At 58.9% G+C, this 56189-nt stretch carries 59 protein-coding genes, 1 tRNA gene and 1 pseudogene (2 of these 61 cut by a window edge); 48 read left to right on the top strand and 13 right to left on the bottom strand.

Annotated elements, in window-relative coordinates:
- On the top strand, nucleotides 1-217 hold the 3' portion of the coding sequence (locus BLU85_RS08495) for a TonB-dependent receptor (protein ID WP_092205433.1). It extends 2135 nt beyond the left edge of the window; the window shows 217 of its 2352 coding nt (coding positions 2136-2352); the start codon falls outside the window, past its left edge; the stop codon is at nucleotides 215-217.
- Here BLU85_RS08495 and BLU85_RS08490 read toward each other — a convergent pair.
- On the bottom strand, nucleotides 201-1286 hold the full coding sequence (locus BLU85_RS08490; RefSeq protein ID WP_092205432.1) for a sensor domain-containing diguanylate cyclase: 1086 nt from the start codon (nucleotides 1284-1286) through the stop codon (nucleotides 201-203). The genes BLU85_RS08495 and BLU85_RS08490 overlap by 17 nt on opposite strands.
- Before the next feature lie 496 nt (nucleotides 1287-1782).
- On the opposite strand from BLU85_RS08490, the gene BLU85_RS08485 reads away from it, so the two are divergent.
- The 4 genes from BLU85_RS08485 (at nucleotide 1783) to BLU85_RS08470 (ending at nucleotide 4136) form a co-directional block, all read left to right on the top strand.
- On the top strand, nucleotides 1783-2136 hold the full coding sequence (locus BLU85_RS08485) for a DUF6124 family protein (RefSeq protein ID WP_092205431.1): 354 nt from the start codon (nucleotides 1783-1785) through the stop codon (nucleotides 2134-2136).
- A 159-nt stretch (nucleotides 2137-2295) separates the two neighbouring features.
- Nucleotides 2296-2730: a GNAT family N-acetyltransferase gene (locus tag BLU85_RS08480; protein ID WP_092205430.1), complete on the top strand. Its 435-nt coding sequence runs from the start codon at nucleotides 2296-2298 to the stop codon at nucleotides 2728-2730.
- Nucleotides 2731-2894: 164 nt separating this feature from the next.
- Nucleotides 2895-3380: a DUF3592 domain-containing protein gene (locus BLU85_RS08475; RefSeq protein WP_170847679.1), complete on the top strand. Its 486-nt coding sequence runs from the start codon at nucleotides 2895-2897 to the stop codon at nucleotides 3378-3380.
- A 60-nt stretch (nucleotides 3381-3440) separates the two neighbouring features.
- Nucleotides 3441-4136: a hypothetical protein gene (locus BLU85_RS08470; protein ID WP_092205429.1), complete on the top strand. Its 696-nt coding sequence runs from the start codon at nucleotides 3441-3443 to the stop codon at nucleotides 4134-4136.
- A gap of 195 nt (nucleotides 4137-4331) precedes the next feature.
- On the opposite strand, the gene BLU85_RS08465 is transcribed toward BLU85_RS08470, so the two are convergent.
- The gene (locus tag BLU85_RS08465; RefSeq protein ID WP_092171701.1) at nucleotides 4332-4664 is read right to left on the bottom strand and encodes a type II toxin-antitoxin system HicB family antitoxin; all 333 of its coding nucleotides are present in this window, start codon (nucleotides 4662-4664) and stop codon (nucleotides 4332-4334) included.
- Complete coding sequence (locus BLU85_RS08460) at nucleotides 4661-4915, bottom strand: type II toxin-antitoxin system HicA family toxin (protein WP_092205428.1); 255 nt, start codon at nucleotides 4913-4915, stop codon at nucleotides 4661-4663. Before BLU85_RS08460 ends, BLU85_RS08465 begins: the two co-directional genes overlap by 4 nt.
- Before the next feature lie 183 nt (nucleotides 4916-5098).
- On the opposite strand from BLU85_RS08460, the gene BLU85_RS08455 reads away from it, so the two are divergent.
- Nucleotides 5099-5782: a hypothetical protein gene (locus BLU85_RS08455; RefSeq protein ID WP_092205427.1), complete on the top strand. Its 684-nt coding sequence runs from the start codon at nucleotides 5099-5101 to the stop codon at nucleotides 5780-5782.
- 240 nt (nucleotides 5783-6022) lie between these two features.
- Here the strand turns inward: BLU85_RS08455 and BLU85_RS08450 are convergent, their stop codons facing one another.
- Nucleotides 6023-6910: a dihydrodipicolinate synthase family protein gene (locus BLU85_RS08450; protein ID WP_092205426.1), complete on the bottom strand. Its 888-nt coding sequence runs from the start codon at nucleotides 6908-6910 to the stop codon at nucleotides 6023-6025.
- Nucleotides 6911-6929: 19 nt separating this feature from the next.
- Nucleotides 6930-7712, bottom strand: coding sequence for an aldolase (locus BLU85_RS08445; protein ID WP_092205425.1), 783 nt, complete (start codon nucleotides 7710-7712; stop codon nucleotides 6930-6932).
- Between the two features lie 150 nt (nucleotides 7713-7862).
- On the opposite strand from BLU85_RS08445, the gene BLU85_RS08440 reads away from it, so the two are divergent.
- From BLU85_RS08440 to BLU85_RS08390, 11 genes are all read left to right on the top strand, one after another.
- Nucleotides 7863-8429, top strand: coding sequence for a helix-turn-helix domain-containing protein (locus BLU85_RS08440; RefSeq protein WP_092205424.1), 567 nt, complete (start codon nucleotides 7863-7865; stop codon nucleotides 8427-8429).
- A 514-nt stretch (nucleotides 8430-8943) separates the two neighbouring features.
- Entirely contained in the window at nucleotides 8944-9309 is a 366-nt protein-coding gene (locus BLU85_RS08435) for a DUF6124 family protein (RefSeq protein ID WP_092205423.1), read from the top strand.
- Between the two features lie 215 nt (nucleotides 9310-9524).
- Nucleotides 9525-10256, top strand: a complete 732-nt coding sequence (locus BLU85_RS08430) for a DUF1353 domain-containing protein (RefSeq protein ID WP_170847678.1) — start codon at nucleotides 9525-9527, stop codon at nucleotides 10254-10256.
- A 161-nt stretch (nucleotides 10257-10417) separates the two neighbouring features.
- A complete protein-coding gene (locus tag BLU85_RS08425; protein WP_092205421.1) occupies nucleotides 10418-10957 on the top strand; it encodes an AAA family ATPase in 540 nt (179 codons plus the stop codon).
- Nucleotides 10958-10960: 3 nt separating this feature from the next.
- Nucleotides 10961-12643 (top strand): adenylosuccinate synthetase, encoded by a 1683-nt coding sequence (locus BLU85_RS08420; protein WP_092205420.1) that lies wholly within the window; start codon nucleotides 10961-10963, stop codon nucleotides 12641-12643.
- On the top strand, nucleotides 12643-13293 hold the full coding sequence (locus BLU85_RS08415) for a DUF7002 family protein (protein WP_092205419.1): 651 nt from the start codon (nucleotides 12643-12645) through the stop codon (nucleotides 13291-13293). Before BLU85_RS08420 ends, BLU85_RS08415 begins: the two co-directional genes overlap by 1 nt.
- A gap of 25 nt (nucleotides 13294-13318) precedes the next feature.
- A complete protein-coding gene (locus BLU85_RS08410; protein WP_092205418.1) occupies nucleotides 13319-13789 on the top strand; it encodes an NUDIX hydrolase in 471 nt (156 codons plus the stop codon).
- 397 nt (nucleotides 13790-14186) lie between these two features.
- The gene (locus BLU85_RS08405; RefSeq protein WP_092205417.1) at nucleotides 14187-15239 is read left to right on the top strand and encodes a nucleoid-associated protein; all 1053 of its coding nucleotides are present in this window, start codon (nucleotides 14187-14189) and stop codon (nucleotides 15237-15239) included.
- Between the two features lie 127 nt (nucleotides 15240-15366).
- Nucleotides 15367-16659, top strand: a complete 1293-nt coding sequence (locus BLU85_RS08400) for a hypothetical protein (RefSeq protein WP_256572912.1) — start codon at nucleotides 15367-15369, stop codon at nucleotides 16657-16659.
- 189 nt (nucleotides 16660-16848) lie between these two features.
- Nucleotides 16849-18507, top strand: coding sequence for an ATP-dependent nuclease (locus BLU85_RS08395; protein WP_092205415.1), 1659 nt, complete (start codon nucleotides 16849-16851; stop codon nucleotides 18505-18507).
- A complete protein-coding gene (locus tag BLU85_RS08390) occupies nucleotides 18500-19702 on the top strand; it encodes a UvrD-helicase domain-containing protein (protein ID WP_092205414.1) in 1203 nt (400 codons plus the stop codon). Before BLU85_RS08395 ends, BLU85_RS08390 begins: the two co-directional genes overlap by 8 nt.
- 98 nt (nucleotides 19703-19800) lie before the next feature.
- Here BLU85_RS08390 and BLU85_RS08385 read toward each other — a convergent pair whose 3' ends face one another.
- The 4 genes and pseudogenes from BLU85_RS08385 to BLU85_RS08370 all read right to left on the bottom strand — a co-directional run bounded on the left by BLU85_RS08385 (nucleotide 19801) and on the right by BLU85_RS08370 (nucleotide 21343).
- Nucleotides 19801-20295 (bottom strand): PIN domain-containing protein, encoded by a 495-nt coding sequence (locus tag BLU85_RS08385; protein WP_092205413.1) that lies wholly within the window; start codon nucleotides 20293-20295, stop codon nucleotides 19801-19803.
- A 1-nt stretch (nucleotide 20296) separates the two neighbouring features.
- A complete protein-coding gene (locus BLU85_RS08380; RefSeq protein ID WP_092205412.1) occupies nucleotides 20297-20590 on the bottom strand; it encodes a hypothetical protein in 294 nt (97 codons plus the stop codon).
- A gap of 50 nt (nucleotides 20591-20640) precedes the next feature.
- Nucleotides 20641-20969: pseudogene (locus tag BLU85_RS08375) on the bottom strand (hypothetical protein).
- A gap of 289 nt (nucleotides 20970-21258) precedes the next feature.
- A tRNA-Leu gene (locus BLU85_RS08370) sits at nucleotides 21259-21343 on the bottom strand.
- 108 nt (nucleotides 21344-21451) lie between these two features.
- Between BLU85_RS08370 and queA the strand changes: the two genes are divergently transcribed.
- The 6 genes from queA to BLU85_RS08340 all read left to right on the top strand — a co-directional run bounded on the left by queA (nucleotide 21452) and on the right by BLU85_RS08340 (nucleotide 27537).
- Complete coding sequence (queA, locus tag BLU85_RS08365) at nucleotides 21452-22501, top strand: tRNA preQ1(34) S-adenosylmethionine ribosyltransferase-isomerase QueA (RefSeq protein WP_092205411.1); 1050 nt, start codon at nucleotides 21452-21454, stop codon at nucleotides 22499-22501.
- A 14-nt stretch (nucleotides 22502-22515) separates the two neighbouring features.
- Entirely contained in the window at nucleotides 22516-23631 is a 1116-nt protein-coding gene (tgt, locus tag BLU85_RS08360; protein WP_161951757.1) for a tRNA guanosine(34) transglycosylase Tgt, read from the top strand.
- A gap of 43 nt (nucleotides 23632-23674) precedes the next feature.
- Nucleotides 23675-24013 carry a preprotein translocase subunit YajC gene (gene yajC / locus BLU85_RS08355; RefSeq protein ID WP_007916913.1) on the top strand — a complete coding sequence of 113 codons (339 nt, stop codon included), beginning with the start codon at nucleotides 23675-23677 and terminating at the stop codon, nucleotides 24011-24013.
- Nucleotides 24014-24078: 65 nt separating this feature from the next.
- Nucleotides 24079-25947: a protein translocase subunit SecD gene (gene secD / locus BLU85_RS08350; protein ID WP_092205410.1), complete on the top strand. Its 1869-nt coding sequence runs from the start codon at nucleotides 24079-24081 to the stop codon at nucleotides 25945-25947.
- A gap of 9 nt (nucleotides 25948-25956) precedes the next feature.
- Nucleotides 25957-26871, top strand: a complete 915-nt coding sequence (secF, locus tag BLU85_RS08345) for a protein translocase subunit SecF (RefSeq protein WP_092205409.1) — start codon at nucleotides 25957-25959, stop codon at nucleotides 26869-26871.
- A 117-nt stretch (nucleotides 26872-26988) separates the two neighbouring features.
- Nucleotides 26989-27537: a glycine zipper 2TM domain-containing protein gene (locus tag BLU85_RS08340; RefSeq protein WP_092205408.1), complete on the top strand. Its 549-nt coding sequence runs from the start codon at nucleotides 26989-26991 to the stop codon at nucleotides 27535-27537.
- Nucleotides 27538-28121: 584 nt separating this feature from the next.
- Here BLU85_RS08340 and suhB read toward each other — a convergent pair.
- A complete protein-coding gene (gene suhB / locus BLU85_RS08335; protein WP_003185165.1) occupies nucleotides 28122-28940 on the bottom strand; it encodes a type III secretion system regulator SuhB in 819 nt (272 codons plus the stop codon).
- Nucleotides 28941-29084: 144 nt separating this feature from the next.
- Here suhB and trmJ point away from each other — a divergent pair, with 144 nt between their 5' ends.
- The 22 genes from trmJ to BLU85_RS08225 all read left to right on the top strand — a co-directional run bounded on the left by trmJ (nucleotide 29085) and on the right by BLU85_RS08225 (nucleotide 48411).
- Nucleotides 29085-29855, top strand: coding sequence for a tRNA (cytosine(32)/uridine(32)-2'-O)-methyltransferase TrmJ (gene trmJ, locus BLU85_RS08330; protein ID WP_038856918.1), 771 nt, complete (start codon nucleotides 29085-29087; stop codon nucleotides 29853-29855).
- Nucleotide 29856: 1 nt separating this feature from the next.
- Nucleotides 29857-30633, top strand: coding sequence for a serine O-acetyltransferase (cysE, locus tag BLU85_RS08325; RefSeq protein ID WP_092165673.1), 777 nt, complete (start codon nucleotides 29857-29859; stop codon nucleotides 30631-30633).
- 250 nt (nucleotides 30634-30883) lie between these two features.
- Entirely contained in the window at nucleotides 30884-31375 is a 492-nt protein-coding gene (gene iscR / locus BLU85_RS08320) for a Fe-S cluster assembly transcriptional regulator IscR (protein WP_003185160.1), read from the top strand.
- Between the two features lie 50 nt (nucleotides 31376-31425).
- The gene (locus BLU85_RS08315; RefSeq protein ID WP_072408082.1) at nucleotides 31426-32640 is read left to right on the top strand and encodes an IscS subfamily cysteine desulfurase; all 1215 of its coding nucleotides are present in this window, start codon (nucleotides 31426-31428) and stop codon (nucleotides 32638-32640) included.
- A 43-nt stretch (nucleotides 32641-32683) separates the two neighbouring features.
- A complete protein-coding gene (gene iscU / locus BLU85_RS08310; RefSeq protein WP_003185157.1) occupies nucleotides 32684-33070 on the top strand; it encodes a Fe-S cluster assembly scaffold IscU in 387 nt (128 codons plus the stop codon).
- A gap of 25 nt (nucleotides 33071-33095) precedes the next feature.
- Nucleotides 33096-33419, top strand: a complete 324-nt coding sequence (iscA, locus tag BLU85_RS08305; RefSeq protein WP_030139597.1) for an iron-sulfur cluster assembly protein IscA — start codon at nucleotides 33096-33098, stop codon at nucleotides 33417-33419.
- An 8-nt stretch (nucleotides 33420-33427) separates the two neighbouring features.
- Nucleotides 33428-33949: a co-chaperone HscB gene (gene hscB, locus BLU85_RS08300; protein ID WP_092202366.1), complete on the top strand. Its 522-nt coding sequence runs from the start codon at nucleotides 33428-33430 to the stop codon at nucleotides 33947-33949.
- A gap of 50 nt (nucleotides 33950-33999) precedes the next feature.
- Nucleotides 34000-35862, top strand: a complete 1863-nt coding sequence (gene hscA / locus BLU85_RS08295) for a Fe-S protein assembly chaperone HscA (protein WP_092202364.1) — start codon at nucleotides 34000-34002, stop codon at nucleotides 35860-35862.
- A gap of 3 nt (nucleotides 35863-35865) precedes the next feature.
- Entirely contained in the window at nucleotides 35866-36207 is a 342-nt protein-coding gene (fdx, locus tag BLU85_RS08290; protein ID WP_042727996.1) for an ISC system 2Fe-2S type ferredoxin, read from the top strand.
- A gap of 13 nt (nucleotides 36208-36220) precedes the next feature.
- Entirely contained in the window at nucleotides 36221-36421 is a 201-nt protein-coding gene (iscX, locus tag BLU85_RS08285) for a Fe-S cluster assembly protein IscX (RefSeq protein WP_060739091.1), read from the top strand.
- Nucleotides 36422-36509: 88 nt separating this feature from the next.
- Entirely contained in the window at nucleotides 36510-36935 is a 426-nt protein-coding gene (ndk, locus tag BLU85_RS08280; protein WP_042727994.1) for a nucleoside-diphosphate kinase, read from the top strand.
- A 28-nt stretch (nucleotides 36936-36963) separates the two neighbouring features.
- A complete protein-coding gene (rlmN, locus tag BLU85_RS08275; RefSeq protein ID WP_092202362.1) occupies nucleotides 36964-38112 on the top strand; it encodes a dual-specificity RNA methyltransferase RlmN in 1149 nt (382 codons plus the stop codon).
- Nucleotides 38113-38124: 12 nt separating this feature from the next.
- On the top strand, nucleotides 38125-38883 hold the full coding sequence (gene pilW, locus BLU85_RS08270; RefSeq protein ID WP_072408090.1) for a type IV pilus biogenesis/stability protein PilW: 759 nt from the start codon (nucleotides 38125-38127) through the stop codon (nucleotides 38881-38883).
- Nucleotides 38883-39908: a RodZ domain-containing protein gene (locus BLU85_RS08265; RefSeq protein WP_092202360.1), complete on the top strand. Its 1026-nt coding sequence runs from the start codon at nucleotides 38883-38885 to the stop codon at nucleotides 39906-39908. The genes pilW and BLU85_RS08265 overlap by 1 nt, the downstream gene beginning before the upstream one ends.
- Before the next feature lie 3 nt (nucleotides 39909-39911).
- A complete protein-coding gene (gene ispG, locus BLU85_RS08260) occupies nucleotides 39912-41021 on the top strand; it encodes a flavodoxin-dependent (E)-4-hydroxy-3-methylbut-2-enyl-diphosphate synthase (RefSeq protein ID WP_003185136.1) in 1110 nt (369 codons plus the stop codon).
- 24 nt (nucleotides 41022-41045) lie between these two features.
- Nucleotides 41046-42335 (top strand): histidine--tRNA ligase, encoded by a 1290-nt coding sequence (hisS, locus tag BLU85_RS08255; protein ID WP_092202358.1) that lies wholly within the window; start codon nucleotides 41046-41048, stop codon nucleotides 42333-42335.
- 40 nt (nucleotides 42336-42375) lie between these two features.
- A complete protein-coding gene (locus BLU85_RS08250; RefSeq protein WP_014336699.1) occupies nucleotides 42376-43017 on the top strand; it encodes a YfgM family protein in 642 nt (213 codons plus the stop codon).
- Nucleotides 43010-44161, top strand: a complete 1152-nt coding sequence (bamB, locus tag BLU85_RS08245) for an outer membrane protein assembly factor BamB (protein ID WP_092202356.1) — start codon at nucleotides 43010-43012, stop codon at nucleotides 44159-44161. Before BLU85_RS08250 ends, bamB begins: the two co-directional genes overlap by 8 nt.
- 134 nt (nucleotides 44162-44295) lie before the next feature.
- Complete coding sequence (gene der / locus BLU85_RS08240) at nucleotides 44296-45768, top strand: ribosome biogenesis GTPase Der (protein ID WP_039592110.1); 1473 nt, start codon at nucleotides 44296-44298, stop codon at nucleotides 45766-45768.
- Nucleotides 45769-46003: 235 nt separating this feature from the next.
- Nucleotides 46004-47152, top strand: a complete 1149-nt coding sequence (locus BLU85_RS08235) for a pyridoxal phosphate-dependent aminotransferase (protein ID WP_092202354.1) — start codon at nucleotides 46004-46006, stop codon at nucleotides 47150-47152.
- A complete protein-coding gene (locus BLU85_RS08230; RefSeq protein ID WP_092202352.1) occupies nucleotides 47140-47934 on the top strand; it encodes an amidohydrolase in 795 nt (264 codons plus the stop codon). The genes BLU85_RS08235 and BLU85_RS08230 overlap by 13 nt, the downstream gene beginning before the upstream one ends.
- 63 nt (nucleotides 47935-47997) lie before the next feature.
- Nucleotides 47998-48411: a hypothetical protein gene (locus BLU85_RS08225; RefSeq protein WP_092202350.1), complete on the top strand. Its 414-nt coding sequence runs from the start codon at nucleotides 47998-48000 to the stop codon at nucleotides 48409-48411.
- 187 nt (nucleotides 48412-48598) lie between these two features.
- Here the strand turns inward: BLU85_RS08225 and leuA are convergent, their stop codons facing one another.
- From leuA to xseA, 3 genes are all read right to left on the bottom strand, one after another.
- Nucleotides 48599-50278 carry a 2-isopropylmalate synthase gene (leuA, locus tag BLU85_RS08220; protein ID WP_060739084.1) on the bottom strand — a complete coding sequence of 560 codons (1680 nt, stop codon included), beginning with the start codon at nucleotides 50276-50278 and terminating at the stop codon, nucleotides 48599-48601.
- A gap of 462 nt (nucleotides 50279-50740) precedes the next feature.
- Nucleotides 50741-51562, bottom strand: coding sequence for a peptidoglycan DD-metalloendopeptidase family protein (locus BLU85_RS08210; RefSeq protein WP_092202348.1), 822 nt, complete (start codon nucleotides 51560-51562; stop codon nucleotides 50741-50743).
- Between the two features lie 3 nt (nucleotides 51563-51565).
- Nucleotides 51566-52945, bottom strand: a complete 1380-nt coding sequence (gene xseA, locus BLU85_RS08205) for an exodeoxyribonuclease VII large subunit (protein ID WP_092202346.1) — start codon at nucleotides 52943-52945, stop codon at nucleotides 51566-51568.
- Nucleotides 52946-53191: 246 nt separating this feature from the next.
- On the opposite strand from xseA, the gene BLU85_RS08200 reads away from it, so the two are divergent.
- The 3 genes from BLU85_RS08200 to guaB form a co-directional block, all read left to right on the top strand.
- Nucleotides 53192-53959, top strand: coding sequence for a sulfite exporter TauE/SafE family protein (locus tag BLU85_RS08200; protein ID WP_092202344.1), 768 nt, complete (start codon nucleotides 53192-53194; stop codon nucleotides 53957-53959).
- Nucleotides 53960-54025: 66 nt separating this feature from the next.
- A complete protein-coding gene (locus BLU85_RS08195) occupies nucleotides 54026-54574 on the top strand; it encodes a sugar ABC transporter ATPase (RefSeq protein ID WP_092202343.1) in 549 nt (182 codons plus the stop codon).
- Nucleotides 54575-54818: 244 nt separating this feature from the next.
- Nucleotides 54819-56189, top strand: partial view of an IMP dehydrogenase gene (guaB, locus tag BLU85_RS08190; RefSeq protein ID WP_060739079.1) — the 5' portion only. Its footprint extends 99 nt past the window's final position; the window shows 1371 of its 1470 coding nt (coding positions 1-1371); it begins with the start codon at nucleotides 54819-54821; its stop codon lies off the right edge, out of view.

Here is a 56189-nt window from a genome sequence, read left to right as displayed (position 1 = left end):
AGGCGGCGAAGGCAGCTATCAACCCAGCTACGGCCTGACCAATTTGCGCCTGGGCCTGCGCAGCCAGGACCGCGCCTGGGAAGTGGAAGGCTGGGTGCGCAACGTCTTCGACCGCAACTACATCACCGCCGTGTATTCATTGCTCGGCGCTGGCGACTATGGCGTCATGACCGGCAGCGAACGAACCCTCGGCACCACCGTCAGGCTTCGCTATTGAGCGAAATAAACCGCGTCGGACAAAACGCCAGACGATTGCCGCCGGCCTTTTTCGACAGGTACATCGCCTGGTCCGCCTTGCTGATCAGCCCATCGACCTCCTGCCCATGCTCCGGAAAAAACGCCACGCCGATACTGGCGGCAATCTCCACCGTTTGCGCGCCAATCAAGATCGGCGCATTGGCCGCCGCCAGCATCCGCTTGAGCAACGGCTCGCTGTCCTCCACCGCCTGCAAATCCACCAGCCCCGCCACGAACTCATCGCCACCGAGCCGCGCCAAGGTATCGCCTTCACGCAACGTCGCATTGATTCGTGTCGCGACAATCTGCAACACCCGATCACCCCAGTCATGTCCATAGCTGTCGTTGAGCGCCTTGAACCCATCGAGGTCGATAAACGCGATGGCCACTTTCTGCTGATAGAGAGCGGCCTTGCCCAGGGCCTGGCGCATCCGTTCGGTCAACAGCAACCGATTGGGCAGTTGCGTGAGCGCGTCATGCCGGGCGTCACGCTCCAGTAACTGCAGGCGCTGCTTCATCTGCGTCATGTCGCTGAACAACGCCACATAGTGCTGAACATTGCCATGCCGGTCATGCACCGCACTGATGCTGATGCGCGACGTCATCTCCCGGCCATCCTTGTGATTGCTTTGAATTTCACCGGACCAGTGCCCGTGGAAATCCAGCGCATTCTTCATCGGCGCATAAAACGCCGCGAGCCGACGCACCATGCGATGGGAATTCAACTCGCGGCCCTGCACCTCGTCTTGACCGTAACCGGTGAGCCGCGTGAAGGCCTCGTTCACGGCGATGACCCGACCGTACGGGTCAACCAGGATGACCCCTTCCCGAGCGTGGCTGAACACCGTGGCGGCCAGCTCCGGGCGCACGGTGTCGAGACGACGGTCCAGGGCGCCTTCGTCGCGGGTGGCCGGCCAGGTCTTGTCGTCGAAACCTTGTTGCGCCAGGTAGCGGGCCAGAGAGGAAAGCGCCCGGTGCAGGCGGGTCAGGGCATTCGTGGCGAGCCTGGAATCCAGGCAGTAGCGACGGATGAAGGTGCGTAGGTTCATGGGAAAACACGGTGCTCGGTTGTAGCGCTAGGGGGTGTGAAAGAAGGCATTATCGAGGTAGGGATTTGTGCGGGGCTTTGCTGGAGCGGATGGGGGCTTTGCGGGGAGGGATGGAGTGGAAAGATTTTTTGCGTGGGTTGTAGGAACGTCAGCCGTGACTGTCAGCCATTGGGCGTCCGCAACTCGCCAGCCGACGTCGCCTTGCGCCTTTGCCTACAACTACGCCAGAATCCGCCGGCTTGTTCGCCTTGGGCTGCATCGGTAGTTTGGGACCTGTCACTGCTCATCAGTGATCGGGTTTAGTCGCCCAGGTTGAAACAGGTTGTGCTAGGCGTCATCCAGTCGGGATTCTCATCCTGCACTTGATGGTGGCTGTGCGCAGGGCGTCCTCGGACGCGCCGGTTTCTTGTTTCCCCGGTCGACTAACCTGCGTACAGCTGCCTCCCAATCGTTTAGTCGCGAGCGGGTGATGGCTCCAACTACAGGAAACAAGGTAATGGCAAAAGATACTCCGAACCCCCCTGATACGAACGAACACGTCTCCCGTGCTCAGTCTGCCCGCAACAAGAAAATCGACGACGCTGCCACGCGAGCGTTGGATTACTACCTGAAGCCTAAGAGCGAAACGTCTGACAAGACCGACTCCATTTTACGGATTGACCCTGGGGTTGATTCTGAATGTTTGCTTGCGAATCTCAGTGAGAACCTGGCGTCGGCGAATGCCATGATTAACGATCTGGCGTTTGATCTGGATGGGTCTCGCCGGCATGTGGCGTTGGGGATTTTGCAGGTGATCGAGGTGAGTGAGCTGTTGGCGAATCGAGCGTTGGATATTGTTGAGGTGAGGTAGTCGAGGCGTTCGCCTCAATACAGGAAAGGTCTCGCACAGCTGGACCTTTCCTTGGATAAAGCGCTGCATGGGCGATCCCCACGCGAGTCGGCGCAGCACCCTCCAAGCGGCTTCTGCTAGTCTGCTGGGCCAGCCAGGTAACACAGCAAGGCTCAATCAATGTTCAATATCCGTGTCATGACCATGGACGATTACGATGCTGTCATCGACCTCATGAGGCGTACTCCAGGCGTCTCCTTCCGTGACGCTGACTCTCGTGAATCGACCGCGAAATACTTGGAGCGAAATCCCGGGATGAGCTTCGTGGCTGAAGTCGGAGCCGTCCTCTGCGGTTGCGTCATGTGTGGACACGACGGCCGCAGAGGCTATCTGCAGCATTTGGTTGTTCTTCCCCAGTATCGGCGACAAGGCATAGCAAATGCGTTGGTCGAGCACTGTCTTTCGAGTCTTGAGAAACACGGAATACTTAAATGTCATCTCGACGTGTTCAAGACCAATCTAACGGCTGCCAACTATTGGCATAGCCAAGGCTGGAAGCTCAGGTCTGATATCGATCGGTATTCGTTTACCCGATCGGATAATGAGAACGTATGAACGGTACCTGGCCCGTGAGAGAGGTTTAGTCCTGTTACTCCAAACAATGGATATTGTTGAGGTGAGGTAGCCAAGGCGCTTGCCTCAGGACAGGAAAGGTAAACTCAAGTTGCCGGATCACACGCCGATAGGTTGCGGACGAATCTCATACGAAGGACCGGAGTATGTTTTACCCACGTGAAGCTGAAAAAGATCAACTCTATAACCGAATAGTCCTGCTTACCGTTGCGTGCTGTGTGCTGCTGTTCCTGGCCTCCCTGGCGAAACATTCCGGGTCCATTTATGGGGCGATCCGATGGAGTGCTGTCGAGGTAAAAGGCAGCGTGACGAAACTGGAAAGCATCCCGATGAACGCTAACGGCATCATCATTCACTACCGGTATGTGGACGGTGATCAACAAGTCCATGAAGACGAATACGTGGACCAACGCTACAACGAACATGATCAGTACGAGGTAGGGGGCGACGTTCCGCTGCTGTACTCACGTTGGTTTCCCCAAATCAGCAGTATCGCCACCGAGCTTCACACGTATCGCTCCGGCTTTTTCATCATGGCTGGCGGAGTCGTGCTGACATTGGTATTCCTCGGGATTTCCTTTGCAACCTTCGGACGAATTTATCGCATGAAGGAAGAAGACCGCTTCTATTGAAACGGTTGTCGATCATGGCGCCCAGAGCCCTCATTCATCCAGGTAATCGGTTTCCCCCCCATGAAAAAGTTTATGTTCGCGTTGCTTTCGCTCGTTCTGCTTTCCGGCTGTGTAACCAAGTCTTTGAGTGTTGAAGATCGCCACCAGATCAAAACGATCAAGATCCTTCCTGTGTACTTTGCGGTCGAAAATTTCAAGTACACGAGCATGACCCAGGCGTGGGGGGCTGGGCTGGGGGCCGGAGCAGGTGCCGCGGCGGGTATGGCGTCCGGCGCATCGAGCGCTGGCACAAACGCATTGACCGGGGCCGGCTCGGTCGTGGGCACGAAGGCGGCCGACGGCGCGACGATGGATATTTCCCAAGCAATCCTGACCAACATGCGAGCCCACGGTATCGATGTGGGCCAACTGGTGCGTGAAAGCTTCGAGAGGCGCATCAAACAAGAAGGGATGTTCACCCTCGTGGCGGAAGGTGAACGAGCTGATGCCGACGTTGAAATCATGGTCCCGCAGTGGGGGCTTAGCCTGAAAAACTACAGCACCGTGCTTTACCCTGTCATTGGCGTCAACGGTTCCATGAAGCGCAGTGGCACTTCGGTTTGGCGCAACTTCAATACCATTTCGCCCTTCAATGAAAGCAACACCCTCGCTTATACCCCTGAGCAGTACGCCACCGATCCCGAAGCACTGCGGGCGGCGTTTTCCCGGGTGTCTGATTTGGCGGTGGGTAAGCTGATAGAAGATTTGAAGCAGTAAAGGTTCAGGCAAACCGCAGGAGTTGACCCGTGATCAGCAAAGCCAGAATCACAAGCGTGAAGAAGCTGTACTTGCCTTTGCCTTGCTAGCAGCCTTCAGTTCCGGCACCGGCAACGCCTGGAAATCGAGGTCAACAACAAGAAAAAGGTCTTGCTCGGCAAGACCTTTTTTTCAAATCAATCCGTGTATCTGACGTCAGACGTGCGCTGCGCGCTCAAACACCTCATCAGCCCACTGGTTCAGGCTTTTGCCGGCGGTTTGGGCTGCAATGGTGGCGGCAGCGTGCACTTCAGGGCGAATGCGTAGCATCACCTTGCCGGAGGCAGGCTTCTCGGGGCTGACGCCTTGCTCGGCACAGTCCGCCAAGTAATCCTCAACAGCACTGGCAAACGCCGCTCGTAGCTCGGTCACGGAATCAGCGTGAAAACTGATGATGTCACGCACACCCAGAATTCGACCGACGAAGATGTCGTCACGCTCATCGAACTCAATTCGGGCTGTGTAGCCCTTATAAGTCATGCTGTTCATAGCTCAACTCCTGCCCGCTGGAGAAATTCGCGAGCCTCTTCTACCTGATATTTCTTGGCTTCTTTCCCAGGGTGTGGCCGATGGCAACGCCATTGGGCCTCCCCCAGCGTCAGCTTGACCCGAGAACCTTCGCGCTCCAGCACTTGGCCACCCAGATGAATGACTAAGGCTTCAATGTCAGCGAACACTATCGCCGCACTCGTTGGCGTACGGTGGATTGCTTCAAGGGTTTTGCGGTGCCTGTTTTTCATGCGGCTGATGCTATCAAAAGAAGATAGCACTATCTAGCCCGTTCGGCGCGTTGCCACTCCCAGCATTTTGTCCCCCTTTGCTCTTTAGTGCCGTGGCTTCTCTCTACACGCGAAGCAGGAAAATTCGCTGCTTGGCCGGGAGTCAATTAACATGACAGCCTCGTCCAATACGTGGTCTCGTCCATGCAGTCTCTCGAAAATACGCTGCTTTCCTACGCCACACAGCACTTGCCATCACTTCCCAATATCTACACTTGGAAGTTCGATACCGCTCTCGTCCACCATTCATTCAAATGGGAGATCGATGGCTCGAACTGGTACGAAAAAGCGCGCGCACTGAAGCGGCATGTCGCCCAGGAATGGACCGCGTCGCCCGAACAACGAATGGCCCTCGCAGACTACGCTGTGCGCGTGTGGGGAGGTGTCAGGGGAAACGCGCTCGCAACGATGCAAGGCTACGTTCAGACCGTGTCACAGGGGCGGGTGCCGGACAAGCACAAGGGCATCGCCTCATGGTCGAAGGTGGCGGCATTCTCGAATCCAACCGAGCACGCCATCTTCGATGCACGGGTTGCATTTTCCCTGAACGTTCTACAGAGGCTTCACGGCGATGAGCAACGCTGGTGGTTTCCGCATTTGGCGGGTCGAAACACGCACCTCAACGCCTGTTGGCCCCGCTTGAAAACCCAGGCGCGTGAACAGCGCTGGATTCGAATTGCAACGACCGATGTCTACCCGACCTACATCGAGTTGCTGGTGAACGTCTCCCGAAAACTGGATGTGGAGATCGGTGACGTGGAGATGCTGCTCTTTTCGAAGGCGGAAGATTTTGCTGGGGCGTTCAACGAGGCCTATCCTCCGTCCTGACGACCAAAGCACCCCGGCACTGATCAAAAGGGGATGACAGGCAGTTTCCCCGTGGCGAGGGAGCTTGCTCCCGCTGGGCTGCGCAGCAGCCCCAAAACCTGGCAGGCGATCTCCAGGCAATCATGCAGGTCGCAGTTCAACGGTTGATAGCTCTTCATCAAGTGACCCCCAAGGGAGCGAGCGGACAGGTTAGGGCGCCACCTGTCCGTCGCAAAAGTAGCACTCAGCGCCCTGCGCGAATCAGAGCAGTTGCTTCAACATCGTCTGCAGTTGCTGGTTACGCGCCTCATCCAGTGGGAAAACCGGCAGGCGTGGGTCGCCGACTTCCAGGCCAAGAGTGCGCAAACCGGCCTTGATGGTGGCGGGCAAACCGCCCTTGAGGATGAAATCCAGCAGCGGCAATTGCCGATAGAACAACGCCCGGGCCTGGCTCAGGTCGTTGGCCAGGACAGCGGCGTACAAGTCGAGGTTGAGCTGCGGGATCAGGTTCGGCGCGGCGGTGCACCAGCCCTTGGCGCCGGCTGCGAAGGCTTCCAGCGCCAGGGGGTTGCAACCGTTGTAGAACGGCACCTGGCCTTCACCCAGCAATTGCAGCTTGTGCATGCGTTGAATGTCACCGGTGCTTTCCTTGACCATGGTGACGTTATCCACCCCGTTGAAAATCCGCAGGATCAGCTCCACCGACATGTCGATGCCGCTGGTGGCGGGGTTGTTGTAGAGCATGATGGGCAAGTCGATGCTGGCGCCGATGGCCTGGTAGTGCGCGAGGATTTCCGCCTCGCTCAGTTTCCAGTAAGAGGCCGGCAACACCATCACCACATCGGCGCCCTTCGCCTGGGCAAAACGCGCGCGACGTACCGCCTTGGCGGTGGTCAGGTCAGACACGCTGACCACGGTCGGCACCCGGCCGGCGACGCGGGCAATGCTGAACTCGCTGACCTGGTCCCATTCGGCGTCGCTCAGGTAGGCGCCTTCGCCGGTGCTGCCCAGGGGCGCGATGGCATGCACGCCGCTGTCGATCAGACGGTCGATGGACCGGCCCAGTGCGTCTAGGTCCAAACCCTGGCCGTCGGTGGAGAAGGGCGTGATGGTGTAGCCGATGATGCCGTGGATGTTGGGGGTAGACATGGCTTCGCTCCTGGTGGATTCAGTTCAGGCAATCGGCGTGTTGACGCAGGGTCTGCCGGGCGTAGTAGTTGAAGGCGGCCGCGTGGCGCTTAGGCCGGGCGATCCAGTCGTGGGCTTCGCGGCCCAGGTGAGGCAGGATCGGTTTCACCTCGCCAGCGGCCATGGCCAGCAATTGCAGCTTCGCGGCGCGTTCGATCAGTTGGGCGATGTTGCAGGCTTCTTCCACGGTGGCACCGGTGGACAACTGGCCGTGGTGGGAAAGCAGGATGGCGCGCTTGTCACCCAAGGCACCGGCGATCAACTCGCCTTCCTCGTTGCCCACGGGCACCCCCGGCCAACCCTCCAGGAAGGCACAGTCTTCGTACAGCGGACAGAGGTCCATGTGGGAAATCTGCAGCGGCACTTCCAGCATCGACAGCGCGGCGATATGGGTCGGGTGGGTGTGAATGATGCAATTCACATCCGCCCGGGCGCGGTAGACCCAGGTGTGAAAGCGGTTGGCCGGGTTGGGCATGCCATTGCCCTCCTGCACCTCGAGGTCTTCATTGACCAGCAACAGGTTGCCGGCGGTGATTTCATCGAAGCCCAGGCCCAATTGCTGGGTGTAGTAGGTGCCCGGTTGCGGCCCGCGCGCGGTAATCTGCCCCGCCAGGCCTGAGTCGTGGCCGTTCTCGAACAGGATGCGGCAGGTCAGGGCCAGCTTTTGTCGTACAGTCCACGTATTATCCGGCAGTGTTTTCTGCATCTGGTTAACAGCATGCTGGACCAACTGGTCCTTGGGCGTCGCCAGTGTCTTGCTCATATCCGTTCTCCTGATTCGTGCTTTGACCGTTCTTGACCCGCGTCATGGAAGCTGTGAAGTGAGGGTGCTAATGACACTAAATAGACTATATGACACAAAGTGTCATTTGCAATCGCAGATTGTCCGTTTCTCTGGAAATGTTGGTTACCTATGTCCATTCGCTTGAAATTGCTCAGGAAAAAACTCGGCATGACACTGGACGTCCTGGCCGAAAAAACCGGGATGACCAAGAGCTACCTGTCCAAGGTGGAACGGGGCTTGAGCACACCCTCCATCGCCACGGCGCTCAAGCTCGCCAAGGCCCTGAGCGTGAAAGTCGAGGAGCTGTTCTCCGAAGAAAACGTCTCCCTCGACAGCTACAGCCTGGTGCGCAGCGAAGACCGCCAATCCCTCGCGGGGAGCAGCGGCAGCTCCGAATACGCGGTATTGGCCCACCAAGTGTCCGAGCGCAGCCTGCTGCCCTTCATCCTCTATCCCGCGGCCGAATTCACGGCGCATCACGCGTTCAAGGAACACACCGGAGAGGAGTTCCTGTTCGTGCACGAGGGGCAGGTGGAAGTGGACTTCATGAACGAGCGTGTGCTGCTGAACCGCGGGGATGCCTTGCATTTCAATGCGCAGAAACCGCATCGGTTGCGTTCGGTGGGGGATGTTCAGGCGCAGTTGCTGGTGGTGGTGCACAGCGATGAGTCGTCGGAAAAGGAAGAGGGCGCCTAACAGCTCCAATCGCAATGCCATTCAGGCTAAGCAAACCAATGTGGCGAGGGAGCTTGCTCCCGCTGGGCTGCGCAGCAGCCCCCCTCCTATGAATGCCTCGCCACCCATCTTCCGACAGCCTCAATTGAACGGCATCGAGCACCTGCCCGGACCAGTCGAGCGGCGTCTGTCAGTAAAGACCGACAGACACCAGCGACGACGGCCCGCCAAGCCACAGCGCCTTGCGCCTTTGCCTACAACTACGCCAGAATCCGCCGGCTTGTGCGCCTGGGGTTGCGTCGGTAGTTTTGGACCTGTCACTGATGGTCAGTGATCGGGTTTAGCAGCTCGCCGAGTTAAGTCGCACACGCGTCATCAGACAGGAATCCCCATCCCTGCACTTGATGGTGGCTGTGCGCAGGGCGTCCTCGGGCGCGCCGATTTCTTAACTCGTCGGTCTGCTAACCTGCGTACAGCTGCCTCCCAATTCGTTTAGCAGCGAACGGGTCGTGGCCTCAACCTGAGAGTTAAGACCATGGTCAAAATTACACCGAACCCTCCAGTTACAGATTCAGACGAACCCACATCTCGTGCCCAGTCTGCTCGCAACAAAAAGCTCGACGATGCGGCCACGCGAGCGTTGGATTACTACCTGAAGCCTAATCCTAAGAGCGAAACGTCTGACAAGTCCGACTCTATTTTTCGGATTGATCCGGGTGTGGATTCTGAGTGTTTGCTTGCGAATCTTAGTGAGAATTTGGCTTCGGCGAATGCCATGATCAGTGATTTGGCGTTTGATCTGGATGGTTCGCGACGGCGGGTTGCGTTGGGGATTTTGCAGGTGATTGAGGTGAGTGAGCTGTTGGCGAATCGGGCGTTGGATATTGTTGAGGTGAGATAGGGAGGCCCAAGATGATTTCCCTAGTGAAAGACCTCTAAAAACTCAGTGAGAGTCTGGAAGCGGCATCGGATTCGGTGCTGCTTCTAGCAAACGTGACATCCCCGGGTTAAGAAAATACAAGCGCGCCTTGCCAATCCGTATACCTGAACTAATATCATTTTGCTTTCATGAGAGCAGGTCGCCAGTACGTCCAGATACAGTTAAATGGAGCAGTCATGAAAATAGTTCTAATGCTGATCGGTTTAGCGCTTGCTACTCAGGCAGTTGCAGACGATTGGGGAAGCTTCTCCGACCCTTTGGAGGTGGAGTTTCTATCGACCAAGCATGACGCTAGGTTATTAAGGGATTTCACCTACACGGGGCCAAGCCCCCAAAGACGCTTCTGGATCGCACCAAAAAATACTATCTCAGATGGTGCTTCGATCCCCAAAGTTGCTTGGTCCGTTGTTGGCGGCCCATATGATGGCCAATACCGCAAGGCTGCGATAATTCATGATGTGGCTTGTGTCGAAAAGACACGAAGCTGGAAGGAAACGCATCTGGCCTTTTACACTGCGATGAGAGCAGCCGGTGTAGATGCTACGACCTCAAAAATAATGTATGCGGCGGTTTACCACTTTGGCCCTAGGTGGGCAGAACCAACGCGAGTTCTATTGCCACGTACCAATCTAAAATTAGTTTCGTACTCCCTTGATGAGATTAATGCTGGTCTTCCGTCAGGAAAACATGCTGTGCTTCTAGATGAGGGGCGCGTTATCGATAGAACAATATCAACTGGTTTTTTTGAAACAGAACAGCGTCAGGAGGTTGTTGGCGCTGTCATTGAGGTGCGCGAGTTACAGCCTGATTTCTCCGTAGAAGCCTTCGAGCAGATGTCAAGCGAGATAAAAGAAAATAATCTGAGCCTGTCAGAAATTGAGATGCTGTCGGCAACAGTGGAAAAGTGACCAGCGGTGAGATAACGAATAAGTACGATAAGAGTTAAAGCTCCTGAGCCATAAGCTTAAGGGAATGTGGTGATGTGCTCGCTTCGGTGGAAAATAACTTTTGTACAGCCAAGCTCCGCTTTATTTGATATCGAGCATTCCAGGCACGGATACGTCAAAACATGAAGCGATTACTTCTCTTAAGTGGCCCTATGGCCGGCGGCAAGACGTCTGTTTCCGCCGTTCTTCAAGAACACTTTGGTTACCTTTCAATCAGTAGTGGTTCTTTTTTGCGTGTACAGTTGATTAGCCAAGGGGAAGTGCCTGACCGTCACAAGCTTCAGGAGCTCGGCGACAGTCTGGATAGGTCAACTGACTTTTCATGGCTCATCGACTCAATCGCCAGACCGGCAATCGACGCCCAGCCAGATGTCGATAACTGGTTGTTGGACGCTGTGCGCAAGTCAAGGCAGGTGGAGCTTTTCAAGCTCCACTTTGCGGGGGCCGTGATGCACGCACATATAGACGCACCTGAGTCCGTTTTGCGGCAGAGGTACGCTGAGCGTGGCCCTAATCATCTCGCGGAATATCACGAAAATGTGCGTCACCCCAATGAGGTCAGTGCACGGTCGCTAGGAAATATAGCGGACAAAGTCTTCGATACTGGAACACTTACCGCCTTTGAAGTCGCACGGCAGATAATAAAGCTTTGGGAGGAGTAGTGTATGGAAACTCGGCAGATCGTGGTGATCACTGGAAAGACATGTAGCGGCAAAAGCGAGTTGGCTCATTTGTTGGAAAAGCACTTTAACTTTGTTGTGGTTCGCGATCGTCGAACTTCCCAAAATGCAGAGTGGAATCTCAGCATGGCTCAGCCACCACTGATGGATCGCCGAAGAGAACTAGACGAAACCCAGCATGCCCAATGGATGCTCGTCGAAACAAAGGAGATATGTGCTACTCAGAAGGATGACCGACCGTTAGTCGTAGATCATCTGGCTACGTTGAAACAGGTTTTACAGTTTCGAGAGGCCTTCGGGGCAAACTTAGTTCATGTCCACCTTTACGCGAGTGACAAGACTCTGCATGAGCGTTACGGCAAAAGAGTAAAAGGCGAAACCGATTCTGTGCTTTATGACGAGATCAATCAACTGAGGGAGTTGGAGGAAATCAATGCGCTTAAGGAAGATGCGGACGTTCGGATATATACCGAGCGCTCGGATTCTAAAGATACGTTGGTTCGGGTAGCCGCTCGCTTGCATCTTTTTACTCCACCTGAAATTAGATGTGTGGATGTCCTCATTGGAGGGCAGTACGGAAGCGAGGGTAAAGGCAATATAGTTTCCTACCTAGCTCGAGAATACGACGTCATGGTTCGTGTGGGAGGGCCAAACGCTGGACATACCGTGGCCAGTTCAGCAGGTCCCTACACGTATCACCATCTGCCGTCAGGGGCGCGTGATGTGACCGCGCGACTGCTTCTCGGCCCAGGCATGACTATCCGATTGCAGGGGCTTCTGAAGGAGATCGAGGAGTGCGGTATCGGCGTAGACCGGCTATTCATCGACCCTCAAGCCACCATTATCGAAGACGAAGACATTCAGACGGAGAAGAGGCATCTGGTTTCAACAATCGCGTCCACTGGAAGTGGGAGTGGAGCTGCGGCTGCAAGGCGTATTTTGAGTAGGGGTGAGGCAACAATTAGGCTTGCCCGGGACGTCGATGAGTTGCGCCCGTATGTTGGTACTCTTGGAAATTATCACGGCTCCACGTCAGATAGGTTGGAAGAGGCTTACCACAACGGCCATTCAATTCTATTGGAGGGCACCCAAGGTAGCGGGTTGAGTATTTTCCATGGTGATTATCCTCATGTGACTTCCAGGGACACCAACGTTGCAGGGTGCATCGCGGAGGTTGGAATATCGCCCAGCAGGATTCGCAAAATTCTTATGGTAATTCGACCGATGCCAATTCGTGTTGGCGATCCTGACGGAGACCAGGGGCACACGTCTGGAACGCTCAAGCTTCCCACCACCTTCGACGAGATTGCCGAATTCGCTGGTCTTGATGCTGAGGCGTTAAACGCTGCTGAGAAGACGTCCACCACTGGTCGCAACAGACGGGTCGGCTGGTTCGAGTGGGATCAATTTCGGAGAGCATGCGCGCTCAATGCACCCACCGACATCGTTCTGACATTTGCGGATTACCTTAAGTCCACGAACAGTAAGGCGCATAGGTTTGAGCAGCTTCACCCAGACACGATTAAATTCGTGGAGGAGCTCGAGCGCGTCTCCCAAGCCCCTGTGTCACTGATAAACACCAGGTTTGCCAGAGATGCAAATGCAACTGATATGCGATCTTTGATCGATCGACGCAATTGGACTGCGCGGTCTGGCAGGAGAGACTGATGAATTTAGAAAAGCTGATCGAGCTTTATCCTCGTATCTACCACATGGCTGAACGCGGAACGTGGGAAAGTATTCAACAACGTGGGCTGATGAGCACGACGGCAGTCCTTGATCATCTAGATGTAGCTGATGGCGAGCGCGCTCGGTTTGAAAGCGAACACCGTGATCAGAAAATGGATGTGAGGGCAGGCCACACCTCGAACATAGTGCTTCGCGATCAAAAGCCGATGCCAGAAAAGCGATTGTTACAGGCTCTAACCAACGGGACAACACCGCGGCAATGGTATGAACTGATCAACGATAAGGTCTTTTTCTGGGTCGAGGAGGAAAGGTTGCATCGTCTGCTTGGTGCCCGGGATTACCGCACGCTCGAACATGATGTTCTGACGTTGAACTCGGCGGAATTCATCCCAGCCTATGCTGAAAAAATATGGTTGTGCCATATGAACTCGGGTAACACATGGCCAATTCCGCACCGTCGTGACACTGAGATATTTCGTAGAATCGCAGATTATCCCGTAAAGCGTTCGGGCAAACCGGTCAAAAATGTTGTCGAGCTGGTTGTCGATTATTCCGTCCCCAACATCACTGACTATGTGCTGGAAGTTCGGCGTATGAGGGGGAGTGAAGTGTTGGGAGTCATTGGTTAGCACTCGTCTACCCAACGGGGGAGTTATGCCGGGACGACGTTTAGCCTCACGAATTTTGCTTGTCAGTTCCTCTCGCCGAATGTTGCTGTTCAAGATCCATTACAGGACCGGCGCCTTGGCGGGGAGGAGCTACTGGGCCACGCCAGGTGGTGGGCTGCGAGGTGATGAGTCTTTTGAGGCGGCGGCAATACGTGAGCTTTACGAGGAGACTGGCCTCGACGTTCAGTCCGTTGGTCGCTGTATTGCACGAAAGGAGTTCACTTGGCTAATGCCTGATGGGGAACAGGTGCTCGCGGTCGAAAATTATTATGTGGTACGTGTATGTAGCGAAATCTGTTCGATTGCAAGTTGGAGCGCTCAGGAACGAGAGGTTGTATGTGAGATAAGGTGGTGGTCAGAAAATGAGTTAATGGCTAGCACCGAAGAAATTCTGCCACCGGATTTGCCGATTTTGTTTGCCCAAACAATGTTTCTGACGCCTGATGAATCTGGCTAGGGATCAATGGTTCCTCAGTTTCTTCGGGTCCATGGTCGTCCCACTCAACTTGAATGTTGGTGCTTGTCGTTATTTTGATCTGTTGCTTTGGGCCTCCGACGGTTTATCTCAATGTCCATTTTTTTATCCAGAATAGACGCCATGCAGTTTCACAGACCCGCGACGCCGTTCCTACAATCCAGGCTACGCGATCTTCGACGACACGCTGCCCTGACATACTGGCTGCGTGCCAGTCTTTCCGGCTATGCTCCGACCAAAGCATCTTGCCCAATCTCACGTTTACGGAAATGGCACCGGCCTCAACAAGGCTGCATTGATGCGTCATTGTCGCCCAGGTATCTGCCGAGGCAAGTGGTTTCTCTCGCCGTGCACAGGGTGCTGCTTACATGGAGATCGCATGAGTTTTTTTTCGGACGAAGAAATAGATTCACTCAAGATCACTCGGATGATCCTGCACGTGGTGGGCACCAAGAACTTCGAGGCACTGCCGGAGCGGGCCTTGGAGGAGGAAGCATTCTTTATTGGTAAAATTCTGGACATGGCTACTGCGCCGGTCTTCATGTTCAAGGCTTTCTCTACGACCCGGAATGAAATTGAGTCCATTGCCGCCGGGGACACTTCATTCGTCGATGGTGCACAAAGTCTCGCAGCTAGCTTCAACCGGCAACACGTGGGCGGCAGTGCTGATGGAGTTCTGCTGATGTTCGAATTGGCTGTCAACGACCTCGATGTGAAGATCTATAGCCTGATCAAATACGACTACAAGCTGGCCCTGGAGCAGAATGACGGCGCCCCAGGAAAGAAGCTGCGCCGGATCGTGAATGCCCTGGTTGACGAAAAGAAGGCCATTCAGAAAACGGCCCTCATCCGAGTGATCAGTGGTGTTGCCGACCAGAATATTTCGGCCACTGACCGTACCAAACAGGGTGTAGATCTTGCGGACTATTTCGCCGACTTCCTGTCGGTGAGCAGGACAGTCTCGGACACGGAACTGAGCGAAATCACCCGCAAAGTACTCAAGGCCGCGCTCCAGACCTGCATAGAACATCTGCCTGGTCAGGATGTGGCCAAGGCCCTGAAGAAAGCCCAGGCCAACCTCGGCACCCGCAGACGGATCGATGAAGAGGCGATCGTCGAAGCTGTGATGCTCGCTGCTGGTCATCCTGAAGATGAAAAAGTAGCCAATCGCCTAGAGCGTGAGACGCGCAGCCGGGTCAGAAAGAGCAAATTGCACGAACTCAGCTTCAAACCCGATCGCCGGATCCTCCGCCAGCCCTACATGCGCAAAATCGTCACGACCGAAGGTGTCACCATCCTGTTCCCCGACAGGACGGAGAACCCAAATGTGAAGGTGGTAGATCTGAAAGGGGGTAAGAAGCAAATCATCGTGGATACAGATAGGGTCATGGAGGACAGCGTTGTCACACCAAAGCCTAGCCAGCCTTCTTAACGACCTTGCACGTAAGCGTCAGGCGCTGATCACTGAGGGGAATACCACTCTCATTGTGTCTGACCTACACGCTGATGCTGCTCGGTCAATCGCTCAGGCTGCCTCCGCTGCTGCCTGGTCGATCACGATGTTTGACAGCGCAGGTGGCGAAACCGAGGTCGAAGAGGGTGACGAGGCTTTCGGGCCGTTTCGCGTTGAACTCGTGAAGCCACTTCCGGAGGGGCATGATCAAACTGATGCTTTGTATGTGGCTACAGAGGCGGGCTTTAGGGCGTTCCTCGACAGCGGCCACGCCGCGCCACGCTGGTATGTGCTAGGTCTGATCAAACCCTTCAATACTCGGGCAAGGGTGTATACCGATTGGGATCAAGAAGAGCCCTACATCGAGTCGCAGGCGACGAAATCCCCCCGACTTTTAGTGAAAGAGGCAGCTAACGTCCGGACTGTGCCCGAAGACGTTCGCCATTGGTTGCTCGCAGAGGGCCATGGTCTCGATGAGGCTGTTCCTTTGCACATGGCCTGGGCAACGCAGGCCTTTGACGCCTTGAGTCGTTGTTTTGCGAACGAAATTGACACTACCGGAAGCAAGCTCAGTTTCAAAGGGCCGCCCAAGCTCAATCTGACGCTCACGGAAGTGGTCAACGGTGGCGGCCAACTGGCGATGAAGGACTTCAAGGTCGTTCAGGACGCCGCAGCTTGGGTGTTCGACAACGCACGGGAGGCCGAGGTGAAACATATTCTGCTGTCCGCTGAGATTGCTCGATCAGGTAGAGCGGATGGAGAGGCACTACAGTACTTCAACGAGAACCTTGCCGCAGCATTGGATTGCGCGAAGATCGCCTATCAAATGGCGGTTTCGGAGATCACCAAGGACACCCTCAAATCCTTAGGAGACCTTCGCAAGGCCGTTACTGAGGAAACCTCGAAGGCGACAGACGCGACCCGCCAGGCGATCACGGCGATCTCGACTGCACTGACTGTGGGCTTGGGCTTGATCGTTGCGCGGCTCACTCTGCAGATCAACCCGTACCTCATTTCACTCGTGATGGCGGTTGCATTTGGCTACACGACGCTGAACGTCATGTCCGGTCGTAAATTCATAAACATTCAGCGAAAGCTGCGTCTGGACTGGCAGTCGAAGCTTTATCGCTTCCTCTCGGAAGCTGAATTCAAAAAAATGGTAGGGGATCCCGTTGAGCAAGCCGAGGGCTTCTTCTACAAGGTCAGTTGCCAAGGTCTGATAATGCTCGGCGCCGCAGCGCTGGGGATTGCAATTTTCGCCTTCGTTTACAGCACTCCGACTGCGGCTACACCACCAGTTCCTTCTGCACCTCCAACTCGAGCCCCTGCAAGCCCGCACTCACCCACCACCGAACCGGCGCCACAGCCGAAGCCGCTACCCAAAACTGAGAACATCTAGTAGAACTGGGGGCTCGAGTACAAGTCGAGGCCCCGTCAGGCATGATAAAACGGTGGATCATTGAGCGTTTGCAGGCTGGCATAGACTCCCGATAACCATTTCGTTAAATGGACAGTCGGCGTTACCCAAGGTACCGTTCCATGGACTTGGCGATGCGCCATTATGGAACGCTGTCTAGAGGGATTTAGAGTGCACGTTAAATCTATCAAACTGATCAACTTCAAGAAATTTCGTGACGAACTTCTTGAATTCAATGACGACGTCAATATCTTCGTCGGCGATAACAACGCCGGTAAAAGCACGATCCTAGAAGCGTTAGAAATTGTGCTCAATTACAACCACCGAGGTCGGCCTTTCAACGGGGAGTTCTCCCCTGATCTTTTCAATCAGGATGCGGTTAATCTGTTCCTCGCCTCCGACAAGACCTCAAAGCACCTGCCCAGCCTGATTATCGAGGCTTACATTGACGGTGTACCTGATTACCGAGGCGCGAACAATAGCCTCAAGGCAGACGCCCAGGGCGTCGTGGTACAAGCTTGTTTTGATGCGTCGTTGGAGGCGGTATACGAGAGCTACCTGCTCACCAAGCCCAACATCACCAGCATTCCGGTTGAGTTCTACAAGCTGGACTGGCTCGACTTCGGCTGGAACCCAATAAAATCAATCGCCAAAAAATTCAAGGCGCTGTACATAGATCCCACACGCATACACCCCACAATGGGGAAGAATCAGTACATTTCCAGCATCCTTAACACTGCTCTGGCGAAGGAGGAGTTGGTAAAACTGACCCTCAATTATCGTGAAAACCTACAGGTGTTCAACAACTCCGGAGAGGTCAGGACGGTTAATGCCAACCTCGATGCGGACCATCTCATCACTGATAGCAAGCTCACTATTGCGGCAAGTACGTTACCAGCGGGCTCCATCCAGACTGGATTGCAACTTGAGGTTGATGATGTGCCGTTTCACTTTATCGGTAAGGGGGAGCAAAGCAATGTGCAGATCAAGCTGGCTATTCAGAACAAGGCCCACGATATCGATCTGGTGATGATGGAAGAGCCTGAAAACCATCTGTCTCACACCAATCTGAACAAGCTGGTGCAATACGTCGAAAGTCAGCGGGGCGACAAGCAGCTGTTTCTAACCACCCACAGCTCCTATGTGCTAAACAAACTTAGCATCGACAAGATTTGCCTAGTGCAGTCAGGTTACAAAAGGCTGCACAAGCTAGACCCCAAAGTGGTGAAGACGCTCAAGCGTCTCCCTGGCTACGATACTTTGCGGGTTGCATTGTCGGGCAAGGTCATTTTGGTCGAGGGTCCTTCGGACGAACTGGTTCTCAAGAAAATCTACCAGCGAAAGCATAACCGGCTGCCTGAGCAGGATGGGATCGATATCATCGTGGTGCGCGGTGTGGGGTTCAAGACATTCATTGAGGTGGGCAAGGAGATCGGTACAAAAATTCATGTGCTCAGGGATAATGACGGCGACTATCACGGTAACGTTGTGCAAGGACGTCTGGAGTACGCAGCGTTCCCCAATGTCAAACTGTTCTCTCCAGTTAATAACGCAGAGTTTTCGCTTGAGCCGGCGATGATTTATGCCAATGCGATCGATATCAAAACCCTTGATGCGTTCGCAAAAGAAGTTTTATCGACCGCGACCTACAAACTGTACGACGCAAACGTAACCTTGGAAGACAGAAGAGAGAATTTGATCCAGTGGTTTAAAAGCGTAAAGGGCAACGGTAAGGGCGCTCGCAAGGTCGATTCGGCCATCAGGCTCTTTGATGGATTGCTGGACTTCAAATACCCAGCCTTCTTGGACGAGGTGCTCGATTTTGCCTAACGAACTCTGGATCGCTGGCGCTGGATCAGGCAAAACACACAAGATCATCACTGACGCCATTGAGGTTATCAAGGGCGGTGGACGGGTGCTGGTGGTCACTTATACCACCAACAACCAAGCGGAATTGCGTTCCCGGTTTGTCGAACTCAACGGCGTTAGCAGCGATAATTTCGTCGTCAAGGGACTGTTCTCTTTTTATCTTGAAGACATGGTGCGCCCCTATCAGCGCGAGGTATTTCCAGATCGGATAACGACCATTTCGTTCACTGAGAACAACCCCCACTTAATCCCAGGTACGACCTACTACATTGAAGGGCGGTCTGAAAAATCGGAGGACGGAACGATCAATCCGCTGCACTATCTGACACCCTGCAAAACCAAGGCTTACTCCGGATTGTTAGCAAAGCTCGCAACCCTCATTGCAAAGCTATCCAAGGATGCCCCAGCCAAGCGATTGAAGGAGATTTATCAAAGGGTCTTTTTTGATGAAGTGCAGGATTTGGTCGGTTGGGATTATGATGTGATCAAATCACTCAACAAAGTTATGGTCGACTCAATTTGTTGTGTGGGCGATTTCCGGCAGACAATATATACAACGACCTTTGGCCATAAGGCGCCGCAGACGCCTCAGCAGAAGGTTGAATACTTCCTGGGTAAGATGAAGTTCGAGAAGCATCCGATGCCAGAGAATCGCAGATCCATCCAGGAAATCTGCGACATCTCCGATACTGTCCATGCAGGGATGTATGAAAAGACTGTCTCTGGCGTTGCTGAAATACCTGGTGAGTTGGCTCATCACTATGGCGCATTCATCGTGAAGCGGTCTCAGGTGAGCGAGTATTTAGCTGTCTTTCAGCCCCAGGTGCTGCGCTGGTCTTCGACCACTGGCACAAAGTACCTCCCAGGTAACCTGATCTGTTACACCTTTGGTTCGTGCAAAGGCCTAGGCTTTGATCGAGTGCTCATCATTCCGCCAGACAAACATCTCAAATTTATCGGTGGGGATAGCAAGGTGTTCGACAAGGACAAAACTGAGGAGTCACGGAACAAGTTGTATGTAGCGATTACACGTGCTCGTTATAGCCTGGCGTTCGTGGTCGAGGACAAATCAGTGAAAGGTTTGCCTTACCCTGTCTGGGATGGGGCTGATGGGCTAGCTATTGGACTTGAAGCCTTAGTCGTGGCTGCTTGTTGAGTCGACTACCGGGCTCGGAGCGCTTGATGGTGGGTTGCGAGAGAAACCACGCTAGGTTGAATCATTTTCCGATAGTTCCCCCAGTGGCCCACTCGACCTTAAGATGCAAGTGCTCTTATCATCGCGAGTGAGTAAACGTTCCCCTCGCCAGATCCCCATAACAGAGGGGATAGCCGGTCGTCGGCGGTGAATATTAAATGAGTGGATGACAGCTCTATTAGTTTGGAGTCTGTCAAGCCAAATTGCGGGAAGTAGGGGTTGTGTAAGTCGTCGTTGAGATTGGAATCTATCTCTTTGAATGTTTCAAAAATGGTTCTGGAAATTTCAAAGGCTTTCTCTTGAGCATAACCCTTTAAATCTAGAAGGTTGGAGACCTCTGCGGCAATGTATTTCGTTGTGTAGCCCTCTCCAAATGGTTTGATGGCTTTGAGCAACAAATCATAGTCGCCAACGCTAAAGTCTTTCAGTCTCTTCGAGCTAGAGATGAACCTGCCTTCTTCTACGCTGCCAATTATTAGCAGTAGCAAAAGATTGGTGTCGATGATTATGTCTCTTTTATGACTGGGTGCCGATCTGTTTTTGTTTTTGACCATGTTATTGGCCTTTGTAACGCTTAAAGCCCTTGAGCGCTCCATCTTCAGATGAAACCAAAAAAGTCTTGTACTCTTTTCGTTTGCCCAGAACAGTGGCCAATTCATAAAGCGGCGATCTAGTGCGCGTTTCTGAGATCGATGAAGGGGTACGGTCGACATCGTAGCTAAAGGTCACCTCATACCGCGAGTTGTCATCTGAAATGACAATCTCCTCCAGAACTATGTTACTTGCTCCCTGTACAAAATCATTGAAGCCATTACGGGCAGCTGCTTCAGCCTTTTTAAAGTCGATCATGATTTCCTCCTGTCGGGTCAGCCAGCGTAAATAAATGTGTCATGTCCTGATCAAAGAACATCCCGCAGATAATCCCTCAGAATGATAGCTGGAGCATAAAGCCCTTCCATCGTCTGTGCAGCACCAAAATTCTTTGCCAAACGATGCAGCTCACAACCCAGCACTGTGTCCGCCCCACCCACCGCCGCCAGCGCCAGATCCAAGCACCGACCTATCTCACTTTGAATCCCAGTTACATCTTCGCGCCGCACCAGCAACCCAAAAACCTCCCGATCACAACCCCCCATCAACGGATCATCCCGCAGGATAGGACTATGCCCTCCGTCTCATAAGCCAGCTTCAGCGAGTAAAGAGCGACCGTTTCCAGCAGCAATTCCATGGGGTGAAATCCTTTGTCAGCGGGTGAGGAGGGGCGGTGGATCAACTGGGCGTCGCAGGGCGGAGCATCGGTGGGGGCTGTGACTTTTTTGTGAGCGCTTTGCGCTCAAGCGGGAGCAAGCTCCCTCGCCACGGGTTCCTACTGGCCACAGATTCTTCCTTGCCAAAGGTTTGGTCGTTGGGGCCGCTTCGCGACCCAGCGGGGATAAATCCCCTCGCCACAAATGGATCGGGTGACTTTCCTGCAGACGAAAAAAAAAGACCTTGAATTTCAAGGTCTTTTTTTAAGATGGTGCCCCGAGGGAGACTCGAACTCCCACTCCTTTCGAAAACGGATTTTGAATCCGCCGCGTCTACCAATTCCGCCATCAGGGCTCAATGGCGGCGAAGTATAGAGAGGTGCCTACCGTTGGTCAATCACGTTTCATGGTGAATTTTTGATAATTCCGCTAGACTTTCCGGCCCTGCTAGACGAACCCCATCATGCGTGTTGCTGACTTTACCTTCGAACTCCCGGATTCGCTGATTGCTCGCCACCCTCTGGCCGAGCGTCGCGCCAGTCGACTGTTGACCCTGGACGGGGTCAGCGGTGCCATGGCTCACCGTCAATTCACTGATTTGCTTGAGCATTTGCGCCCGGGCGATTTGATGGTGTTCAACAATACCCGTGTAATTGCGGCGCGGTTGTTTGGCCAGAAGGCCTCCGGCGGCAAGCTGGAGATTCTGGTGGAGCGGGTGCTGGACAGTCATCGTGTGCTGGCCCATGTGCGCTCCAGCAAGTCGCCCAAGCCGGGTTCGTCGATTCTCATCGACGGCGGTGGCGAGGCGGTGATGGTGGCGCGGCATGATGCGTTGTTCGAGCTGGAATTTGCCGAAGAGGTGTTGCCGCTGCTCGACCGTGTCGGGCACATGCCGTTGCCTCCTTATATAGATCGCCCGGACGAAGGTTCGGACCGCGAGCGTTATCAGACCGTGTACGCCGAGCGTCTGGGGGCGGTGGCGGCGCCGACGGCGGGGTTGCATTTCGATCAGCCGTTGCTGGAGGCGATTGCCGCCAAGGGCGTGGAGACCGCGTTCGTGACGTTGCACGTTGGCGCTGGCACGTTCCAGCCGGTGCGGGTCGAGCGTATCGAAGACCACCACATGCACAACGAATGGCTCGAAGTGAGCCAGGACGTGGTCGATGCCGTGGCGGCCTGTCGCGCTCGCGGTGGGCGGGTGGTGGCGGTGGGGACCACCAGCGTGCGGTCCCTGGAAAGCGCTGCCCGCGATGGCGTGCTCAAGCCGTTCAGTGGCGACACCGATATCTTCATCTACCCGGGCCGACCGTTCCATGTGGTCGATGCCCTGGTCACCAACTTTCATTTGCCCGAATCCACGCTGTTGATGCTGGTTTCGGCGTTCGCCGGTTATCCCGAAGCCATGGCCGCCTACAAGGCCGCCGTCGAACATGGATACCGCTTTTTCAGCTACGGTGATGCGATGTTCATCACCCGTAACCCCGCGCCACGCGGACCCGAGGAAACAGTATGAGTCGCACCTGTCGCATGTCCTTCGAGTTGCTCGCCACCGATGGCAAGGCTCGTCGCGGTCGTCTGACCTTCCCCCGCGGTACCGTGGAAACCCCGGCGTTCATGCCGGTGGGCACCTACGGCACGGTCAAGGGCATGCTGCCACGGGACATCGAGGCGATTGGCGCGGAGATCATCCTGGGCAACACCTTCCACCTGTGGCTGCGCCCGGGCATGGAAGTGATCAAGGCCCACGGCGACCTGCACGATTTCATGCAGTGGAAAGGCCCGATCCTGACCGACTCCGGCGGTTTCCAGGTGTTCAGCCTCGGCGCGATGCGCAAGATCAAGGAGGAGGGCGTGACCTTCGCCTCTCCTGTGGACGGTTCCAAGGTGTTCATGGGCCCGGAAGAGTCGATGCAGGTGCAGCGCGACCTGGGCTCGGACATCGTGATGATCTTCGACGAATGCACGCCGTACCCGGCCGATGAAGACGTGGCGCGGGTGTCCATGGAGCTGTCGTTGCGCTGGGCCCAGCGTTCGAAGAATGCCCATGGCGAAAACACCGCGGCGTTGTTCGGCATCGTCCAGGGTGGCATGCACCGCGACCTGCGCATGCGCTCCCTCGAAGGCCTGGACAAGATCGGCTTCGACGGCCTGGCGATTGGCGGCCTGTCGGTGGGTGAGCCCAAGCACGAGATGATCAAGGTGCTGGATTACCTGCCAGGCGAAATGCCCGCTGACAAACCTCGTTACCTTATGGGCGTTGGCAAACCGGAAGATCTGGTTGAGGGTGTGCGCCGCGGGGTGGACATGTTCGATTGCGTGATGCCAACCCGTAATGCCCGCAATGGGCATCTGTTCATCGACACCGGTGTGCTGAAGATCCGTAACGCGTTCCATCGCCATGATGATTCGCCGCTGGATCCGACGTGCGATTGCTACACCTGCCAGAACTTCTCCCGCGCTTATCTGCATCATTTGGACAAGTGCGGCGAAATGCTCGGCAGTATGCTCAATACCATCCACAATTTGCGCCATTATCAGGTGCTTATGGCTGGTTTGCGCGAGGCTATCCAACAGGGTACATTGGCCGCCTTTGTCGAGGCCTTCTATGCCAAGCGCGGGTTGCCTGTACCGCCTTTGGACTGAGTTTTCCGATCCCTAGATTCAATACTTGCAACTGGAGTGCTAAATGAGCTTTTTTATCTCTAATGCCATGGCTGACGCGGCTGCACCTGCTGCTGCCGGCCCTATGGGCGGCGGTTTCGAGTGGATTTTCCTGGTCGGCTTCCTGGTCATCTTCTACCTGATGATCTGGCGTCCACAGGCCAAGCGCGCCAAAGAGCAGAAGAACCTGCTGAGCAGCTTGCAGAAGGGCGATGAAGTGGTCACCACCGGCGGTATCGCTGGCAAGATCACTAAAGTGGCCGATGACTTCGTGGTACTGGAAGTGTCCGACACTGTTGAAATGAAGTTCCAGAAGGGCGCTATCGCGGCCACGTTGCCAAAAGGCACGCTGAAAGCGATCTAAGGTTTCAAACATCTCTTCAATCGACGGGGCGCGCAAGGCGCCCCGCGTCATAAGCGGGCGGCGTGATGCTGAACAAATACCCTCTGTGGAAATATGTACTGATCCTGGCGGTGCTAGCGGTCGGTCTGATTTATTCCGCTCCCAATCTATACCCGGATGACCCGGCCATTCAGGTCAGTGGCGCAAGCACTGCGCTGCAGGTCACCCAGGCCGATCTGGACCGTGCGAGCGCAGCGCTCAAGGCGGCCGGGATCGACGTCAAGGCATCGTCCGTGGCCGAACACGGCAAGGGCGGCCTGTTGCGCCTGGTCAAGGCTGAAGACCAACTGCCAGCCAAGGACGTGGTGCGCAAGGCCATGGGCGACGATTACGTCGTAGCCTTGAACCTGGCCCAGACCACCCCGCAATGGCTGCGCAAGCTCGGCGCGCACCCGATGAAGCTGGGCCTGGACTTGTCCGGCGGTGTGCACTTCCTGCTGGAAGTGGACATGGAAAAAGCCCTCGACGCGCGGATGAAAGTCTACGAAGGCGACGTCAAGAGCTTGCTGCGTAAAGAGCGCCTGCGCTATCGCAGCCTGCCGCAGCTCGACGGCGCCATTCAGCTGGGCTTCAGCGACACCGATACCCGCGAGCAGGCCCGTGCGCTGATCCGCAAGAACTTCAACGATTTCGACATTGTGCCGGCCGACCTCAATGGTCAGGCGGTGCTGCGTCTGGCGATGACCCCGGCCAAGCTGGCGGAAATCCGCGAATACTCCATCAAGCAGAACTTGACCACGGTGCGTAACCGCGTCAACGAACTGGGTGTGGCCGAGCCGATCGTGCAGCGCCAGGGTGCCAACCGCATCGTGGTTGAGCTGCCAGGTGTGCAGGACACCGCCGAAGCCAAGCGTATCCTCGGCAAGACCGCCAACCTGGAATTCCGCCTAGCCGCTGAGCCGGGTGCTTCCAAGGCCACTTCCGAGAGCTTCGAGTTCCGTGAGGGCAATCGTCCGGCGGCGCAGATCGAGCGTGGCCTGATCATCACCGGTGACCAGGTGACCGACGCCCAGGCGGGCTTCGACGAGCAGGGTCGCCCACAGGTGAACATTCGCCTGGACGGTCACGGTGGCGAACTGATGAGCCGCGCTACGCGCAGCAACGTCGGTCGCAGCATGGCGGTGATCTTCATCGAGCAGAAGCCGACCACCACCTACACCAGGCAAGTGGTCGACGGTGTCGAGAAAGACGTCGCGGTGCAGACCTTCAAGGAAGAGAAGAAGATCATCAGCCTGGCGACCATCCAGTCGCCACTGGGCAGCCAGTTCCGCATCACCGGCCTCAACGGCCAGGGTGAATCCTCGGAACTGGCCCTGCTGCTGCGTGCCGGTGGCCTGGCCGCGCCGATGTACTTCGCTGAAGAACGCACCATCGGCCCGAGCCTGGGTGCCGACAACATCACCAAGGGTATCGATGCATCGCTGTGGGGCATGCTGTTCGTCTCGCTGTTCATCATCGCCATCTACCGCTTCTTCGGCATCATCGCCACCGTCGCGCTGGCGGTGAACATGGTGATGCTGCTGGCCCTGATGTCGCTGCTGGGTGCTACGCTGACCCTGCCGGGTATCGCCGGTATCGTGTTGACCATGGGCATGGCGGTGGATGCCAACGTGCTGATCTTCTCGCGGATACGTGAAGAGATCGCCGCGGGCATGACGATCCAGCGGGCGATCAACGAAGGCTTCGGCCGGGCATTCACCGCGATCCTCGACGCCAACCTGACCACGTTGCTGGTGGGCGGGATTCTCTTCGCCATGGGCACCGGCCCGGTCAAGGGCTTCGCAGTGACCATGTCCCTCGGGATCTTTACCTCGATGTTCACAGCCATCATGGTGACCCGCGCAATGGTCAACCTGATCTTTGGCGGTCGTGACTTCAAGAAGTTGTGGATTTAAGGGGCTGCCATGTTACGTACAATCAACTTCATGGGCGTTCGCAACGTTGCGTTCGGCGTCACATTGTTCCTTACCGTACTGGCGTTGTTCAGCTGGTTCCACAAGGGTCTGAACTACGGCCTGGACTTCACCGGCGGTACGCTCATCGAGCTGACCTACGAGCGTCCGGCCGACGTCACCAAGGTGCGTCAGCAACTGGCGACGTCGGGCTACAGCGATGCCATCGTGCAGAGCTTCGGTGCCACCACGGACCTGCTGGTGCGCATGCCGGGTGAAGACCCGCAGCTGGGCCACCAGGTGGCCGAGGCCTTGCAGAAGGCTGGCGGCGACAACCCGGCCCAGGTCAAGCGCGTCGAGTTCGTCGGCCCGCAGGTGGGTGAAGAGCTGCGCGACCAGGGCGGCCTCGGCATGCTGATGGCGCTGGGCGGCATCCTGATCTACCTGGCCTTCCGCTTTCAGTGGAAGTTCGCGGTGGGCGCGATTGTCTCGCTGATCCACGACGTGATCGTGACCGTGGGCATCCTGTCGTTCTTCCAGATCACCTTCGACCTGACGGTGCTGGCGGCGGTGCTGGCGATCATCGGTTACTCGCTCAACGACACCATCGTGGTGTTCGACCGGGTGCGTGAGAACTTCCGCGTGCTGCGCAAGGCGTCCCTGATCGAGAACATCAACATCTCGACCACCCAGACGCTGCTGCGGACCATGGCGACGTCGATCTCCACCTTGCTGGCGATCGCCGCGCTGTTGTTCTTTGGTGGCGACAACCTGTTCGGTTTCTCCATCGCGCTGTTCATCGGCGTGCTGGCGGGTACCTACTCGTCGATCTACATCGCCAACGTGGTGCTGATCTGGCTGAACCTGAGCACCGAGGACCTGATTCCTCCAGCGGCCACCGAAACGGAAGTGGACGACCGCCCATAAGGCTCGTCGCCCCGCCCGTCACCGCTGAAAAGGCGCGAGTTGAACTCGCGCCTTTTTTTGTGCTCCAAGGCTGGGAGAAGCGCGGATTAATCCGCTTGTGATGGCCTGGAGGTTCAAGTGAACAAATCGATGCTGGTTGGTGCGGTATTGGGTGCTGTCGGTGTGACTGCCGGTGGTGCGGTCGCGACCTACAGCTTGGTAAAGAGTGGCCCTGAGTATGCGCAAGTACTGGCCGTGGAACCGGTCAAGACCCAAATCAAGACCCCGCGCGAAGTGTGCAAGGACGTCACCGTGACCCGGCAGAAGCCGGTCCAGGACCAACACCAGATCGCCGGCACCGTGATCGGCGCCCTGGCCGGTGGCCTGTTGGGTAACCAGGTCGGCGGCGGCACCGGCAAGAAAATCGCCACCGTGGCCGGTGCGGCCGGTGGTGGTTATGCCGGTAACAAGATTCAGGAAGGCATGCAGGAACGCGACACCTACACCACCACCCAGACTCGCTGCAACACGGTCAATGACATCAGCGACAAGGTTGTAGGCTACGACGTTCGCTACATGCTCGACGGCAAAGAAGGCAAAGTCCGTATGGACCGCGACCCGGGCAACCAGATCCCGGTGAGCAAGGAAGGCCAACTCATCCTCGGCCAGAACGCACCGGCTCAGTGACCTGAGCATTCAAAAGGAAGCACCCTTCGGGGTGCTTTTTTTGTGCCCCATGATTCCATGACTCACCACCAACCCCTTGTGGGAGCGAGCTCGCTCGCGATAGCGGTGGATCGGCTTGCATGGTTGGTGAATGTACCGCCGCCATCGCGAGCAAGCTCGCTCCCACAGTGGATCTCCAGTGGATATAAACCTGTGCCAATCCCAATTTCCCCTGGACTGACCCCAAAAGTCAGATTGGTGTGGGGGCAGTCCACTCTGTGGGAGCGAGCTCGCTCGCGATGGCGGTGGATCGGCTTGCATGGTTGGTGAATGTACCGCCGCCATCGCGAGCAAGCTCGCTCCCACAGTGGATCTCCAGTGGATATAAACCTGTGCCAATCCCAATTTCCCCTGGACTGACCCCAAAAGTCAGATTGGTGTGGGGCAGTCCACTCTGTGGGAGCGAGCTCGCTCGCGATAGCGGTGGATCAGCCTGCATCCATGTTCAGGGTGACATTCATTGTGGCGAGGTGCTTGCTTGCATGAGGGCAAATTCTAGCAGGCATAAAAAAAGCACCCCGAAAGGTGCTTTTTTTAACCGAAGCTTAGCGTTTCAGCGAAGCCGGCAGATGCGGCTGGATAGCCGTCAGCACAGCCTTGAAGCATTTGGTGTTGCCGGCAACGATGTGGCCTTTTTCAAGGAAATCGTGACCGCCGGTGAAGTCGCTCACCAAGCCACCGGCTTCCTGGATCAGCAGGGCGCCCGCTGCCATGTCCCACTCGGACAGGCCCGACTCCCAGAACGCATCGAAACGACCAGCCGCCACATAAGCCAGGTCCAGGCTCGCAGCACCGGCGCGACGGATGCCGGCGGTCTGGCCGACCAGGGCGCGGAACATGCCCAGGTAGTTGTCCAGGTTGTCCATCTGGTCATCACGGAACGGGAAGCCGGTACCCAGCAGGGCGCCGTCCAGGCTGGTGCGACCGCTGACGCGCAGGCGACGACCGTTCAGTTGGGCGCCACGGCCACGGCTGGCGGTGAATTCTTCCTGGCGAACCGGATCCAGCACGACAGCGTGTTCCAGGCGGCCACGGTATTTGCAGGCGATGCTGACAGCGAAATGAGGAATGCCGCGCAAGAAGTTGGTGGTGCCGTCCAGCGGATCGATGATCCACAGGTACTCTTCGCCTTCGATGCCAGTACCGGCGTGCATGCCGGTCTCTTCACCGAGGATGGAGTGGTTCGGGTAAGCCTTGCGCAGGGCGTCGACGATCTTCTGTTCGGCGGCGCGATCGACCTCGGACACGTAGTCCTTGGCGTCTTTTTCATCGACCTTGATGGTATCCAGGCGCTCGATGGAGCGGAAGATCAGTTCACTGGCGCTGCGGGCGGCGCGCAGCGCGATATTCAGCATGGGCTGCATGGATGTGTCACCTAAGGTTGTTAAAGAAAGCCGCGCATTCTATCAGAAAGTTTTCTCAGGAGAAGGTTGGTGTTCGCTTTCATAGCTTAACGGTAGGTGCTTCTGTAAGATTTGCTCCCTTTATCGTGTTCGAGAGCGCCTCCCTTGTTGCAGAACATTCGTGTCGTCCTGGTCAATACCAGCCATCCGGGTAACATCGGCGGAGCTGCGCGGGCCATGAAGAACATGGGCCTGTCGCGCCTGGTGCTGGTCGAGCCGCGCTTGTTTCCCCATCACGAAGCCGACGCCCGGGCCTCCGGTGCCGGTGACATCCTGGCCAACGCGCAAGTCGTCGCCACCCTCGAAGATGCCTTGGTGGGTTGCAACCTGGTGCTCGGTACCAGCGCCCGCGACCGGCGTATCCCCTGGCCGCTGCTCGACCCCCGGGAATGCGGCACCAAAGTGGTCGAGGAGGCCGCGCAAGGCTTTGAAATCGCGCTGGTGTTCGGCCGTGAAGACTCCGGCCTGACCAACGACGAGCTGCAGCGATGTCACTTTCACGTGCATATCCCTTCCGACCCCGAGTTCAGTTCCTTGAACCTGGGGGCGGCGGTGCAGGTGTTGAGTTATGAAGTGCGCATGGCTTGGCTGGCAGCCGAAGGCAAGCCCAGCAAAGTCGAAAAAACCGAGGTCACGTCGCCGCGCAGTGAGACACTGGCGACCATGGACGAGTTGGAACGATTCTATGAGCACCTGGAGCAGACCCTGGTGGACATCGAGTTCCTCGACCCGGAAAAGCCGCGGCACTTGATGGCGCGCCTGCGTCGGTTGTACGGACGAAGCTCGGTCAGCCGGGCGGAGATGAATATATTGCGCGGCATCCTCACGGAAACCCAGAAAGCGGCCCGTGGCGAGCTGATTAAGCGGAAGAAATAAAATGTTCGAACGTTTGCGTGAAGATATCCAAAGTGTTTTCCATCGTGACCCGGCGGCGCGCAATGCCTTTGAAGTACTGACCTGCTACCCGGGCATGCACGCCATCTGGATCCATCGCCTGTCCGGCGCCTTGTGGAACATGGGCTGGAAGTGGCTGGCGCGGCTGGTCTCGAACTTCGGCCGCTGGCTGACCGGGATCGAGATCCACCCGGGCGCCAAGGTCGGCCGTCGGTTCTTCATCGACCACGGCATGGGCATCGTCATCGGTGAAACCGCCGAGATCGGCGACGACGTAACCCTGTACCAGGGCGTGACCCTCGGCGGCACCAGCTGGAACAAAGGCAAGCGTCACCCAACCCTGGAAGACGGCGTGGTGGTCGGTGCCGGCGCCAAGGTGCTCGGGCCGTTTACGGTGGGGGCGGGGGCGAAAGTCGGCTCCAATGCCGTGGTGACCAAGGCCGTGCCGCCGGGTGCGACTGTGGTGGGGATTCCGGGGCGGATCATCGTCAAGTCCGATGAGGAGCAGGATGCTCGCCGCAAGGCCATGGCCGAGAAGATCGGCTTCGATGCCTATGGTGTCGGCGAAGACATGCCCGACCCGGTCGCCCGGGCCATCAACCAGTTGCTCGATCATCTGCAGGCCGTCGATGGGCGCCTGGAGGGGATGTGCGGGGCCCTGAAGGACTTGGGCAGTAATTACTGTGCCAAGGACCTGCCTGAACTGCGCGAGGAAGACTTTGCGTGTGTGAAGGACAAGGATGAGAGCCAGGCTAGCTGAAACCCTGCTGGCCTCATCGCGAGCAAGCTCGCTCCCACAGGGATCGCATCAGCACCTGTGATCCAATGTGGGAGCGAGCTTGCTCGCGATAAACGACAACGCGGTATCACTGGTCGCCGCCGACCAGCCTTTGCTATCATGCGCGCGCTCTTTCGCGGGTAAACCCGAGTAACCCACTAGGTCTTATACTTGACTTAAATACTCGGGAATTGCATACTCGCCCCCATTCCGAACTCCGTGGTAATTGTCCATGCGACTGACTACAAAAGGCCGATACGCCGTGACCGCAATGCTGGATCTGGCATTGCATGCGCAGCACGGGCCGGTGTCCCTGGCCGATATCTCCGAGCGCCAGGGCATTTCCCTGTCTTACCTTGAACAGCTGTTCGCCAAGCTGCGCCGCAGCAACCTGGTGTCCAGCGTTCGCGGCCCCGGCGGCGGCTACCAGCTGTCGCGGGACATGCAAGGCATCCAGGTCGCCCAGGTGATCGATGCGGTGAACGAATCGGTCGATGCGACCAAGTGCCAGGGCCTTGGCGACTGCCATGGCGGCGATACTTGCCTGACCCACCACTTGTGGTGTGACCTGAGCCTGCAGATTCACGAATTTCTGAGCGGTATCAGCTTGGCTGACCTTGTAACTCGCCGTGAGGTGCAAGAAGTAGCCCAGCGTCAGGACCAGCGCCGTTGCAACAGCAAGGCGCCGCACCTGGACAAGATTGAAGCGTCCGCCGTCGAATGACTGCCGCAGAGCACGCGGAACGCCAGCCAGCCTGATTTAGGAGAAAGTCCATGAAATTGCCGATTTACCTTGATTACTCTGCGACCACCCCGGTTGATCCGCGTGTTGCGCAAAAAATGAGTGAATGCCTGCTGGTCGACGGAAACTTCGGTAACCCGGCGTCCCGTTCCCACGTGTTTGGCTGGAAGGCCGAAGAGTCGGTCGAAAACGCCCGTCGCCAGGTCGCCGACCTGGTCAACGCCGACCCGCGTGAAATCGTCTGGACCTCCGGTGCCACCGAATCCGACAACCTGGCAATCAAGGGTGTCGCGCATTTCTACCACACCAAGGGCAAGCACCTGATCACCTCCAAGATCGAGCACAAGGCTGTCCTGGACACCATGCGCCAACTGGAGCGTGAAGGTTTCGAAGTCACCTACATCGAGCCCGGCGAAGACGGCATCATCACCCCGGCCATGGTCGAAGCCGCCCTGCGCGACGACACCATCCTGGTCTCGATCATGCACGTGAACAACGAAATCGGCACCGTCAACGACATCGCGGCCATCGGCGAACTGACCCGCTCCAAGGGTGTCCTGTTCCACGTCGACGCGGCCCAGTCCACCGGCAAGGTCGACATCGACCTGTCCAAGCTGAAAGTCGACCTGATGTCGTTCTCGGCCCACAAGACCTATGGTCCTAAAGGCATCGGCGCCCTGTACGTCAGCCGCAAGCCGCGTGTTCGCCTCGAAGCGACCATGCACGGCGGCGGTCACGAGCGCGGCATGCGTTCCGGTACCCTGGCGACCCACCAGATCGTCGGCATGGGCGAAGCCTTCCGCGTCGCCAAGGAAGACATGGCCGCCGAGAACGTACGCATCAAGGCCCTGAGCGACCGCTTCTTCAAGCAGGTCGAGCACCTCGAAGAACTCTACGTCAACGGCAGCCTGACCGCCCGCGTACCGCACAACCTGAACCTGAGCTTCAACTATGTTGAAGGCGAGTCGCTGATCATGGCGCTCAAGGATCTGGCCGTGTCGTCCGGTTCGGCGTGCACCTCGGCGTCCCTGGAGCCTTCGTACGTACTGCGCGCCCTGGGCCGCAACGACGAACTGGCCCACAGCTCCATTCGCTTTACCTTCGGCCGCTTCACCACCGAAGAAGAAATCGATTACGCCGCGCAGAAAGTCTGCGAGGCCGTTACCAAGCTGCGCGCTCTGTCGCCGCTGTGGGACATGTACAAAGACGGCGTCGACATTTCGAAAATCGAGTGGGCGGCGCACTGAAGAAGTCGCCACCAGAGCGACTCACTGATGAGGATTGAAGCAAATGGCATATAGCGAAAAGGTCATCGACCACTACGAGAACCCGCGCAACGTCGGCAAGATGGACGCGCAGGATCCTGATGTCGGCACCGGCATGGTCGGCGCCCCGGCGTGCGGCGACGTCATGCGCCTGCAGATCAAGGTCAACGAGCAGGGCATCATCGAAGATGCCAAGTTCAAGACCTACGGCTGCGGTTCGGCCATCGCGTCCAGCTCCCTGGCCACCGAGTGGATGAAGGGCAAGACCCTTGATGAAGCCGAAACCATCAAGAACACCCAGCTGGCCGAAGAACTGGCCCTGCCGCCAGTGAAGATCCACTGCTCGGTACTCGCCGAAGACGCCATCAAGGCCGCCGTCCGCGATTACAAGCAGAAGAAAGGCTTGATCTGATCCGCGTTACGGTAAGGAGTTTTCCATGGCTATCCAGATGACAGAAGCGGCAGCTAAGCATGTGCAGCGTTCCCTCGCGGGGCGCGGCAAGGGCGAGGGTATCCGCCTGGGTGTTCGCACCACGGGCTGCTCTGGCCTTGCCTATGTGCTGGAATTCGTCGACGAAGTGGGCGAAGACGATCAGGTATTCGAAAGTCATGGTCAGAAAGTGATCATCGACCCGAAAAGCCTGACGTACCTGGACGGCACCGAACTGGATTTCGTCAAGGAAGGGTTGAACGAAGGCTTCAAGTTCAACAACCCCAACGTGCGCGGTGAATGTGGCTGCGGCGAAAGCTTCAACATCTGAGGCGGCTTGTGGGTACTCCTTGTCATTTTGCGTTGTTCCAGATGCAGCCTGCGTTCCAGCTGGATCTCGAGCAGTTGTCCGCGCGTTATCTTGAATTGGCCCGTGGCGTCCATCCCGACCGCTTTGCCGATGCCTCCGAGGCGGAGCAGCGGCGGGCGCTCGAGCAGTCGGCGAACCTCAACGAGGCTTACCAGACGCTCAAGAACCCTGCCAAGCGCGCGCGTTACCTGCTCGCCATCAGCGGTCATGAGTTGCCGCTGGAGGTCACGGTCCACGATCCCGAGTTTCTTTTGCAGCAGATGCAGTGGCGCGAAGAGCTCGAGGACCTGCAGGACAGCGCCGACCTGGCCGGTGTCGCGGTATTCAAGCGGCGCTTGAAAGACGCCCAGCAAACACTGAACGAAAGCTTCGCAGCCTGCTGGAACGATGCCGCGCAACGCGAACAGGCCGAACGCCTGATGCGGCGCATGCAGTTCCTCGACAAGCTCACCTACGAAGTGCGCCAGCTAGAAGAGCGCCTCGACGATTAACCCAGTGCCGCTCCGGTCGCACGCCTGATTACAGATAAGTCCTGATTACGATGGCCCTACTGCAGATCGCCGAACCCGGCCAAAGTCCACAACCGCACCAGCGTCGCCTGGCTGTCGGGATCGACTTGGGTACCACCAATTCCCTGGTCGCTGCCTTGCGCAGCGGTCTTTCCGAGCCGCTGGCCGATGAGCAGGGGCGGGTGATCCTGCCGTCCGCCGTGCGTTATCACGCCGACCGCGTCGAAGTGGGCGAGTCCGCCAAGCTGGCCGCCGCCGCCGACCCTCTGAACACCATTGTCTCGGTCAAGCGCTTGATGGGTCGTGGTCTGTCCGACGTCAAGCAATTGGGCGACCAGCTGCCGTACCGCTTCGTCGGCGGCGAATCCCACATGCCGTTCATCGAAACCGTGCAGGGCCCGAAAAGCCCGGTCGAGGTTTCCGCCGACATCCTCAAGGTCCTGCGCCAGCGTGCCGAAGCGGCGCTGGGCGGTGAACTGGTGGGCGCGGTCATCACCGTCCCGGCCTATTTCGACGACGCCCAGCGCCAAGCCACCAAGGACGCCGCCAAGCTGGCCGGCCTGAACGTGCTGCGCCTGCTCAACGAGCCGACTGCCGCTGCCGTGGCATATGGCCTGGACCAGCATGCCGAAGGCCTGGTCGCGATCTACGACCTGGGCGGCGGCACATTCGATATTTCGATCCTGCGCCTGACCGGCGGTGTTTTCGAAGTCCTGGCCACCGGTGGCGACAGTGCCCTGGGCGGCGATGACTTCGACCACGCCATCGCCGGCTGGATCATCGAGCAAGCCGGCTTGTCCGCCGACCTCGACCCGGGGGCGCAACGCCAGCTGCTGCAAACCGCCTGCGCCGCCAAGGAAGCCTTGACCGACGCCGCCACCGTTGAAGTCGCTTATGGCGACTGGAAAGCCTCGCTGACCCGCGAAGCCTTCGATGCCCTGATCGAGCCCATGGTCGCCCGCAGCCTCAAGGCCTGCCGCCGTGCCGTGCGCGATTCCGGTGTCGAGCTTGAAGATGTGAAAGCCGTGGTCATGGTGGGCGGTTCGACCCGCGTGCCGCGGGTTCGCGAAGCCGTTGCCGAGGCCTTTGGCCGCCAGCCGCTGACTGAAATCGACCCGGACCAGGTGGTCGCCATCGGCGCCGCGATCCAGGCCGATACCCTGGCCGGCAACAAGCGCGACGGCGGCGAACTGCTGTTGCTCGACGTGATTCCGTTGTCCCTGGGGCTGGAAACCATGGGCGGCCTGATGGAAAAGGTGATTCCACGCAACACCACCATCCCGGTTGCCCGCGCCCAGGACTTCACCACCTATAAAGACGGCCAGTCGGCCATGATGGTCCACGTGCTGCAAGGCGAGCGTGAACTGATCAGCGACTGCCGTTCCCTGGCCCGCTTCGAATTGCGCGGCATCCCGCCGATGGTGGCCGGTGCGGCGAAGATCCGCGTGACCTTCCAGGTCGATGCCGACGGTTTGCTCAACGTTTCCGCCCGCGAACTGGCTTCGGGCGTGGAAGCGAGCATCCAGGTCAAGCCGTCCTACGGCCTGACCGACGGCGAAATCGCCAAGATGCTCAAGGATTCCTTCCAGCACGCCAGCGACGACAAGGTGGCGCGTGTGCTGCGCGAGCAACAGGTCGACGCCCAGCGCCTGATCGAAGCCGTGCAAGGTGCCCTTGAAGCCGACGGCGAGCGTTTGCTCGACGCAGAAGAACGCATGGTCATCGAGCTGCAGATGCGGGAATTGTCCGAATTGATCAAAGGCACCGATGGTTATGCCATCGAGCAGCAGACCAAGCGTCTGTCGCAAGTCACCGATGCCTTTGCTGCCCGCCGCCTGGACTCGACGGTGAAAGCCGCCCTGGCGGGGCGCAACCTGAATGAAATCGAGGAATAACTGATGCCGCAGATCATTTTTCTGCCACACGCCGAGCATTGCCCGGACGGTATGGTGGTAGAGGCCGAAACCGGCAAGTCCCTGCTTGAAGTGGCCCATGACAACCACATCGAGATCGAGAGCGCCTGCGGCGGCGTGTGTGCCTGCACCACGTGCCATTGCATCATCCGCGAGGGTTTCGACTCGCTGAATGAAGCCGATGAGCTGGAAGAGGACTATCTTGATCGGGCCTGGGGCCTGGAGCCGACGTCTCGCCTGACCTGTCAGGCCAAGGTCGGCACCGAGGACCTGGTGGTCGAAATCCCGAAATATTCGCTTAACCATGCGGCCGAAGCGCCGCACTGATGGTGACACTGTCATGAGCTATGGTTGGAATGATGTTCAACGCATCGCAGAAGAACTGGCCGAAGCCAAGCCGGACGTGGATCCGCTGGCTGTGAATTTTGTCGATTTGCAGCGCTGGATCATGGAACTACCCGATTTCGACAATACCTCTGGCCGTTGTGGCGAGAAGGTCTTGGAAGCGGTCCAGACGCTCTGGATCGAAGAAATCGACTGATCGACCTGGCAGGTTAGGCAATACCCCTGAACCCGCGTATAATTCGCGGGTTTAATTTTTCGCAAATTACCGTTTCTGGAGTTACACCATGGCTGTTCAACGTACTTTCTCCATCATCAAGCCTGACGCCGTTGCTAAAAACGTGATCGGCAAGATCGTTACCCGCTTCGAAGACGCTGGCCTGCGCGTTGTAGCTTCGAAAATGAAGCAACTGTCCAAAGCCGAAGCCGAAGGTTTCTACGCCGAGCACAGCGAGCGCGGTTTCTTCGGTGAACTGGTTGCCTTCATGACTTCCGGTCCGGTTGTCGTTCAGGTGCTGGAAGGCGAAAACGCCATCGCTCGCAACCGTGAGCTGATGGGCGCCACCAACCCTAAAGAAGCTGCTGCCGGCACCATCCGTGCCGACTTCGCCGAGTCCATCGACGCCAACGCCGTCCACGGTTCGGACTCCGAAGCCGCTGCTGCTCGCGAAATCGCTTACTTTTTCTCCGCTACTGAAGTAACCACTCGCTAAGCCCAGGCTTTTGAGTGAAGGTGAATCCATGACTACATCGAACGGCAAAACCAACCTGTTGGGCCTGACCCAGCCGGAAATGGAGAAATTCTTCGACTCGATCGGGGAGAAGCGTTTCCGTGCCGGCCAGGTGATGAAATGGATTCACCACTTTGGCGTCGACGACTTCGACGCCATGACGAATGTCGGCAAGGCCCTGCGTGAAAAGCTCAAGGCTGTTGCCGAGATTCGCGGCCCCGAAGTGGTCAGCCAGGACATTTCCAGCGACGGCACCCGCAAGTGGGTGGTGCGCGTGGCGTCCGGCAGCTGCGTCGAGACCGTCTACATTCCCCAGGGCAAGCGCGGTACCTTGTGCGTTTCGTCCCAGGCAGGCTGTGCCCTGGATTGCAGTTTCTGCTCCACCGGCAAGCAAGGCTTCAATAGCAACCTCACCGCCGCCGAAGTGATCGGCCAGGTGTGGATTGCCAACAAATCCTTTGGCAGCGTCCCGGCGACCGTCGACCGTGCCATCACCAACGTGGTGATGATGGGCATGGGTGAGCCGCTGCTGAACTTCGACAACGTCGTTGCCGCCATGCACCTGATGATGGACGACCTGGGCTACGGCATCTCCAAGCGCCGCGTGACCCTGTCCACCTCCGGCGTGGTGCCGATGATCGATGAGCTGGCCAAGCACATCGACGTCTCCCTGGCGTTGTCGTTGCACGCACCCAATGACGCATTGCGTAACCAATTGGTGCCGATCAACAAGAAATATCCGCTTAAGATGCTGCTCGAGTCGTGCCAGCGCTACATGTCGTCCCTGGGCGAAAAACGTGTGCTGACCATCGAGTACACGCTGCTCAAGGACGTGAACGACAAGGTCGAGCATGCGGTCGAGATGATCGAGCTGCTCAAGAACATCCCGTGCAAGATCAACCTGATCCCGTTCAACCCGTTCCCGCATTCCGGTTACGAGCGTCCGAGCAACAATGCGATTCGTCGCTTCCAGGATCAGCTTCACCACGCTGGCTTCAACGTCACCGTGCGCACCACCCGCGGCGAAGACATCGACGCCGCCTGTGGCCAATTGGTAGGACAGGTGCTGGATCGCACCCGTCGCAGCGAACGCTACATTGCCGTGCGTGAGTTGAACGCCGCGGACGATGCGGTGCAAAACGCTGCGAACAGTCACTAAGAGAGGAACTCTATGTCCCTGCGCTTCGCGCTCGTTTTGCTGTTGGCCGGCCTGTGTTCCGGTTGTGTCCTGTCGGGTGACTACAACCCGATGAAGACCAGCAAAGGGCGTGACGAGGCACGTGTGGCCTATGTGCAACTGGGCATCGGCTACCTGCAGCAGGGCATGACCGAACGGGCCAAGGTGCCGCTCAAGAAGGCCCTGGAGCTGGACGATTCCGACCCGGATGCCAACGCGGCCCTGGCCCTGGTGTTCCAGGCCGAGATGGAGTCGGAACTGGCCGACCAGCATTTTCGCAAGGCGCTGTCCGGCCGGCCCCAGGATGCACGGATCCTGAACAACTACGGCAGCTTTCTTTTCGAGCAGAAACGCTACAAGGAAGCCTACGAGCGCTTCGAGCAGGCTGCCGCCGATACCCTTTACCCCGAGCGTTCGCGGGTGTTCGAGAACCTCGGCATGACGGCCGCGCAGTTGGGCCAGCGTGACCTGGCCCGCCAGCAACTCGAAAAGGCGCTGCGGCTCAACCGCCAGCAACCGCGGGCGCTGCTGGAAATGGCTGAGTTGTCTTACGAAGACAGGCATTATGTGCCCGCCCGTGACTACTACGAGCGTTTTAGCCTGCTGAGCGAGCAAAATGCACGTAGTCTATTGCTCGGCGTTCGGCTGGCACATGTGTTTGAAGATCGCGACAAAGCTGCGAGTTACGGCTTGCAACTCAAAAGACTCTATCCCGGTACGCCGGAATATCAGCAATACCTGTCGGAGCAATGATGAAAGCGGCGCATCCCGAAGTTGTAGCAGCGACTCGCGTAAATCCCGGTGAGACCCTGCGTCAAGCCCGCGAAAGCAATGGTTGGTCGCTGGCCGAAGTGGCCCTCAAGCTCAATCTTACCGTGGCTTCCCTCGGCAATCTGGAAGCGGGCGCGTTCGACAAGCTGCCCGGGCACACCTTCGCCCGGGGCTACATCCGCGCCTATGCCAAGTTGCTCGGCATGGACCAGACCGTGCTGGTCCAGCAATTCGATCAATACACCGGCTCCGATGCCCAGGGCAGCAACGTGCACAGCCTGGGGCGCATCGAGGAGCCGGTTCGTGTTTCCCACACCATTTTGCGAATCGTCAGCCTGTTGCTGCTGATCGCGGTGATCGGTGGCGGTTTTGTCTGGTGGCAGGACCAGGCGTCCCTGCGCAACAAGGAGCCCGTCGCCATGAACCCCGAGCACGTCGAGGTCGAGGGCGCTGACGGCACCACCCAGATCCATCCGCTGGACGAGCCGGAAGACCAGGCTGTCGTCGAAGGCCAGGCCGAAGGCGAAACCACCCTGGCGTTGCCACAAAGCCAGGACGACGCCGATGCCCAGGCCGGTGCCGAGCCGGCTGTTCCAGCCCCGGCACCGACGGCACCGGCTGCCCCGAACACCGGCAGCGCACCGATTGCCACGGCACCGGCCGCGCCGGGCACGCCAGCACCGACCGCGCCTGCGACCCACGCCGCGCCTACCGCTCCAGTCGCTCCGGCAGTTCCAGCGGCCCCGACCCCGGCGCCAGTCGCGGGTGAAGGCCAGGTGCAGATCCAGTTTGTCGCCGACTGCTGGACGCAGATCACCGACGGCAACGGCAAGGTGCTGTTCAGCGGCCTCAAGCGCAAGGGCGACAGCACCGCCGTCAACGGCAAACCGCCGTTTGCCGTACGCCTGGGTTATGCCCGTGGCGCGCAGGTCAGCTACAACGGCCAGCCGGTCGACATCGCTCCGTTCACCAGTGGCGAGACCGCTCGCCTGAAGTTGGGTCAATAAGTCATGCACGGCGAATCTCCAATCAAGCGTCGCGAATCCCGAAAGATCTGGGTCGGTAACGTGCCCGTGGGCGGCGATGCGCCTATCGCTGTGCAGAGCATGACCAACAGCGACACCAATGACGTGGCCGCCACGGTCGCGCAGATCAACCGCCTGGAAGCCGCCGGTGTCGACATCGTGCGGGTATCGGTGCCGGACATGGACGCCGCCGAGGCGTTCGGCAAGATCAAGCAACTGGTCAAGGTGCCCTTGGTCGCCGACATTCACTTCGACTACCGCATCGCCCTGCGCGTGGCCGAGCTGGGTGTCGATTGCCTGCGCATCAACCCGGGCAACATCGGTCGCGAAGACCGGGTTCGCGCCGTGGTGGATGCCGCCCGCGACCGGGGCATTCCGATCCGCATCGGCGTCAACGCCGGTTCCCTGGAAAAAGACCTGCAAAAGAAATACGGCGAACCGACCCCGGCTGCGCTGGTGGAATCCGCCCTGCGCCACGTCGAGCACCTGGAGCGCCTGAACTTCCAGGACTTCAAGGTTAGCGTGAAGGCGTCCGACGTGTTCATGGCCGTCGAAGCCTACCGCCTGCTGGCCAAGGAAATCGTCCAGCCGCTGCACCTGGGCATCACCGAAGCCGGTGGGTTGCGTTCGGGCACGGTGAAATCCGCCGTCGGCCTCGGTATGCTGCTCGCCGAAGGGATTGGCGATACCATCCGCATCTCGTTGGCGGCTGACCCGGTCGAGGAAGTGAAAGTCGGCTACGACATTCTCAAGTCCCTGCACCTGCGTTCCCGTGGCATCAACTTCATCGCCTGCCCGAGCTGCTCGCGGCAGAACTTCGATGTGGTCAAGACCATGAACGAACTGGAAGGGCGCCTCGAAGACCTGCTGGTGCCGCTGGATGTCGCGGTGATCGGTTGCGTGGTCAACGGCCCGGGCGAAGCCAAGGAGGCCCATATCGGCCTGACTGGCGGTACACCGAACCTGATTTACATCGACGGCAAGCCGTCGCAGAAACTGACGAATGACAATCTGGTGGATGAGCTGGAACGGCTGATTCGCCAGAAAGCGGCCGAAAAGGTCGAAGCCGACGCCGCAGTGATTGCGCGTGGTTGAGTCGAACGAATTTAAGGATTACCTGTGAGCAAGTCCCTGCAAGCCATTCGTGGCATGAACGACATCCTGCCCGAGCAGACGCCCCTGTGGCGTTATTTCGAGGGCACTGTGGCGCGCCTGCTGGATAACTACGGTTACCGGCAGATCCGCATGCCAATCGTCGAGTTCACCGAGCTGTTCAAGCGCTCTATCGGTGAAGTGACCGACATCGTCGAAAAAGAGATGTACACCTTCGACGACCGCAACGGCGATTCCCTGACCCTGCGCCCCGAAGGCACGGCGGCCTGTGTGCGTGCGGTGCTCGAACACGGCATCACCGGCGGCGGCCAGGTGCAGAAGCTCTGGTACATCGGCCCGATGTTCCGTCACGAGCGCCCGCAGAAAGGTCGTTATCGCCAGTTCCACCAGATTGGCCTGGAAGTGTTCAACCTCGAGGGCCCGGACATCGACGCCGAGCTGATCGTCATGACCTGGCGCCTGTGGGGCGAGCTGGGGCTGCGTGATGCGGTCAAGCTCGAGCTCAACAGCCTGGGCACCAGTGAGTCCCGTGGCCGCTACCGTGAAGCGTTGGTGGCGTTTCTTTCCGCGCACCTGGACAAGCTCGACGAAGACAGCCAGCGCCGTCTGAAGACCAATCCACTGCGTGTGCTCGACACCAAGAATGCCGACACCCAGGCGGTCCTGGTCGACGCGCCGAAAATGGCCGACTACCTCGACGACGAATCCCGTGCGCACTTCGAAGGGCTGAAGGCGCGCCTGGACGCCGTGGGCATTCCCTACGTGATCAACCCCAAGCTGGTTCGCGGCCTGGACTACTACAGCAAGACGGTCTTCGAGTGGGTCACCGACAAACTCGGCGCCCAAGGCACCGTCTGTGCCGGCGGCCGCTACGACGGGCTGGTGGAGCAGATGGGTGGCAAGCCGACCCCGGGCGTGGGCTTTGCCATGGGCATCGAGCGCCTGGTGCTGATGCTGGAAGCCTTGGACAAGGTACCCGAAGAACTGTCCCGCCAGGTCGACGTCTACCTGTGCGCCTTTGGCGAGGCCGCCGAACTGGCCGCCTTGTCGCTGAGCGAGCGGATCCGCGACCAGTTGCCCAACCTGCGCTTGCAGATCAACGCCGGCGCCGGCAGCTTCAAGAGCCAATTCAAGAAGGCCGACAAGAGCGGTGCGCTGTACGCACTGATCCTCGGTGACGACGAACTGGCCCAACAAGTGGTAGGTTTCAAACCCCTGCGTGGCCAGGGCGAACAACAAAGCATTGCCTGGGATGCGCTTGCTGCACACCTGGCCACCTGCGTCGTGCAGGGTTGAAGCTGTCAAACAGCCGATTTAGCGATTAAGGAGTATTGGGGTGTCGAGTACCGAAGATGAACAGCTGGCGGATTTGAAGGACTGGTGGACGCGCAACGGCAAGCCGCTGGTCACTGGCGGCCTGTTGGCGCTGGTCATCGTGTTCGGCTGGCAGGCCTACCAGAAATACCAGAGCAACCAGTCGCAAGGCGCCTCGGTGCTCTACCAGCAATTGCTGGAAACCACCCTGACCCCGGACGGCAAGCCTGACGCGGCCCGCGTGGCGGACCTGGCCGGCAAGCTGGACAAGGAATTCGGCGGCACTGCCTACGCGCAGTACGGTCGCCTGTTCGTGGCCAAGGTGGCGGTGGACAGCGGCAAGTTGGACGACGCGGCCACCGAGCTCAAAGGTATCGTCGACAAACCGGCCAACCCGACCCTGGGCGAAGTGGCGCGTCAGCGCCTGGCGCAGGTACTGGCGGCACAGAACAAGGCCGAAGACGCCTTGAAACTGCTCGACGGCGATGCCGACAAGGCGTTCCTGGCGACCCGCGAAGAGCTCAAGGGCGACCTGCTGGTACAGCTGGGTCGTGCCGATGAGGCCTATGCGGCCTACCAAAAAGCCAAGGCTGCGCTGTCGGATGAAGCCGCAGTCGGTGGCCTGCAAATCAAGCTGGACGACCTGGCCAAAGGGGATGCGTGACGTGATCCGTTGGAAACATGCAGCATTGCTGGCCCTGGCCATTCTGGCCGCGGGTTGCAGCAGCAACAGCAAGAAAGAACTGCCGCCAGCCGAACTGACCGACTTCAAAGAAGAAGTCGTGCTGCAGAAGCAGTGGAGCCGTTCCATCGGCGATGGCCAGGGTGAAACCTACAACATGCTGGTGCCGGCCATCGATGGCGACACCATCTATGCCGGCGACGTCACGGGCGTGGTCATGGCGATGGATCGCAGCAACGGCGACGTCAAATGGAAGAAAGATCTTGAACTGCCCGTTTCCGGCGCCGTTGGCGTGGGTTACGGCCTGGTCATGATCGGCACGCTCAAGGGCGAGATCGTCGCCCTTGACGCGAGCAGCGGTGAAGAGAAATGGCGCGCCCGGGTGACCAGTGAAGTGCTCGCACCGCCGGCCACCAACGGTGACGTCGTGGTGGTTCAGACCCAGGACGACCGTCTGATCGGCCTGGATGCCGCCACCGGTAACCAGCGCTGGGTGTACGACAGTACCCCGGCGGTGCTGACCCTGCGTGGCACCAGCGCGCCTGTCGTCACCAACCGCCTCGCGGTGGCTGGTTTGTCGACCGGTAAAGTGGTAGCCCTGGATATTTCCAACGGCGTGCCGGTCTGGGAACAGCGCGTGGCGATCCCACAAGGTCGTTCGGAACTGGAGCGCGTGGTCGACATCGACGGCGGCTTGCTGTTGTCCGGCGGTACGTTGTACGTCGCCAGCTACCAGGGCCGCGTGGCGGCACTGGACCTGGAAAGCGGCCGTCCGTTGTGGCAGCGCGATGCGTCCAGCTACGCCGGTGTCGCCCAAGGCTTTGGCAGCGTCTACGTGAGCCTGTCCTCGGGCACCGTCGAAGGCGTTGACGAGCGTTCCACCACCGCCTTGTGGAGCAACGACTCCCTGGCCCGTCGCCAACTGTCGGCCCCGGAAGTGTTCTCCAGCTACGTCGCAGTGGGTGACCTGGAAGGTTACCTGCACCTGCTCAGCCAGGTGGACGGTCGTTTCGTCGGCCGTGAGCGCATCGACAGCGACGGCCTGCGTGCCCGTCCGCTGGTGGTGGGCAACATGATCTATGTGTATGGCAACAGCGGCAAACTGGAAGCCCTGACCATCAAGTAAGACTATGCTTGGGGCTAATCCCCCCAAGCGGCCTTGTTCTCAAGGTTTGCAGGGCTTGCACAGACTGCCCCGAGCACCAGCCGCTGCCTCGCAGCGGCTTTTGTATTTTCTGAAATAACGAAGTGGAGAGCCGCATGGTTCCCGTAATCGCCCTGGTGGGCCGACCGAACGTCGGCAAGTCCACCTTGTTCAACCGCCTGACCAGGACTCGCGACGCCATTGTCGGCGACTTGTCCGGTCTGACCCGTGATCGCCAATACGGTGAGGCCAAGTGGCAAGGGCGTACCTATATTCTGGTCGACACCGGCGGCATCTCCGGTGATGAACATGGCATGGACGAAAAAATGGCCGAGCAGTCGCTGCTCGCCATTGAAGAAGCCGATGTGGTGCTGTTCCTGGTAGACGCCAAGGCGGGCTTTACCGCCGCCGACCAGATGATCGCCGAGCATTTGCGCAAGCGTAACAAGCGTTCCTACGTGGTCGCCAACAAGGTCGACAACATCGACCCGGACATGGCCCGCGCCGAGTTCGCACCGTTGGGCATGGGCCAGGCGATCCCGATCGCCGGCGCCCACGGTCGTGGCATCACCCAGATGCTGGAAATCGCCCTGGAGAGTTTCCCCAAGGACGACGCGGAAGAGCCGGAAGAGGGCGAGGAAGAGGTCGTTGCCGAGGGCGAGGAAGCCAAGCGCATTCCGGGCCCGAGCGAAAAAGACGGGATCAAGATCGCGATCATCGGCCGCCCCAACGTGGGCAAGTCGACGCTGGTCAACCGCATGCTCGGTGAAGACCGGGTCATCGTCTACGACCAGCCTGGCACCACCCGTGACAGCATCTACATTCCCTTCGAGCGTAACGAAGAGAAGTACACGCTGATCGACACCGCCGGTGTGCGCAAGCGCGGCAAGATCCACGAAGAAGTTGAAAAGTTCTCCGTTGTCAAGACCTTGCAGGCGATCAAAGACGCCAACGTGGTGATCTTCGTGATGGACGCCCGCGAAGGTGTGGTCGATCACGACCTGAACCTGCTGGGCTTCGCCCTGGAAGCCGGGCGTGCGCTGGTTATTGCGATCAACAAGTGGGACGGCATGACGCCGAGCGAGCGGGATTTCGTCAAGGTGGAGTTGCAGCGCCGGCTGTTCTTCGTCGACTTCGCCGACATCCACTTCATCTCGGCCCTGCACGGCACGGGCGTGGGCAACCTCTACGCTTCGGTGCAGAACTCGTTCAAGTCGGCGGTCACCCGCTGGCCGACCAACCGCCTGACCCAGATCCTCGAAGATGCGGTAGGCGAGCACGCGCCACCGATGGTCAACAACCGTCGGATCAAGCTGCGCTACGCCCACTTGGGCGGTGCCAACCCGCCGATTATCGTGATCCACGGTAACCAGATCGAGAAGGTGCCCAAGTCGTACGTCCGTTACCTGGAAAACACCTACCGTCGCGTTCTGAAGCTGGTCGGCACGCCGATCCGCATCGAGTTCAAGGGCGGCGAGAACCCGTACGAAGGCAACAAGAACACGCTCACCGACCGCCAGGTCAACAAGAAGCGCCGCTTGATGTCGCACCACAAGAAGGCCGACAAGAAGCGCCGCGACAAGCGTTGATCGATAGTCACCGCAGATCCACTGTGGGAGCGAGCTTGCTCGCGATAGCGGCAGTACATCAACAGGGATGCAGGCTGATCCACCGCCATCGCGAGCAAGCTCGCTCCCACAGGGTATGAGTTGTGTCAGTGTGAGAAGGGTGCCCTTTGTGGCACCCTTTTTCATGCCTGGCGATTGGGCTATCCTCGAGCTCTCCCGCGCCGCACCAGAGCCGGGTGCAGAGCAGGGACCCTCCATGATCACCAGCAAGTTGCCGAACGTCGGCATCACGATTTTCACCCAGATGTCCCAGCTCGCCGCGCAGACGGGCGCGCTGAACCTGTCCCAGGGCTTTCCCGATTTCGATGGCCCGCAGGCCCTGCGCGATGCGGTTGGCCGGCACATTGCTCAAGGCCATAACCAGTACTCGCCGATGACCGGCCTGCCGGCGCTGCGCCAGCAGATCGCGGCGAAGATCGCCCGCAGCTACGGCGCCAACGTCGATGCCGATCAAGAGGTCACCGTGACCCCTGGCGCGACCCAGGCGATTTTCTGTGCCATCGCGGCGGTGGTCCACAGCGGTGACGAAGTGATCGTTTTCGATCCGAGCTATGACAGCTACGAGCCTTCCGTTCTCTTGGCCGGTGGGCGCTGCGTGCACGTGCCATTGGGCCTGGATGACTTCGCCATCGACTTCGAGAAGCTCGGCGAAGCCCTGAGCCCGCGCACGCGCATGATCATCCTCAACTCGCCGCACAACCCCAGCGGCGCCCTGATCAGCCGTGCCGAACTCGATCAATTGGCGACACTGATTCGCGGCCGTGACATCTACCTGGTCAGCGATGAGGTCTACGAACACCTGGTGTTCGACGGCGTCGCCCATGCCAGTGTCCTGGCCCACGAAGAACTGTACCGCCGCGCCTTCGTGGTCAGTTCGTTCGGCAAGACCTACCACGTCACCGGCTGGAAAACCGGCTACGTGGTGGCGCCAGCGGCCCTGACGGCAGAGCTGCGCAAGGTGCATCAGTACGTCAGTTTCTGCGGCGTGACGCCGTTGCAGTACGCCCTGGCCGACTACATGGCCGAACATCCGGAACACGTCGACGAACTGCCGGACTTCTACCAGGCCAAGCGCGACCTGTTCTGCGATCTGCTGGCCCCGTCACGGTTCAGCTTCAAGCGCGTGACCGGCACTTATTTCCAGTTGGTGGATTATTCGCGGATTCGCCCGGACCTCAATGACGTCGACATGGCGGTGTGGATGACCCGCGAGCATGGCGTGGCGACGATTCCGATCTCGGTGTTCTACCAGGACCCACCCCAAGGCCAGCGCCTGGTGCGCCTGTGCTTTGCCAAACGCGAGGAGACGCTGCGCGAAGCGGCGGAAAAACTATGCGTGATTTGAGTGCGTTGCCGGACCTCGACATTGCCTTGGTCCAGACCACCCTGGCCTGGCACGACCGCGAGGCCAACCTGGAACATTTCGAAGCGCTGCTCGAGCAGGCGCGCGGGGCGGACCTGATCATCCTTCCGGAAATGTTCACCACGGGTTTTTCCATGGAGTCCGAGACCCTGGCGGAGCCGGAAAACGGCCCCACCAGCCGTTGGCTCAAAAACCAGGCGACGAAACTGGATGCTGTCATCACCGGGAGCGTGATCGTCCAGGCCGGCGACGGCAGCCATCGCAATCGCCTGCTGTGGGCGCGACCGGACGGTGAAGTGCTGCATTACGACAAGCGCCATCTGTTTCGCATGGCCGGCGAGCACAACCACTACACGCCGGGTGAGCGACAGGTACTGTTCGAGCTCAAGGGCTGGCGGATTCGCCCGTTGATTTGCTACGACCTGCGCTTTCCGGTGTGGAGCCGCGATGCCGAGGACACCGACCTGCTGCTGTACACCGCCAACTGGCCCGGAGCGCGGCGTATGCACTGGAATCGGCTGCTGCCGGCCCGGGCGATCGAGAACCTGTGCTACGTGGCGGCGGTCAACCGCATCGGCACCGACGGCAAGGGCTTCGCCTACACCGGTGACAGCCAGGTGCTGGATTTCCAGGGTGAAACCTTGCTCAGCGCCGGCGACGCGGATGGCGTGTTCACCGTGTGTTTGAATGCGGCGGACCTGGCGGCGTATCGCACGCGGTTTCCGGCGAACCTGGATGCCGATCGCTTCGAATTCACGAATTGAAACGATTCAGCCTCAAGGAACGTTGTTGCGTGCCGATAACCGGTCAGCCAAGGAGAAGTCCCTATGACCAGTATCAGCGCAACCACCGTAAACCCTTATCCATTGTCAGCCCCTAAAGTTTCCATCCGCGGGGCTGAAGAAGAGAAAGCGGTCAGTCCAGTGGCATCGACTGACGCCGACGACAAAGACAAGACACTGCAGGTCGATACCCGCGGCGCGAATGTCGCCGGCGCTCCCGCCAGCGGCGCTGGGGACATTATCGAACAGCTGAAAAAGCAGATCGAGCAGGCCGAAAAACTGCTGGCCCAGCAGCAAGCCCAACTGGCCCGCGTGCAGAAGAGCCAGGCCAATGAAGAGCAGAAGCTCCAGCAAGCCATGGCTATCCAGACCCAGATCATGGGGACCCAGGCGATGCTGCAAACCTTGCGGGCGTCGCTGTTGCAGGCTATGACCGTTTCTGTCGATACCCATGCCTGACTTTGGTTGTCTGACAGTCGGTCATCGCGAGCAAGCTCGCTCCCACAGTGGATCTGTGGCTACCATAAATCCACTGTGGGAGCGAGCTTGCTCGCGATGAGGCCTGTACAGCCAGCACTCAATCATCGGCCAAACAAAAAGGCCCCAGGGTTCAACCCCGGGGCCTTTTTGCATTTCAGCCCAGGAATCAGGCCGCCTTGGCTTCCGGCTGGCTCAGCGAGCGGTTCAGCGCGCTGAACAGCGCCTTGAAGCTCGCCGTGGTGATGTTCTCATCGATACCCACGCCATGCACCGCACGCTCGCCGTTGACGCGCAGTTCAATGTAGGCCGCCGCCTTGGCATTGGTGCCGGCGCCGATGGCGTGTTCGTTGTAGTCCATGATCTCCACCGGAATCGGCAGGCCGGCCACCAGCGCTTCCAGGGCGCCGTTGCCCTTGCCGCGCCAGTGCAGGTTGGTCTCGCCCTGGCCCTTGCTCGCCACTTCCACCTCTACGGCGCTGTTGCCGTTCTCTTCCTGCAGGCGATGGCTGACCAGCGCGTACGGGGTGTTGGCTTGCAGGTATTCACGCTGCAGCAGGCCGTGGATCTGCTGGGCGGTCATTTCCAGGCCCAGGCGATCGGTTTCGCGCTGTACCACCTGGCTGAACTCGATCTGCATGCGACGCGGCAGGCTGATGCCGTATTCCTGTTCCAGCAGGTAGGCGATACCGCCTTTGCCCGACTGGCTGTTGACGCGAATCACCGCCTCGTAGCTGCGGCCGATGTCGGCCGGGTCGATCGGCAGGTACGGCACTTCCCACAGGGTATCCGGTTTCTGCTGGGCGAAGCCCTTGCGGATGGCGTCCTGGTGCGAGCCGGAGAACGCGGTGTGGACCAGGTCGCCGACGTACGGATGACGCGGGTGCACCGGGATCTGGTTGCATTCCTCGACCACTTTGCGCACGCCGTCGATGTCGGAGAAGTCCAGCTCCGGGTTGATGCCCTGGGTGTAGAGGTTCAGCGCCACGGTCACCAGGTCGACGTTACCGGTGCGTTCGCCGTTGCCGAACAGGCAGCCTTCGACACGGTCGGCGCCGGCCATCAGGCCCAGCTCGGTGGCGGCCACGCCGGTGCCACGGTCGTTGTGGGTGTGCAGGCTGATGAGCACGCTGTCACGCCGGGTGATGTTGCGGTGGAACCACTCGATCTGGTCGGCGTAGATGTTCGGGGTGGCGACTTCCACGGTAGCGGGCAGGTTGAGGATCACCTTGCGCTCGGGCGTCGGGTTCCAGACTTCGATCACCGCGTCGCAGACTTCCTTGGCGAACTCCAGCTCAGTGGCACTGAAGGTTTCTGGCGAGTATTCGAACTGCCATTGGGTTTCCGGCTGCTGGGCGGCGTATTTGACGAACAGCTTGGCTGCGTTCACCGCGATTTCCTTCACGCCTTCCTTGTCCTGGTTGAACACGATGCGGCGGAACGACGGGCAGGTGGCGTTGTACAGGTGGACGATGGCTTTTTTCGCACCGCGCAGGGATTCGAACGTACGGGCGATCAAGTCTTCACGAGCCTGGGTCAGCACCTGAATGGTGGTGTCGTCCGGGATGTGGCCTTCTTCGATGAGGGTGCGGACGAAGTCGAAGTCGGTCTGGGAAGCGGCCGGGAACGATGCCTCGATTTCCTTCACGCCCACCGCGACCAGGGTTTTCCAGAAACGCAGCTTCTTGACCGCGTCCATCGGCTCGATCAGCGACTGGTTGCCGTCGCGCAGGTCGGAGCTGCACCAGATCGGCGCGGCGGTGATGGTCTTCGATGGCCAGGTGCGATCCGGCAGGTTGATGGTCGGGAAGGCACGGTATTTGGAAGACGGGTCTTTGAGCATGCTCATGGGGAAATCCTTATTGTCGTGGCCGGAAAAAGGCGGCCTGCCGGTGGTTCGAATGGGGTGGCTTGAAGCCTGGACGAGGTGCCGCGATTCAGCCCGGCAGTCGTGCGCTGACGAGGCACAGGCTGCGGTGCTGGCGAAGCTGGATGAGGGTGTGAGAGGTTTTCATGCTCCAACCCTAACCGCGTGAACGGCGGATCGCAAGCAGTCGGAAAAAATTGAGAGAACTTCTGTTTTTGAGCGGTTTTGCGAGATTTAATCGCGCATATCCGAGATGTCGATATTGGAAATTGCGTCGATGTTTTGAGCTTGGCAATTCACGGGCGGTGGCGATGCGGCTGTCGTCATCGCGAGCAAGCTCGCTCCCACAGGGGATCTCTGTGGGTTGCGAGAGATGTATTCACAACAAATCCCGTTGTGGGAGCGAGCTTGCTCGCGATGAGGCCAGTCGCCTCAGCACACATCTCAGGGCTGGAACGCCCCGATGAAAATCGCCGGATCCACCCGCGCATCGTTCAGGCTGATATTCCAGTGCATATGCGGCCCGGTCGCGCGGCCGGTGGCGCCGACCTTGCCCACTACGGTGCCCCGGGCCAGTTGCTGGCCGACCTTCACGTCGATCTTCGACATGTGGCAGAACATGCTGATGAAACCCTGGCCATGGTCGACGAACACCGTGTTGCCATTGAAGAAGTAATTGCCGGTGAGGATTACCTTGCCGGCGGCCGGGGTCTTGATCGGTGTCCCGGCGGGCACGGCGAAGTCCAGGCCGGCATGGGGGTTGCGCTCCTCGCCGTTGAAGAAGCGGCGCACGCCGAACTTGCTCGACAGCGGGCCGTTGACCGGTTTGTCCAGCAGCAGGTTGCTGGGGATGTTCGGACTGAAGCTGCGATAGGCCTTCAGTTGTACCGCCAGCTCGGCGTCGATGCGCTTGAGGTCCGCCGGGTTCGGGTTGACCTGGCGTTTATTCGCCAGGGTGATGTGTTGCTCGGGGTACTTTTTATAGCCGACCACGAACGGCTGGGTGCCGCCGCCACTGCTGATCTGTTGGGTGCCGGGTTGCACCGTCAGGGGAATGCCGACAATCGCCAGCCAGTTCTGCTGTTCCTTGACCACCAGCACCGGCTTGCCCTGGTAAGTGGCTTTGGGTGCCTGGGCCGCGCTGCCCAGGTCCACCACGGCCACGCCGCCAGGCACCGGCTTGTTCAACAAGCGAGTGATGTAACTGTCGGCATGGGCATTGAACGTCAGGCACAGCAACAGCAGTGGGGCGAGATAGCGCGGCATGAATCAGTCCAGTAAAGAAAGGGTGACTGGCGTCAGGTGATTGTCTTCGACCCGCACCAGCAGTTCGCCTTCGCCGAGCTTGGCGGTCAGGCGCTGGCCGGTCTGGGTTTGCCCGGCGCTGCGGATCGCATGACCACGCTCGTCGAGCAAGATGCTGTAGCCGCGGCCAAGGGTCGCCAGGGGGCTGACGATGTGCAGCGTCTGCATCTGGTTGTGCAGTTGCACACGGCGCGCCTTGAGGCCTTCGCGCATGGCTCGGGGCAGGCGTTCGGCGAGGCTGTCCAGGCGCTGGCGCAGCAACGCCAGGTGCCGGCCCGGATGTTGCCCGGCCAGGCGGGTTTCCAGGCGGATCAAGCGTTCACGGCGGGTATTGAGGCTGCGCTCGAAGGCCCGGCGCAGGCGCATGTCCAGGTCGTCGAGGCGCTGGGCTTGCTGGCGCAGGCGTTCACCGGGATGACGCAGGCGCCGGGTGAGGCCTTCGAGGCGCAGTTGATCGCGCATCAGCCGGTCGCGCATGCGCATCACCAACCGGCGATGCAGGCTTTCGACCCGGCGCACCAGGTCGCCGGCATCCGGTGCCAGCAGTTCGGCGGCGGCGGACGGGGTCGGGGCGCGCACGTCGGCGACGAAATCGCTGATGGACACGTCGGTTTCATGGCCGACGGCGCTGACGATTGGCGTGACGCAGGCATCCACCGCCCGGGCCACGGCTTCTTCGTTGAAGCACCATAAGTCTTCCAGCGAACCGCCGCCCCGGGCCAGGATCAGTGCGTCGAAGCCACGGGCATCGGCCAGTTTCAGGGCGCGGACGATTTGCCCGGTGGCTTCACGACCTTGCACGGCGGTGGGAATCAGGGTCAGGGCGATCTGCGGCGCCCGGCGGCGGAACACGCTGATGATGTCGCGGATCACCGCGCCCGTGGGCGAACTGATGATGCCGATGCGTTGTGGGTGGGCCGGCAACGGCACCTTGCGTTCGGCGCTGAACAGGCCCTCGGCGCTGAGTTTTTCCTTCAGGGCATCGAAGGCCAGGCGCAGGGCGCCATCGCCGGCCGGCTCCACGGTGTCGAGGATCAACTGGTAATCGCCCCGGCCTTCGAACAGCGAAACCTTGCCGCGTACTTTCACCGCCAGCCCATCCTTCAAGGCCTGGCGCACCCGCGCGGCGTTCTGCCGGAACAGCGCGCAACGAACTTGGGCACCGCTGTCCTTGAGGGTGAAGTACACATGGCCGGAGGCCGGACGGGCAAGGTTGGAGATTTCGCCCTCGACCCAGATGTTGCTGAACACGTCTTCAAGCAACACCCGCGCACGGCCGTTGAGCTGGCTGACAGTCAGGACCTCGCGGTCCAGGCCCAGTCGGGCAAAGGGATCTTTAATCATGGGCGGCATGATAAGGGCATTCGCTGGTGAATCTCCATGTATGCAAACAAATCGGACCGAGTTGTCTTCATCGCGAGCAAGCTCGCTCCCACAGGGATCTTGGGTGGTCGCAAGCTTTGTGAACACCAGGGATCCATTTGTGGGAGCGAGCTTGCTCGCGATAGCGGTGGACCTGTCACCACAAATGCTGGATATGCTCCGAAACATCTGGCTAAAGTCGCCGCTTCGTCATCAAGGAAGTGCCGGATGAATCTTCTGTCGTGGTTGGGCCAGTGGGCATTTGCGCCCCTGGAATGGCTGGTGATCGGCCTGGCCATCGCACTGGCCTACATCGTGTTCGGCATCGCCGGGTTCGGCACGGCGCTGGTGGCCGCGCCCATCTTGCTGCTGTTCATGCCCTTGTCGAAGATCATCCCGCTGCTGGTCCTGCTGGATTTTGTCGCGGCCTTCGGCAACCTGTTGCCATCGCGTCGGGATGTGTCCCGGCAGGAGCTGCTGCGGTTGCTGCCGTGCATGGCACTGGGCTGCACCCTGGGGGTGTTTTTCCTGCTCAACCTCAAGTCCGACCTGTTGTTGCTGTTGATGGGACTGTTCATCAGCAGCTATGCCGTTTATAGCCTGTCGATAAAAACCCGGCCGACGCAGCTGTCATCGCGGTGGGCATTTCCGCTGGGCACGGTGGGCGGGATGTTCGGGGCGTTGTTTGGCAGTGGCGGCTTTTTATATGCCATTTACTTGAATAGCCGTCTGCCCAAGGACCCGGCCCGGGCCACGCAAAGTGCCTTGATCAGTTGCAGCACCGTGGTGCGCTTGAGCCTGTTTATCGTCGCGGGTGTGTATGCCGAGCTACCCTTGCTGGTACTGGCGCTGTGTTTGTTGCCGGCCATGGCGCTGGGGCTGTGGGTGGGGCGTCGCCTGACCATGAGGTTGTCGCGCGAGGCGTTCGTGCGCTTGGTGACCTGGCTGGTGCTCGCCAGCGGCATTGCCTTGATCGGGCGTTACCTGAGTGCTTGACCTGGCTTGGCCAGGGATTAAGCTGCCGGCCTTTATTCGCCCCCATGGGAACCTCCAGGCCTCGTCATGAATTCGCAAAGCATCATCGTCCCGAAAATTTCCACCCTGCCGGTCCACGAACCCCGGGCCCGGGCGATCGTGCGCTGGCTGGTGCGCAAAAATATTGTCGAAGAACAACTGACCACCTGCGGGCGCACCGGCAATCGCATGGCCCACGCCATCGCCCCTGGCGCACGGGCGGTGGTCCTGCATCCCGAAGCCTTGCCGTTCGGCGAAGCGATCAATGGCCTGGAGATCATCACCACGCGCTGCATCTATACACCGGCCAAGGGCTTTCTCGAAGAAGCCGGCTGTGCCGAGTGCCGCAAGGAAATCGGTGAAGCGTTGTTCGAAAGCCTGGAAGACTGGATGCCAGCGCGCACCGACAACTTCACCTGCCCCGAATGCGGCCATGAAGATGACATCAATGGTTTTCTGTTCCTGCAGCCGTGCGGCTTTTCCAACCTGGGGTTCATTTTCAACAACTGGCTGGAGGCGGGGTTCAAGCAGGACTTTCTCGATGAGTTCGCCGATTGGCTCGATCAGCCGGTGAGTTGGGTGCGGGTGGAGTTGTAAGGGCGCCGATGAGCCAATGTGGGAGCGAGCTTGCTCGCGATGGCGTCGGGGCAGTTGATACGGTGTTGACTGATACGCCGCTATCGCGAGCAAGCTCGCTCCCACAGGGAATATGGGTTGGCATGCAGTCAGTGATTTAGCCCGTCAATCAGCCCGCCAATAATAGACAGAGTTTTACATTGAGCCAGACGGGGTCCATGAGTATAATGGCGCGCTTCCATTTTCCCGCTCGGGAGCCCCCGCGATGCTGCGTATCAGCCAAGAAGCTCTGACCTTCGACGACATTCTCCTAGTGCCCGGTTATTCCGAAGTACTGCCTAACGAAGTCAGTCTCAAAACCCGTCTCACCCGTGGCATCGAACTGAATATCCCCCTGGTTTCCGCCGCCATGGACACCGTGACCGAAGCCCGTCTGGCCATTGCCATGGCCCAGGAAGGCGGTATCGGTATCATCCACAAGAACATGACCATCGAACAGCAGGCCGCCGAAGTGCGCAAGGTCAAGCGGTTCGAGGCTGGCGTGGTCAAGGATCCGATCACCATCGAGGCTGACGCCACGGTCCGGGATCTGTTCGAACTGACCCGCATGCACAACATCTCCGGCGTTCCGGTACTGCATGATGGCGACCTGGTCGGCATCGTCACCTCCCGCGACGTGCGTTTCGAGAACCGTCTCGATGCTTCCGTCCGCCAAGTGATGACGCCTAAAGAGCGCCTGGTCACGGTCAAGGAAGGCACCAACAAGGACGAAGTCCGCGAGTTGCTGCACAAGCACCGTATCGAGCGCGTGCTGATCGTCGACGACAAATTCGCCCTCAAGGGCATGATGACCGTCAACGACATCGAAAAAGCCAAGGCCTACCCGCTGGCGAGCAAGGACGACCAGGGTCGTCTGCGCGTCGGCGCTGCGGTCGGCACTGGCAAGGACACCGGCGACCGCGTCGCCGCCCTGGTCAATGCCGGCGTTGACGTGGTGGTGGTCGACACCGCCCACGGTCACTCCAAAGGCGTGATCGACCGCGTTCGCTGGGTCAAGCAGAACTTCCCTGACGTGCAGGTGATCGGCGGCAACATCGCCACCGGTGAAGCCGCCAAGGCCCTGGCCGAAGCCGGCGCCGACGCGGTCAAGGTCGGTATCGGCCCAGGCTCGATCTGCACCACCCGCATCGTCGCCGGTGTCGGCGTGCCGCAGATCAGCGCCATCGCCAACGTCGCCGCCGCCCTTGAAGGCACGGGCGTGCCGTTGATCGCCGACGGCGGTATCCGCTTCTCCGGTGACCTGTCCAAGGCCATCGTCGCCGGTGCCTACTGCGTGATGATGGGTTCGATGTTCGCCGGCACCGAAGAAGCGCCGGGCGAGATCGAGCTGTTCCAGGGCCGTAGCTACAAGGCTTATCGCGGCATGGGTTCGCTGGGCGCCATGTCCCAGGCCCAGGGCTCTTCCGACCGTTACTTCCAGGACTCCTCCGCGGGTGCCGAGAAGCTGGTGCCGGAAGGCATTGAAGGTCGCGTGCCGTACAAAGGCACCCTGAGCGCCATCATCCATCAACTGATGGGCGGCCTGCGTTCCTCCATGGGCTACACCGGCAGCGCCGACATCGAAGAGATGCGTACC

Origin of the sequence: Pseudomonas sp. NFACC14 (genome assembly GCF_900106885.1) — a bacterium.
GTDB lineage: Bacteria > Pseudomonadota > Gammaproteobacteria > Pseudomonadales > Pseudomonadaceae > Aquipseudomonas > Aquipseudomonas fluorescens_AA.
Note: the sequence above shows the minus strand (reverse complement) of the source record. Positions and strands in the feature narration are given on the sequence as shown.

Bases quoted from the DNA above. Each gene is read 5' to 3' on its own strand.
- BLU85_RS08490 (WP_092205432.1), bottom strand. From the start codon at position 1,286: ATGAACCTACGCACCTTCATCCGTCGCTACTGCCTGGATTCCAGGCTC.
- BLU85_RS08485 (WP_092205431.1), top strand. From the start codon at position 1,783: ATGGCAAAAGATACTCCGAACCCCCCTGATACGAACGAACACGTCTCC.
- BLU85_RS08480 (WP_092205430.1), top strand. From the start codon at position 2,296: ATGTTCAATATCCGTGTCATGACCATGGACGATTACGATGCTGTCATC.
- BLU85_RS08475 (WP_170847679.1), top strand. From the start codon at position 2,895: ATGTTTTACCCACGTGAAGCTGAAAAAGATCAACTCTATAACCGAATA.
- BLU85_RS08470 (WP_092205429.1), top strand. From the start codon at position 3,441: ATGAAAAAGTTTATGTTCGCGTTGCTTTCGCTCGTTCTGCTTTCCGGC.
- BLU85_RS08465 (WP_092171701.1), bottom strand. From the start codon at position 4,664: ATGAACAGCATGACTTATAAGGGCTACACAGCCCGAATTGAGTTCGAT.
- BLU85_RS08460 (WP_092205428.1), bottom strand. From the start codon at position 4,915: ATGAAAAACAGGCACCGCAAAACCCTTGAAGCAATCCACCGTACGCCA.
- BLU85_RS08455 (WP_092205427.1), top strand. From the start codon at position 5,099: ATGCAGTCTCTCGAAAATACGCTGCTTTCCTACGCCACACAGCACTTG.
- BLU85_RS08450 (WP_092205426.1), bottom strand. From the start codon at position 6,910: ATGTCTACCCCCAACATCCACGGCATCATCGGCTACACCATCACGCCC.
- BLU85_RS08445 (WP_092205425.1), bottom strand. From the start codon at position 7,712: ATGAGCAAGACACTGGCGACGCCCAAGGACCAGTTGGTCCAGCATGCT.
- BLU85_RS08440 (WP_092205424.1), top strand. From the start codon at position 7,863: ATGTCCATTCGCTTGAAATTGCTCAGGAAAAAACTCGGCATGACACTG.
- BLU85_RS08435 (WP_092205423.1), top strand. From the start codon at position 8,944: ATGGTCAAAATTACACCGAACCCTCCAGTTACAGATTCAGACGAACCC.
- BLU85_RS08430 (WP_170847678.1), top strand. From the start codon at position 9,525: ATGAAAATAGTTCTAATGCTGATCGGTTTAGCGCTTGCTACTCAGGCA.
- BLU85_RS08425 (WP_092205421.1), top strand. From the start codon at position 10,418: ATGAAGCGATTACTTCTCTTAAGTGGCCCTATGGCCGGCGGCAAGACG.
- BLU85_RS08420 (WP_092205420.1), top strand. From the start codon at position 10,961: ATGGAAACTCGGCAGATCGTGGTGATCACTGGAAAGACATGTAGCGGC.
- BLU85_RS08415 (WP_092205419.1), top strand. From the start codon at position 12,643: ATGAATTTAGAAAAGCTGATCGAGCTTTATCCTCGTATCTACCACATG.
- BLU85_RS08410 (WP_092205418.1), top strand. From the start codon at position 13,319: ATGCCGGGACGACGTTTAGCCTCACGAATTTTGCTTGTCAGTTCCTCT.
- BLU85_RS08405 (WP_092205417.1), top strand. From the start codon at position 14,187: ATGAGTTTTTTTTCGGACGAAGAAATAGATTCACTCAAGATCACTCGG.
- BLU85_RS08400 (WP_256572912.1), top strand. From the start codon at position 15,367: ATGTTTGACAGCGCAGGTGGCGAAACCGAGGTCGAAGAGGGTGACGAG.
- BLU85_RS08385 (WP_092205413.1), bottom strand. From the start codon at position 20,295: ATGGTCAAAAACAAAAACAGATCGGCACCCAGTCATAAAAGAGACATA.
- BLU85_RS08380 (WP_092205412.1), bottom strand. From the start codon at position 20,590: ATGATCGACTTTAAAAAGGCTGAAGCAGCTGCCCGTAATGGCTTCAAT.
- queA (WP_092205411.1), top strand. From the start codon at position 21,452: ATGCGTGTTGCTGACTTTACCTTCGAACTCCCGGATTCGCTGATTGCT.
- tgt (WP_161951757.1), top strand. From the start codon at position 22,516: ATGTCCTTCGAGTTGCTCGCCACCGATGGCAAGGCTCGTCGCGGTCGT.
- yajC (WP_007916913.1), top strand. From the start codon at position 23,675: ATGAGCTTTTTTATCTCTAATGCCATGGCTGACGCGGCTGCACCTGCT.
- secD (WP_092205410.1), top strand. From the start codon at position 24,079: ATGCTGAACAAATACCCTCTGTGGAAATATGTACTGATCCTGGCGGTG.
- secF (WP_092205409.1), top strand. From the start codon at position 25,957: ATGTTACGTACAATCAACTTCATGGGCGTTCGCAACGTTGCGTTCGGC.
- suhB (WP_003185165.1), bottom strand. From the start codon at position 28,940: ATGCAGCCCATGCTGAATATCGCGCTGCGCGCCGCCCGCAGCGCCAGT.
- cysE (WP_092165673.1), top strand. From the start codon at position 29,857: ATGTTCGAACGTTTGCGTGAAGATATCCAAAGTGTTTTCCATCGTGAC.
- iscR (WP_003185160.1), top strand. From the start codon at position 30,884: ATGCGACTGACTACAAAAGGCCGATACGCCGTGACCGCAATGCTGGAT.
- BLU85_RS08315 (WP_072408082.1), top strand. From the start codon at position 31,426: ATGAAATTGCCGATTTACCTTGATTACTCTGCGACCACCCCGGTTGAT.
- iscU (WP_003185157.1), top strand. From the start codon at position 32,684: ATGGCATATAGCGAAAAGGTCATCGACCACTACGAGAACCCGCGCAAC.
- iscA (WP_030139597.1), top strand. From the start codon at position 33,096: ATGGCTATCCAGATGACAGAAGCGGCAGCTAAGCATGTGCAGCGTTCC.
- hscA (WP_092202364.1), top strand. From the start codon at position 34,000: ATGGCCCTACTGCAGATCGCCGAACCCGGCCAAAGTCCACAACCGCAC.
- fdx (WP_042727996.1), top strand. From the start codon at position 35,866: ATGCCGCAGATCATTTTTCTGCCACACGCCGAGCATTGCCCGGACGGT.
- iscX (WP_060739091.1), top strand. From the start codon at position 36,221: ATGAGCTATGGTTGGAATGATGTTCAACGCATCGCAGAAGAACTGGCC.
- ndk (WP_042727994.1), top strand. From the start codon at position 36,510: ATGGCTGTTCAACGTACTTTCTCCATCATCAAGCCTGACGCCGTTGCT.
- rlmN (WP_092202362.1), top strand. From the start codon at position 36,964: ATGACTACATCGAACGGCAAAACCAACCTGTTGGGCCTGACCCAGCCG.
- pilW (WP_072408090.1), top strand. From the start codon at position 38,125: ATGTCCCTGCGCTTCGCGCTCGTTTTGCTGTTGGCCGGCCTGTGTTCC.
- BLU85_RS08265 (WP_092202360.1), top strand. From the start codon at position 38,883: ATGAAAGCGGCGCATCCCGAAGTTGTAGCAGCGACTCGCGTAAATCCC.
- ispG (WP_003185136.1), top strand. From the start codon at position 39,912: ATGCACGGCGAATCTCCAATCAAGCGTCGCGAATCCCGAAAGATCTGG.
- bamB (WP_092202356.1), top strand. From the start codon at position 43,010: ATGCGTGACGTGATCCGTTGGAAACATGCAGCATTGCTGGCCCTGGCC.
- der (WP_039592110.1), top strand. From the start codon at position 44,296: ATGGTTCCCGTAATCGCCCTGGTGGGCCGACCGAACGTCGGCAAGTCC.
- BLU85_RS08235 (WP_092202354.1), top strand. From the start codon at position 46,004: ATGATCACCAGCAAGTTGCCGAACGTCGGCATCACGATTTTCACCCAG.
- BLU85_RS08230 (WP_092202352.1), top strand. From the start codon at position 47,140: ATGCGTGATTTGAGTGCGTTGCCGGACCTCGACATTGCCTTGGTCCAG.
- BLU85_RS08225 (WP_092202350.1), top strand. From the start codon at position 47,998: ATGACCAGTATCAGCGCAACCACCGTAAACCCTTATCCATTGTCAGCC.
- leuA (WP_060739084.1), bottom strand. From the start codon at position 50,278: ATGAGCATGCTCAAAGACCCGTCTTCCAAATACCGTGCCTTCCCGACC.
- BLU85_RS08210 (WP_092202348.1), bottom strand. From the start codon at position 51,562: ATGCCGCGCTATCTCGCCCCACTGCTGTTGCTGTGCCTGACGTTCAAT.
- xseA (WP_092202346.1), bottom strand. From the start codon at position 52,945: ATGATTAAAGATCCCTTTGCCCGACTGGGCCTGGACCGCGAGGTCCTG.
- BLU85_RS08200 (WP_092202344.1), top strand. From the start codon at position 53,192: ATGAATCTTCTGTCGTGGTTGGGCCAGTGGGCATTTGCGCCCCTGGAA.
- BLU85_RS08195 (WP_092202343.1), top strand. From the start codon at position 54,026: ATGAATTCGCAAAGCATCATCGTCCCGAAAATTTCCACCCTGCCGGTC.